The organism is Embleya sp. NPDC050154 (assembly GCF_044460165.1).
Taxonomy (GTDB): domain Bacteria; phylum Actinomycetota; class Actinomycetes; order Streptomycetales; family Streptomycetaceae; genus Embleya.
On record NZ_JBITJP010000026.1, the window covers coordinates 1 to 57267 of the forward strand.

General features: G+C 71.8%; 53 protein-coding genes (1 of these 53 only partly in view). 14 read left to right on the top strand and 39 right to left on the bottom strand.

All coding sequences use genetic code 11. The features are described 5' to 3' along the window. Window positions 1–98: 98 nt before the first annotated feature. The gene (locus ACIBSV_RS39325; protein ID WP_395871839.1) at window positions 99–527 is read right to left on the bottom strand and encodes a DUF5709 domain-containing protein; all 429 of its coding nucleotides are present in this window, start codon (window positions 525–527) and stop codon (window positions 99–101) included. Window positions 528–667: 140 nt separating this feature from the next. Between ACIBSV_RS39325 and ACIBSV_RS39330 the strand changes: the two genes are divergently transcribed. Both ACIBSV_RS39330 and ACIBSV_RS39335 read left to right on the top strand, forming a co-directional pair. Continuing rightward, on the top strand, window positions 668–1255 hold the full coding sequence (locus ACIBSV_RS39330; protein WP_395871841.1) for a hypothetical protein: 588 nt from the start codon (window positions 668–670) through the stop codon (window positions 1253–1255). A 294-nt stretch (window positions 1256–1549) separates the two neighbouring features. Continuing rightward, on the top strand, window positions 1550–1834 hold the full coding sequence (locus tag ACIBSV_RS39335; protein ID WP_395871843.1) for a hypothetical protein: 285 nt from the start codon (window positions 1550–1552) through the stop codon (window positions 1832–1834). A 90-nt stretch (window positions 1835–1924) separates the two neighbouring features. On the opposite strand, the gene ACIBSV_RS39340 is transcribed toward ACIBSV_RS39335, so the two are convergent. Then, the gene (locus tag ACIBSV_RS39340) at window positions 1925–2251 is read right to left on the bottom strand and encodes an SgcJ/EcaC family oxidoreductase (protein WP_395871845.1); all 327 of its coding nucleotides are present in this window, start codon (window positions 2249–2251) and stop codon (window positions 1925–1927) included. 173 nt (window positions 2252–2424) lie between these two features. Between ACIBSV_RS39340 and ACIBSV_RS39345 the strand changes: the two genes are divergently transcribed. The 3 genes from ACIBSV_RS39345 to ACIBSV_RS39355 all read left to right on the top strand — a co-directional run bounded on the left by ACIBSV_RS39345 (window position 2425) and on the right by ACIBSV_RS39355 (window position 4086). Continuing rightward, window positions 2425–3087, top strand: a complete 663-nt coding sequence (locus ACIBSV_RS39345) for a nitroreductase family protein (protein ID WP_395871847.1) — start codon at window positions 2425–2427, stop codon at window positions 3085–3087. Window positions 3088–3252: 165 nt separating this feature from the next. Further along, window positions 3253–3780, top strand: coding sequence for a hypothetical protein (locus ACIBSV_RS39350; RefSeq protein ID WP_395871849.1), 528 nt, complete (start codon window positions 3253–3255; stop codon window positions 3778–3780). A gap of 75 nt (window positions 3781–3855) precedes the next feature. Then, window positions 3856–4086, top strand: coding sequence for a hypothetical protein (locus ACIBSV_RS39355; RefSeq protein ID WP_395871851.1), 231 nt, complete (start codon window positions 3856–3858; stop codon window positions 4084–4086). 178 nt (window positions 4087–4264) lie between these two features. On the opposite strand, the gene metK is transcribed toward ACIBSV_RS39355, so the two are convergent. Further along, entirely contained in the window at window positions 4265–5458 is a 1194-nt protein-coding gene (gene metK, locus ACIBSV_RS39360; RefSeq protein WP_395871852.1) for a methionine adenosyltransferase, read from the bottom strand. Between the two features lie 208 nt (window positions 5459–5666). Next, window positions 5667–6875 carry a bifunctional phosphopantothenoylcysteine decarboxylase/phosphopantothenate--cysteine ligase CoaBC gene (gene coaBC / locus ACIBSV_RS39365; RefSeq protein ID WP_395871855.1) on the bottom strand — a complete coding sequence of 403 codons (1209 nt, stop codon included), beginning with the start codon at window positions 6873–6875 and terminating at the stop codon, window positions 5667–5669. A 255-nt stretch (window positions 6876–7130) separates the two neighbouring features. Between coaBC and ACIBSV_RS39370 the strand changes: the two genes are divergently transcribed. After that, entirely contained in the window at window positions 7131–10895 is a 3765-nt protein-coding gene (locus tag ACIBSV_RS39370; RefSeq protein WP_395871858.1) for an SCO7613 C-terminal domain-containing membrane protein, read from the top strand. Window positions 10896–10913: 18 nt separating this feature from the next. Here ACIBSV_RS39370 and ACIBSV_RS39375 read toward each other — a convergent pair whose 3' ends face one another. The 13 genes from ACIBSV_RS39375 to pyrR form a co-directional block, all read right to left on the bottom strand. Next, on the bottom strand, window positions 10914–11972 hold the full coding sequence (locus tag ACIBSV_RS39375; RefSeq protein ID WP_395871860.1) for a TIGR03617 family F420-dependent LLM class oxidoreductase: 1059 nt from the start codon (window positions 11970–11972) through the stop codon (window positions 10914–10916). A gap of 171 nt (window positions 11973–12143) precedes the next feature. Beyond that, window positions 12144–12407: a DNA-directed RNA polymerase subunit omega gene (gene rpoZ, locus ACIBSV_RS39380; RefSeq protein WP_020551792.1), complete on the bottom strand. Its 264-nt coding sequence runs from the start codon at window positions 12405–12407 to the stop codon at window positions 12144–12146. Between the two features lie 78 nt (window positions 12408–12485). Then, window positions 12486–13043, bottom strand: coding sequence for a guanylate kinase (gmk, locus tag ACIBSV_RS39385; RefSeq protein ID WP_395871862.1), 558 nt, complete (start codon window positions 13041–13043; stop codon window positions 12486–12488). Window positions 13044–13071: 28 nt separating this feature from the next. Then, window positions 13072–13395 (bottom strand): integration host factor, actinobacterial type, encoded by a 324-nt coding sequence (gene mihF, locus ACIBSV_RS39390; protein ID WP_026218483.1) that lies wholly within the window; start codon window positions 13393–13395, stop codon window positions 13072–13074. 575 nt (window positions 13396–13970) lie between these two features. Then, window positions 13971–14666, bottom strand: a complete 696-nt coding sequence (gene pyrF / locus ACIBSV_RS39395) for an orotidine-5'-phosphate decarboxylase (protein ID WP_395871864.1) — start codon at window positions 14664–14666, stop codon at window positions 13971–13973. Between the two features lie 107 nt (window positions 14667–14773). Beyond that, entirely contained in the window at window positions 14774–15799 is a 1026-nt protein-coding gene (locus ACIBSV_RS39400; RefSeq protein ID WP_395871866.1) for a dihydroorotate dehydrogenase, read from the bottom strand. Next, the gene (locus tag ACIBSV_RS39405; RefSeq protein WP_395871868.1) at window positions 15799–16650 is read right to left on the bottom strand and encodes a dihydroorotate dehydrogenase electron transfer subunit; all 852 of its coding nucleotides are present in this window, start codon (window positions 16648–16650) and stop codon (window positions 15799–15801) included. Before ACIBSV_RS39405 ends, ACIBSV_RS39400 begins: the two co-directional genes overlap by 1 nt. Window positions 16651–16658: 8 nt before the next feature. Continuing rightward, complete coding sequence (gene carB / locus ACIBSV_RS39410; RefSeq protein WP_395871870.1) at window positions 16659–19970, bottom strand: carbamoyl-phosphate synthase large subunit; 3312 nt, start codon at window positions 19968–19970, stop codon at window positions 16659–16661. After that, window positions 19963–21096 (bottom strand): glutamine-hydrolyzing carbamoyl-phosphate synthase small subunit, encoded by a 1134-nt coding sequence (carA, locus tag ACIBSV_RS39415; RefSeq protein ID WP_395872089.1) that lies wholly within the window; start codon window positions 21094–21096, stop codon window positions 19963–19965. The genes carB and carA overlap by 8 nt, the downstream gene beginning before the upstream one ends. Window positions 21097–21101: 5 nt before the next feature. Then, window positions 21102–21725, bottom strand: a complete 624-nt coding sequence (locus ACIBSV_RS39420; protein WP_395871872.1) for a hypothetical protein — start codon at window positions 21723–21725, stop codon at window positions 21102–21104. Beyond that, the gene (locus tag ACIBSV_RS39425) at window positions 21722–23008 is read right to left on the bottom strand and encodes a dihydroorotase (RefSeq protein ID WP_395871874.1); all 1287 of its coding nucleotides are present in this window, start codon (window positions 23006–23008) and stop codon (window positions 21722–21724) included. The genes ACIBSV_RS39420 and ACIBSV_RS39425 overlap by 4 nt, the downstream gene beginning before the upstream one ends. After that, window positions 23005–24012 carry an aspartate carbamoyltransferase catalytic subunit gene (locus tag ACIBSV_RS39430; RefSeq protein ID WP_395871876.1) on the bottom strand — a complete coding sequence of 336 codons (1008 nt, stop codon included), beginning with the start codon at window positions 24010–24012 and terminating at the stop codon, window positions 23005–23007. The genes ACIBSV_RS39425 and ACIBSV_RS39430 overlap by 4 nt, the downstream gene beginning before the upstream one ends. Window positions 24013–24015: 3 nt before the next feature. Next, a complete protein-coding gene (gene pyrR, locus ACIBSV_RS39435) occupies window positions 24016–24654 on the bottom strand; it encodes a bifunctional pyr operon transcriptional regulator/uracil phosphoribosyltransferase PyrR (protein WP_395871878.1) in 639 nt (212 codons plus the stop codon). A gap of 376 nt (window positions 24655–25030) precedes the next feature. Between pyrR and ACIBSV_RS39440 the strand changes: the two genes are divergently transcribed. Continuing rightward, window positions 25031–25534, top strand: a complete 504-nt coding sequence (locus tag ACIBSV_RS39440; RefSeq protein ID WP_161356183.1) for a transcriptional regulator — start codon at window positions 25031–25033, stop codon at window positions 25532–25534. Window positions 25535–25634: 100 nt separating this feature from the next. Here the strand turns inward: ACIBSV_RS39440 and ACIBSV_RS39445 are convergent, their stop codons facing one another. Then, on the bottom strand, window positions 25635–26651 hold the full coding sequence (locus ACIBSV_RS39445; RefSeq protein WP_395871880.1) for a LacI family DNA-binding transcriptional regulator: 1017 nt from the start codon (window positions 26649–26651) through the stop codon (window positions 25635–25637). A 407-nt stretch (window positions 26652–27058) separates the two neighbouring features. Between ACIBSV_RS39445 and ACIBSV_RS39450 the strand changes: the two genes are divergently transcribed. Further along, window positions 27059–28411, top strand: a complete 1353-nt coding sequence (locus tag ACIBSV_RS39450; protein ID WP_395871881.1) for an MFS transporter — start codon at window positions 27059–27061, stop codon at window positions 28409–28411. A gap of 130 nt (window positions 28412–28541) precedes the next feature. On the opposite strand, the gene ACIBSV_RS39455 is transcribed toward ACIBSV_RS39450, so the two are convergent. After that, a complete protein-coding gene (locus ACIBSV_RS39455) occupies window positions 28542–29171 on the bottom strand; it encodes a TetR/AcrR family transcriptional regulator (RefSeq protein ID WP_395871883.1) in 630 nt (209 codons plus the stop codon). Between the two features lie 247 nt (window positions 29172–29418). Between ACIBSV_RS39455 and ACIBSV_RS39460 the strand changes: the two genes are divergently transcribed. Together ACIBSV_RS39460 and ACIBSV_RS39465 are read left to right on the top strand one after the other, a co-directional pair. Next, window positions 29419–30960: an MFS transporter gene (locus ACIBSV_RS39460; protein WP_395872090.1), complete on the top strand. Its 1542-nt coding sequence runs from the start codon at window positions 29419–29421 to the stop codon at window positions 30958–30960. Between the two features lie 125 nt (window positions 30961–31085). After that, complete coding sequence (locus ACIBSV_RS39465; RefSeq protein ID WP_395871885.1) at window positions 31086–31577, top strand: MarR family winged helix-turn-helix transcriptional regulator; 492 nt, start codon at window positions 31086–31088, stop codon at window positions 31575–31577. 40 nt (window positions 31578–31617) lie between these two features. Here ACIBSV_RS39465 and ACIBSV_RS39470 read toward each other — a convergent pair whose 3' ends face one another. From ACIBSV_RS39470 to ACIBSV_RS39495, 6 genes are all read right to left on the bottom strand, one after another. Continuing rightward, a complete protein-coding gene (locus ACIBSV_RS39470) occupies window positions 31618–32370 on the bottom strand; it encodes a class I SAM-dependent methyltransferase (RefSeq protein ID WP_395871887.1) in 753 nt (250 codons plus the stop codon). A 43-nt stretch (window positions 32371–32413) separates the two neighbouring features. Beyond that, window positions 32414–32758 carry a DUF202 domain-containing protein gene (locus ACIBSV_RS39475; protein WP_395871889.1) on the bottom strand — a complete coding sequence of 115 codons (345 nt, stop codon included), beginning with the start codon at window positions 32756–32758 and terminating at the stop codon, window positions 32414–32416. Further along, the gene (locus ACIBSV_RS39480) at window positions 32758–33132 is read right to left on the bottom strand and encodes a YidH family protein (protein WP_395871892.1); all 375 of its coding nucleotides are present in this window, start codon (window positions 33130–33132) and stop codon (window positions 32758–32760) included. The genes ACIBSV_RS39475 and ACIBSV_RS39480 overlap by 1 nt, the downstream gene beginning before the upstream one ends. A gap of 150 nt (window positions 33133–33282) precedes the next feature. Next, entirely contained in the window at window positions 33283–33711 is a 429-nt protein-coding gene (nusB, locus tag ACIBSV_RS39485) for a transcription antitermination factor NusB (RefSeq protein ID WP_395871894.1), read from the bottom strand. Next, window positions 33711–34277 (bottom strand): elongation factor P, encoded by a 567-nt coding sequence (efp, locus tag ACIBSV_RS39490; RefSeq protein ID WP_395871895.1) that lies wholly within the window; start codon window positions 34275–34277, stop codon window positions 33711–33713. Before efp ends, nusB begins: the two co-directional genes overlap by 1 nt. 74 nt (window positions 34278–34351) lie before the next feature. Then, complete coding sequence (locus ACIBSV_RS39495; RefSeq protein ID WP_395871897.1) at window positions 34352–35482, bottom strand: aminopeptidase P family protein; 1131 nt, start codon at window positions 35480–35482, stop codon at window positions 34352–34354. A gap of 144 nt (window positions 35483–35626) precedes the next feature. Here ACIBSV_RS39495 and ACIBSV_RS39500 point away from each other — a divergent pair, with 144 nt between their 5' ends. Beyond that, the gene (locus tag ACIBSV_RS39500; RefSeq protein WP_395871899.1) at window positions 35627–37630 is read left to right on the top strand and encodes a trypsin-like peptidase domain-containing protein; all 2004 of its coding nucleotides are present in this window, start codon (window positions 35627–35629) and stop codon (window positions 37628–37630) included. Window positions 37631–37744: 114 nt separating this feature from the next. On the opposite strand, the gene aroQ is transcribed toward ACIBSV_RS39500, so the two are convergent. The 12 genes from aroQ to rpsD all read right to left on the bottom strand — a co-directional run bounded on the left by aroQ (window position 37745) and on the right by rpsD (window position 49291). Then, on the bottom strand, window positions 37745–38188 hold the full coding sequence (gene aroQ, locus ACIBSV_RS39505; RefSeq protein ID WP_395871901.1) for a type II 3-dehydroquinate dehydratase: 444 nt from the start codon (window positions 38186–38188) through the stop codon (window positions 37745–37747). Further along, the gene (gene aroB / locus ACIBSV_RS39510) at window positions 38185–39279 is read right to left on the bottom strand and encodes a 3-dehydroquinate synthase (RefSeq protein ID WP_395871903.1); all 1095 of its coding nucleotides are present in this window, start codon (window positions 39277–39279) and stop codon (window positions 38185–38187) included. Before aroB ends, aroQ begins: the two co-directional genes overlap by 4 nt. Beyond that, entirely contained in the window at window positions 39276–39905 is a 630-nt protein-coding gene (locus ACIBSV_RS39515; RefSeq protein WP_395871904.1) for a shikimate kinase, read from the bottom strand. The genes aroB and ACIBSV_RS39515 overlap by 4 nt, the downstream gene beginning before the upstream one ends. Before the next feature lie 4 nt (window positions 39906–39909). Continuing rightward, the gene (aroC, locus tag ACIBSV_RS39520; protein ID WP_395871907.1) at window positions 39910–41094 is read right to left on the bottom strand and encodes a chorismate synthase; all 1185 of its coding nucleotides are present in this window, start codon (window positions 41092–41094) and stop codon (window positions 39910–39912) included. Window positions 41095–41255: 161 nt separating this feature from the next. Further along, complete coding sequence (locus ACIBSV_RS39525) at window positions 41256–41972, bottom strand: prepilin peptidase (protein WP_395871909.1); 717 nt, start codon at window positions 41970–41972, stop codon at window positions 41256–41258. Window positions 41973–42221: 249 nt separating this feature from the next. After that, window positions 42222–43061: a shikimate dehydrogenase gene (locus ACIBSV_RS39530; RefSeq protein ID WP_395871911.1), complete on the bottom strand. Its 840-nt coding sequence runs from the start codon at window positions 43059–43061 to the stop codon at window positions 42222–42224. Then, window positions 43058–44227: an endolytic transglycosylase MltG gene (gene mltG / locus ACIBSV_RS39535; RefSeq protein ID WP_395871913.1), complete on the bottom strand. Its 1170-nt coding sequence runs from the start codon at window positions 44225–44227 to the stop codon at window positions 43058–43060. Before mltG ends, ACIBSV_RS39530 begins: the two co-directional genes overlap by 4 nt. Next, window positions 44224–44781, bottom strand: a complete 558-nt coding sequence (gene ruvX, locus ACIBSV_RS39540; RefSeq protein ID WP_395871915.1) for a Holliday junction resolvase RuvX — start codon at window positions 44779–44781, stop codon at window positions 44224–44226. The genes mltG and ruvX overlap by 4 nt, the downstream gene beginning before the upstream one ends. Before the next feature lie 74 nt (window positions 44782–44855). Beyond that, entirely contained in the window at window positions 44856–47525 is a 2670-nt protein-coding gene (alaS, locus tag ACIBSV_RS39545) for an alanine--tRNA ligase (protein WP_395871917.1), read from the bottom strand. After that, window positions 47525–47884 carry a DUF6167 family protein gene (locus ACIBSV_RS39550; RefSeq protein ID WP_395871919.1) on the bottom strand — a complete coding sequence of 120 codons (360 nt, stop codon included), beginning with the start codon at window positions 47882–47884 and terminating at the stop codon, window positions 47525–47527. The genes alaS and ACIBSV_RS39550 overlap by 1 nt, the downstream gene beginning before the upstream one ends. 3 nt (window positions 47885–47887) lie before the next feature. Continuing rightward, window positions 47888–48322: a DUF948 domain-containing protein gene (locus ACIBSV_RS39555; protein ID WP_391587549.1), complete on the bottom strand. Its 435-nt coding sequence runs from the start codon at window positions 48320–48322 to the stop codon at window positions 47888–47890. Window positions 48323–48682: 360 nt separating this feature from the next. Next, window positions 48683–49291 (bottom strand): 30S ribosomal protein S4, encoded by a 609-nt coding sequence (gene rpsD, locus ACIBSV_RS39560; protein WP_395871921.1) that lies wholly within the window; start codon window positions 49289–49291, stop codon window positions 48683–48685. 232 nt (window positions 49292–49523) lie between these two features. On the opposite strand from rpsD, the gene ACIBSV_RS39565 reads away from it, so the two are divergent. The 3 genes from ACIBSV_RS39565 (at window position 49524) to ACIBSV_RS39575 (ending at window position 53077) form a co-directional block, all read left to right on the top strand. Then, window positions 49524–50297, top strand: a complete 774-nt coding sequence (locus ACIBSV_RS39565; RefSeq protein ID WP_395871923.1) for a DUF2470 domain-containing protein — start codon at window positions 49524–49526, stop codon at window positions 50295–50297. A gap of 414 nt (window positions 50298–50711) precedes the next feature. After that, window positions 50712–52025 carry a threonine/serine exporter ThrE family protein gene (locus ACIBSV_RS39570; RefSeq protein ID WP_395871925.1) on the top strand — a complete coding sequence of 438 codons (1314 nt, stop codon included), beginning with the start codon at window positions 50712–50714 and terminating at the stop codon, window positions 52023–52025. Between the two features lie 335 nt (window positions 52026–52360). After that, complete coding sequence (locus tag ACIBSV_RS39575) at window positions 52361–53077, top strand: alpha/beta hydrolase (RefSeq protein WP_395871927.1); 717 nt, start codon at window positions 52361–52363, stop codon at window positions 53075–53077. A gap of 46 nt (window positions 53078–53123) precedes the next feature. Here the strand turns inward: ACIBSV_RS39575 and ACIBSV_RS39580 are convergent, their stop codons facing one another. Both ACIBSV_RS39580 and ACIBSV_RS39585 read right to left on the bottom strand, forming a co-directional pair. Continuing rightward, on the bottom strand, window positions 53124–55676 hold the full coding sequence (locus ACIBSV_RS39580; protein WP_395871929.1) for an ABC transporter permease: 2553 nt from the start codon (window positions 55674–55676) through the stop codon (window positions 53124–53126). 1496 nt (window positions 55677–57172) lie between these two features. After that, window positions 57173–57267, bottom strand: partial view of a replication-associated recombination protein A gene (locus ACIBSV_RS39585; RefSeq protein WP_395871931.1) — the final stretch only. It continues 1270 nt past the right edge of the window; only the last 95 of its 1365 coding nucleotides appear in the window; its start codon lies beyond the right edge, outside the window — the gene reads right to left on this strand; the stop codon is at window positions 57173–57175.

The window sequence follows — 57267 nt, forward strand, 5'->3', positions numbered from 1 at the left end:
CAGCACACCCCCACCGAACCCACCCGACGTCACGCTCGTCGGACCGACCCGCACCACCCCAACCCGCCGCAGAAAGACCTAAAACACCGGTATTGCGTCTAGGGGACCTCTTCCTCCGGGATGATGTGCATCGCCGCCTCCTCCGCGCCCGCCGCGCCGCCGTCGATGCCGACGTCGTGGGCGACCGCCTCCGATTCGGTGTCCTCGTGGGCACCCTCGTCCTCGGCGACCAGCCGCCCCGCCCTGGGGTCGGGGCTGCCCTCCCATTCGTCCGAGACGACGTCGTCGACGGAGACGTCCGGCTCCTCCTCGGCCAGGAGTTGGTCGAGCGACTCGCCGCGTCGCTCCTCCTCGGGAGTGTTGCCGTAACGCTCCGCCGCCGACCAGCGGTCCGGCGGCAGGATCCCGGTGTCCAGCGGGTCGTACGACAGGTCGTCGGTCGACAGCGTGTCCTCGGGGCCGAGTACGCCGTCGTCGCCCGGTGTGTCCGGGGAGTCTTCGGTCGGGTCCGGAGTGTCGTCGCTCATCGCCTGCCACCTTCCGCTGAAGTGCTCGTGCCGTGCGTCCAGGGCTCGGCCCCGTCCCCCGCGACCCGAGTGACCTTGCCCAGCGCCGGCCGGTTCATTCGGGGCCGCCCGGGAGCGGCCCCGCCTGGCAGCATGTCCGGGTGCCGGAATATCGCTTGCGCGTAGCCACGGTCCTGACCTGTCTTCTGCTCACCGCCACCGGATGCGGCTCCGACGGCGACGACGGACCCGACGACAGGGCCGACGGACCCGCGAGGGTCGACCGCGCTCCGGAGCCCACCGAGGTCGCCGACGTCCGCCCCGAGCCGACCCTGACCATCAACTGCCTGCACACCATCGGCGAACGCCCGGAGCCCACGAGCGATTCGACCGTCGTCCTCGGCGACGTCGCCCTGGAGACCGGCCGCAGGCTCCAGACCACCAAGTCCACGGGCACCGAGTACCTGCACCCCTTGTTCGCCAAATCCGGCCTGATGGTGCGCAACGGCGCCGTCGTCGACATCGAGGTGTTGCCCGCGCCCGCCAACGGCGCGTCCATCGGCTGGGGCAACGGCCAGTCCTCCGCCGTCGCCGTCCGGGTCCCGGGCTGCACGACCGGCTCCACGGCGAACTCCTGGACGGCCTTCCCCGGCGGCTACTACGTGGACCGGCCCGGCTGCCTCACCCTGGTCGTGCGCTCGCGCGGGTTGCAGACGAAGGTGCGTGTCCCGGTTGGCGCCGACTGCTGAGCCAAGGCATCCCGACCGAGTGCCGCGCCGGGGCATCCCGGCCGACTGCCGAACCGAGGCGCCTCGGCCGACTCCCGCCCGCGGCGCTTCCGACCGGTTGGAGGCGATTCCCCCACCACCGGGCTCACAGCCCACCCAACCGCTCGTTCCAACGATGTAGACACCTCCACCCGTCTCATGCCTGAGGCTGATTTTTCCTGATGGATTTGGACGATCTTTGATCGCCGGCGCAGGGTGGTCCAGGGGGCAAGGGACGGAAAGCCCGGTCCTGGGGCCGGGGAGGGAGCGGACGGAATGCACGAGGCGCAGACACGCGAGACGAGCCGCGACGAATGGCAGACGCTGCACACCGGGACTCGGGAGTCCGCGGCCCGAGGGTTGCGCGAGGATTTGACCCACGCCGGAGTGGCCGAGGCGGACCTGGCCCGACGGGTGACCGAAGCCTGGGCGGGCTCCGTGGTGACCGTCGCGAGCACCGGCCGGCAATTCCGGATCACCCGGACCAGCGCTCCCGCGCCGACGATCTCGCTCAGCGAACCGCAACGCACCGAAACGGAACAATCGCTGCTCAACCGCTGACGTCGGCCCGCCGCCGCCCGGCAACCGGGCCCGGGCACAACAGGCACAAGCAAAAACACAGCCTCCGGCGAACGCCGCCCGTACCACTGCTCACCCGCTGATCCTCATCTCGCGCACGACGTCGCCCGCCACACGAAACGAGAAGTCCGACTGTCCGTCGAACCCGTCGCCCCCGACGTCTGCGGTCACCACGGTCTCGTCCCCGTCCTCGCGGACGGCGGTGACGGAGAGGGTCACCCGTACTCCGACGAACTCGGCGTCGCTCCACCGTGCGATCGCGTCCCGCCCGGTGAAGACCCGACCCCAGTCGTTCACCGACCCGTCGGCGGCGAACGCGTCCAGGAACGCTTCCGCGTCGCCGGCGTTCGCGGCGGCGACCAGCCGCCGAACGGGCGCGGGCAACCGCTGGTCCATCATCGCGAACGTCCTTCCGGGGCGGGAGGCCGGACCTCGAACGGGAGCCCGGGCCCCACCAGTCGACCCGAATCGGGGCGACTCGGCCTGCCGGGTGACCCACTCGGGTAAGCGGACCGCGGTCGACCGGGAGCGGGCCTTCCGTCGAACCCCCGCGCCGTGCTGTGCTGTGCGCCATGGTCGACGAACCCACATACCCCACGGTTCCGCACCGGCACCGCGGCGTCCCCGCCCACGAGGCGGAAGCCCGCAGCCGAGCCTTCCACGACGTGATGGCCCAACGCCGCACCGTCCGCGACTTCTCCTCCCGGCCGATCCCGGACAACGTGGTCGACTGGGCGATCCGCACCGCGGGCACCGCGCCCAGCGGCGCCAACGTGCAGCCCTGGCGCTTCGTCGTGCTCACCGACCCCGAGCGCAAGCGCCACCTGCGTGAGGCCGCCGAGCAGGAGGAGCGCGAGTTCTACGAACACCGCGCGTCCGCGGAATGGCTCCAGGCCCTCGCCCCGATCGGCACCGACTGGCACAAGCCCTTCCTGGAGGAGGCGCCGGTCGTCATCGTCGTGTTCGAGGTGCACAAGGGACCGGACTCACCGCGCCCCTACTACACGAAGGAATCGGTCGGGATCGCCGTCGGCCTCCTGCTCGCGTCGCTGCACCAGGCCGGCCTCGCCACGCTCACCCACACGCCGAGCCCGATGCGCTTCCTCAACGAGGTGTGCGGCCGCCCCCAGGAGGAGCGCGCCGCCTACGTCATCCCGGTGGGATACCCGGCCGAAGACGCACGTGTCCCCGACATCCACCGCAAGCCGCTGGAGCAGGTCGTCGTCCGCCTCTGACCCGTCGGCCGAGCGTCACCGCGACCGCCGGGCGGGCCGCACGACCGCGCCCGTCCGGCGGAAGCCGTCCCGCGCCACCTCGAACACCTGCGCCGAAGCCCGCCCCTCTGCGATCCTGAACGGGCACGTCCGGATTCGCATCAGCCGTACGTACGGGGGGCGTTGATGAGTGTCGTCGCCGGAAAGATCATCGACGAGTCGATCGTGATCGCCGCCGACTCCCAGGTGACCTGGGGTCAGGCCAAGACCGAGGGCACCAAGCTGTACAAGATCGGCGAGAGCCTGATCTTCGGCGGCGCCGGACTGCTGCGCGACATCAACCTGATGCGCCTGTTCCTGGACACGCACACGCCCGCGTCGGCCGAGGAACGCGACATCCTGGAGTTCTACGCCGAGTTCGTCGAGTGGGGCAAGCGCAAGCTGTCCAGCTTCGAGCCCAAGTCGGAGTTCATGTTCGCGTTCGACGGCAAACTGTTCGAGACGAGCAACGACTTCGACGTCTTCTACTACGACTACGGCGCGATCGGCTCCGGCTGGGAGTACGCGCGTGCCGCGCTGCACCTGGGCCACACCCCCACCCAGGCGGTCGGCGTCGCGTGCGACCTGACCATCTTCTGCATGCCGCCGGTGACCGAGTACCGAATACCGCGCCACCCGCAACATCAGCCCGGCCGTGATCACGAGGCCATCTGAAACGGACGTGGCGTGGGGTCTGCCGCAATTTGGCGCTAACCCTGTGTTTACGTGGTCTCTCGTAAGCTGTGGGGTATGTCCGAACAGCCCATCCCGGCGGACCTGATCGAGTTGCAGCGGGCCCGAGACGCCGCCTACGAGGCCATCGCCCGACACGCGGGGCAGCTCAGCGAAGAGGAGCACGCCCGGCTGTGGGCCCAGGCCCGCGACGCCGTCGAGGCGCTGCACGCGCACCCGGCGATGACCGCCGGCGGCAACCGCGCCGACCTGGTCACCCGCCTGCGTATGGCTGCCCAGGCCGCCTGAGCCCGGCCCGCGCCGGCATCGCGCGGCCCCTCGACGTCGGCCGCCCCGGTCACCACCGACCGCCGCCCCGGTCACCATCGTCCGCGAAACAAACGCCGCCGGCCGCGGCGCGCGCCCCGAAGGGTCCGCGCCGCGGCCGGCGGCGAAAAAAGACTGCGGAAAACGATCGGCGGAAGGCTCAGGCGCCCGCGGCCGCCTTGAGCGCGTCCACGCGGTCGGTCCGCTCCCAGGTGAAGTCCGGCAGGTCGCGACCGAAGTGGCCGTACGCGGCGGTCTGGGCGTAGATCGGCCGGAGCAGGTCCAGGTCGCGGATGATGGCGGCGGGCCGCAGGTCGAACACGGTGCCCACGGCGGCCTGGATGGTCGCCACCGGCACCGACTCGGTGCCGAAGGTCTCCACGAACAGGCCCACCGGCGCGGCCTTGCCGATCGCGTACGCGACCTGCACCTCGCACCGACGGGCGAGGCCGGCGGCCACCACGTTCTTGGCCACCCAGCGCATCGCGTACGCGGCCGAGCGGTCCACCTTCGACGGGTCCTTACCCGAGAACGCGCCGCCACCGTGCCGGGCCATGCCACCGTACGTGTCGATGATGATCTTGCGACCGGTGAGTCCGGCGTCGCCCATCGGGCCGCCGATCTCGAACCGGCCGGTCGGGTTGACCAGCAGCCGGTAGCCCTCGGTCTCGATGCCCAGATCGGCCAGCTCCGGCTCCACCACGTACTCGCGGATGTCCGGCGCGAGCAGCGAGTCCAGGTCGATGTCGGAGGCGTGCTGCGACGAGACCACGACCGTGTCCAGGCGGACCGGGCGGTCGCCGTCGTACTCGATGGTGACCTGGGTCTTGCCGTCCGGGCGCAGGTAGGGGATGGTCCCGTTCTTGCGCACGTCGGCGAGTCGCTTGGCCAGCCGGTGGGCGAGCGTGATCGGCAGCGGCATCAGCTCGGGGGTGTCGTCGCACGCGTAGCCGAACATCAGGCCCTGGTCGCCCGCGCCCTGGCGGTCCAGCTCGTCCTCGTCGCCGTCGACCCGGTTCTCGTACGCGGTGTCGACGCCCTGGGCGATGTCGGCCGACTGCGCGCCGATGGACACCGAAACGCCGCACGAGGCGCCGTCGAAGCCCTTCTTCGAGCTGTCGTAGCCGATCTCCAGGACGCGCTCGCGCACGATCGTGGGGATGTCGGCGTAGCCCTGCGTCGTGACCTCGCCGGCCACGTGCACCTGACCGGTGGTGATCAGCGTCTCGACGGCGACCCGACTCTTGGGGTCTTCCTTGAGGAGCGCATCCAGGATGGAATCGCTGATCTGGTCGGCGATCTTGTCCGGGTGACCTTCGGTCACGGACTCAGAGGTGAACAGACGGCGGGACACATCGCTCCCTGGGGTTGCAGCGGCTGCTGGCTGGCAGGTGGACCCGGACCGTCCGGACAGCTCGGGACGGGCGGGTCCACCGAATACTGGGCCCGAGTTTATCCCCCCGACCCCCGACGGGGGACTGGGTGTCCCACGCAATGGACGGCGTGGCGTTGCTCACTTTGTGTGAACTTGGGGCGATCGGGCGTTCGATTCGGCCGACGAACTAGCCGAAACGGGGCACGACCAGGTCCCAGACCACGTCCGCGAGGTCCTCCTTCGGACCGTGCGGAACCGGCGTCTCGGCACCGTCGGCGGCCAGCACGATCGCCTCGTTGACATCCGTGCCGAATGTCAACTCCTCGCCCACCTGGTTGACCACGAGCAGGTCACAGCCCTTGCGGGCGAGCTTGGCCCGGCCGTTGGCGAGGACGTCGTCGGTCTCCGCCGCGAAGCCGACCACGATCTGACCGGCCCGGAGCCGGTCGTGCGCCAGCTCGGCGAGGATGTCCGGGTTCTTGACCAGCGTGATCGGGTCCGGCTCCGCGTCGGTCTTCTTGATCTTGCCGCCCACCCGGTTGGCGGGCCGGAAGTCGGCGACCGCCGCGGCCATCACCACGCAGTCCGCGTCCGCCGCCGCCTTGACCACCGCGTCGCGCAGGTCGAGCGCGGTACCCACGTGCACCACGTCGGCCCCGGCGGGGTCCGGCAGGCCGGTGTTGGCCTCGATCAGGGTGACCCGGGCGCCGCGGGCGATCGCGGTGCGGGCCAGCGCGTAGCCCTGCTTGCCGGACGAGCGGTTGCCCAGGAAGCGGACCGGGTCCAGCGGCTCGCGGGTACCGCCGGCGGTGACCACGACGTGCCGGCCGACCAGATCGGGCACGGTCGCCCCGCGCGCGAGGGCGCGCCGGACCACCTGGAAGATCTGCTCCGGGTCGGGCAGTCGGCCCTTGCCGGTGTCCCTGCCGGTCAGCCGGCCCACGGCCGGCTCGATCACGATCGCGCCGCGCCGGCGCAGCGTCGCGACGTTCTCCACCGTGGCCGGGTGCTCCCACATCTCGGTGTGCATCGCCGGCGCGAACACCACCGGACATCGCGCGGTGAGCAGCGTGTTGGTGAGCAGGTCGTCGGCGAGCCCGTGCGCGGCCTTGGCGAGCATGTCGGCGGTCGCCGGCGCGACCACGACGACGTCCGCGTTCTGGCCGATCCGTACGTGCGGCACCTCGTGCACCGCGTCCCATACCCCGGTGGCCACCGGCTGCCCGGACAGCGCCGACCAGGTGGCCGCGCCGACGAAGTTGAGCGCGGACGCGGTCGGCACCACCCGGACCTCGTGCCCGGACTCGGTCAGTCTGCGCAGCAGTTCACACGCCTTGTACGCGGCGATGCCGCCCGCGACGCCGAGGACGACGCGGGGTCGAGATCCGGTACTCATCGCTGCTCCTGGTCCTCCGTCGCGGCCGACCCGTGTTCCGACCGGCACGGCGAGCCTACGACACCGCCCCTGGCGGCTCGATCTCGTGTCGCACGGGCGGCGGTTGCCGACCGGCCGTCGCGGGCGGCCCTCGCGCACCGCACTCCGCGCGGGACGCCCGCACGACGGGCCGGAATCTGAGTACTCGTACGGATGTCCCGTCCCGCCGGCGCTGCCAGCATCGTGGCGAGTATTCCATCGGGGGAGATGACGTCGATGTTGAACGAACGGCTGTTGGACGACGCGACGCGGTGTCCCGGCTGTGCGCGGGAGTTGGGGATTCCGCGCACCGAGCGCTGCCACCGGTGTGCGATTCGCCTGAGCGGGCCGGAGGCGGACCGGTTGTGGCAGGTCAACGTGTCGGCGGCGCAACTTCTGCGGCAGCGCGAAGCACTGCTTCAGGCGATGCGCGCCGAGGCGCACCGGGCGCTCACACGCCCGCCTCTGGCGCCGCCGGCGACACAGCCGTCGACACCCGCCCCGCCTCCGACGCAGACGCAGACACAGACACAGACGCCGGTGTCCCAGCCCGTCCCCACCCAGCCGCCCGCGGCGCGCCTGCGCGAGATGGCCGAGGTCGGGCGGCGTCGGGTGGCCCGGATCGTGCTGGGCGCGGGTGTGCTGCTGGTGGTGCTGGCCGCGCTCGTGTTCGTCGCGGTCACCTGGAATCGCACCGGCACCGGCGGCCGGGCCCTGGTGATGGCGCTGGCCCTGGTGCTGGCCGCGGCCGGCACCGCGGTCGCCGAGCGGCGCGAACTGCCCGCGACCGCAGAGGCGATGGCCGCGCTCACCGTCGCGATGGGCCTGCTCGACGGCTACGCGGCCTGGGCCGCGGACCTGGCCGGGCTGCGCGACGGGAGCGCGGTGTTGGTCGCCGCCGGCACCATGCTCGCGGTCGGCGGCGCGGCGGCGCTGGGCTCGATGGTGGCGCCGCTGCGCGCGTTGCGGGTCTCGGCGGCGGTGCTGCTCCAGGGTCCGCTGCCGCTGTTGATCGCGTGGTTCGGGGTGGGTCGCTCGTCGCTGTTGCCGCTGGCCGTCGGGCTCGGGCTCCAGGCCGCCGTCGACGTCGCGCTGCTGAGCCGGGTCTACGCCCGGGCCGCGCGCGGGCTGCGGATCGTCACCGAGGTCGGCGTGCTGTGCTACTGGCTGGCGGCGGTCGTACTGACCTTCGTCGAGGGTCCGAGCGGCCCGGCGGCGGCCACCATGCTGGGGCTCGCCGCGATCGCCGGCGGGATCGCGTTCACGCTGCGTCGCTCCCCCGCGGTGCGCCACCTGGCATCCGGATCAGCGATGGCCGGCTCGCTGGCGGCCGTGGCCCTACTGGTGGCCACCCGGCCCGCCGACGACTCGGACCTGCCGATCGCGTGGGCGGGTGTGGGTCTGTTGATCGTGGTCCTGGTCGCGATGGCGCCGCTGTTCGCGGTGCCGCGCGCGTTCCGGGCCGGACCGCTCGCGGTGCTCGCGCCGCTGACGGCGGCGCCCGCGTTCTGGGTGATCGCGACGCCGGTGATGGCGTTGGTGGGCCCGCTGTCGTGGCCCGCCCGCGCATGGAGCATCGACTCGGCCGGCGTGGGCGCACGAAACGCGATACTGCCGGACGGCGACTGGGACTTCGGCCTGGCGCCGCTGGTACTGCTGCCCCTGACGCTGCCGGTGGCGCTGGCCGCGGTGACGCTGCTGCGCGGTCGGCCCGGACGTACGCCGACCCTGGTGGCCGGCGCGGTCGTCGTCGAGGGGCTGCTCCTGGTCCTGCCGCCGGCCCTGGATCTGCCGTTGTGGGCGGCGCTGGGCTGGCATCTGGCGGCCGCCGGCGGGTGGGCCCTGACCGGGCGGGTACGCCCGTGGCTGCCCCTCGTCGCCCTCGCGCACGGGATCGTGGCCCTCACGTGGGCGACGGCGCACCCGCTGACCTCGATCACGGTCTGGGCCCTCGGCGCGGCCGGCCTCACGCTCACCGCCGTCCTGTCACCGGGACGCCTGTCGCCGGAGCCGAACCGGGCGACCGCCGAGGCGGCCCCCGAGACGAACGCCGACACGAACGCCGACGCGACCTCCGACCCCCGGCCATCCGATCGAGCAGCCACCCATCAGTCGAACAACCACCGATCACCCGCCCCCGAGGACTCGACCACCAACCCGTTCACCCCGCCACAGGATCGCCCCGCAGGCGACCGAGCCGCCGCCGACGACCACCCCGGCAGCGACCATCCCCACACCGCCGACCACCCGGCTCGCCCCACCCGCGCGCTCCTCGACCCGCTCGTTCGACCGATCGCGGCCGGCCTCGCCCTCGCCGTGGCCTGCACCGACGCCGCGATGGCGGCACACCACGCGGGAGCCGCGAAGGCCCCGACCGGCCTCGTGTCCGCCCTGCTGTGCGCGCTGGTCACGCTGATCGCGGTGGCGCTGCGCCCGAAGGCCGCGACCACCCGCGCGCTGACCCTGGTCGGCGGCGCCGGTTGGGCGATCGGCCTCCTCGCCGCGGCGCACGCCCCGGTCCCGCTCGCGGTGGGCCTGGCCGCGGCCCTGCCGACGTGCCTGGTCGGCGCGCTCCGCGACCTGCCGACCACCCGGCCGGCCTGGGCCGGCGCGGCCTGCGTGTGGTGGGTCGGCGCGATCGCGGCCGGCGCGCACGCGTTCGGCGCCGATCGGCCCGGCACCGCGCAGGCCGCCGTGATCGCCGCCGCCGTGCTGTTCCCGCTCGCCACCGTGCCCGCGAGTCGACCCGCCGTCGCCCTGGCGATCGAGGGCACGGCGGGCGCGGCCCTGCTCGTCGCCCTCCTGGCCGGCCGCACGACCTCGCCCGTCACGTTCGCGATCGCGACGGGGGCCGCCCTGTGCGGCGCGCTGTTCGGCCGCACGGCGCTGCGGCCCGGGTGGGCGCCCGCGACCGCCGTCCTGCTGTACGCCACGACGGCGGCCACCCTCTACCGGCTCGACGTCGGGGTGCCCGGTCAAGCGGTGGCCGGCGCGTGCGCGGCGGCGATCCTGCTGGTGGTCGCCACCTACCTGCACGATCTGCCGATGGCCGCGCTCACCATCGAGGGGGTCGCCATGGTCGCGGCGCTCGTGTCGATCGCACAGTCCGGCGGCCTGCTGCCGGTCGCGCTCGCCGTCGTCACCGCCGGCACCCTGCACAGCGCGATCCGCGGGCACGGCGAGGCACGCCCGATCTGGGCACCCGCCACCGTCGCGCTGTTCACCGCGACGGTGCCGGCCACCCTGCACCGCCTCGACGCCGCACCCACCGTGTCCGTTCTGGTCGCGGTCGGCACGGCCGCCCTGCTGTACGTCACCACCGCCCGGCTCCCGCGCTCCGACGCCGCCGCCGGCCTCGCGACCGCGCTCGTCGCCGCGTGCTGCGTGCTCATGGCCGCCGTCGCGACCCTGGTGGTGGCCCCCGAGCAGATCTGGCTCGCGCTGGCCGCCGCCGGCTCGGCCGCGGCGACCACCCCGGACGGACCGCTGCGCCGGTCGGCCCGACCGACCGCCATTGCGCTGCTGTTCGCCGCCTACTGGGTACGGCTGGCGCTGCTCGGGGTCACCCACCGGGAGGCGTACACGATCCCGCTGGGCCTGGCCCTGCTGGCCGAGGGCTTCCTGCGCCGGCGTGCCGACCCGGAGACGACCTCGTGGGCCGGGTATGGCGCGCCGCTCGCGGTGCTGCTGCTGCCCTCGCTGCCGCTCGCGCTGAGCCAGGGCGAGCCGATCCGGCCCGGCCTGCTCGGCGCGGCGGCGATCGCCACGCTCCTGGTCGGCGCGCGATTCCGGCTCCAGGCACCGTTGTTCCTGGGCGCGGCGGTGCTGGCCACCGTCGGCCTGGTGCACCTGCTGCCGCACCTGGCGCCGGTGTACGACGCGGTGCCGCGCTGGGCCGTGCTCGGCACCGCGGGCGTCCTGCTGATCGTGATCGGCGCCGGCTACGAGCGCCGGCTGCGCGACCTCAAGCGGCTGCGCCGCGCGGTGGGACGACTGGGGTAGGCCGCGGACGGGGCCGGCTCAGGTGAGCGCCCGCAGCTCGTCCAGCACCTCGGACACGCACGCCGGGTCGGCCCGATAGGGCAGGTAGAACCCGAGGCGGTCGGCGACCCCGTGGGCGCGCGAGGCCAGTTGGGCCGCGACGTCCTTGGGGTCGCCGATCGCCACCACCCGGCCCAGCAGCGTGTCGTCGACCGCGTGCGGGATGTCCGACCACCGGCCGGCCCGGATCAGCGCGTGCAGTTCGGCCTGCAACGGCCCGTAGCCCTCCACGTCGAGCACCGGCCGGTAGGCGGGCGTGGAAGCGTAGAACGCGACCATCGCCCGGGCGCCCTTGATCGCGGCACGCATCTCCTCCTCGGTCCGCCCGGCCGCCACGATCACGTCGAGCATCACCGAGAACCCGTCCCTGGTGCGCTGGGACAACACCAGGCCGTCGGTGACCGCGTCGGTGACCGGGCCGCGCACGAACAGGTCGGTGTTGAGCGGGTGTACGAGCAGCCCGTCCGCGTGCTCGGCGACCATGGTGATCATCCGCCGGCCCACCCCGCCCGCGAGCAGCGGCGGTAGCCCGTACGGGTTCGGCCCCGGTCGCAGCGTCGGCGGCATCAGCGTGAGGTCGAAGAACTCGCCGTGGAAGTCCAGCGGTGTCTCCCGCTGCCAGCACGTGAGCACCGCCCGGACCGCGCGCAGCGTCTCGGCCATCCGGGCCACCGGGCGCGACCACTTCGCGCCGTACCGGCGTTCGATGTGCGCCTGGATCTGGGTGCCCAGGCCGAGCCGGAACCGGCCGTGCGAGGCCAGGTGCAGGTCGTAGGCGGTGTGCGCGAGATGGGTGGGGCTGCGCGGGAAGGCCACCGCGATGTTGGTCATGATGTCCACGCCCGCCGCGGCGGCGGGCACCAGGGGCAGGAACACGTCGGTGGGGCCCTCGAAGGTGAACACCCCGTCGAAGCCCGCCTCGCGCAGTTCCCGGGCCCGCTCGCCGGCGCGGGCCAACGGCGCGTCCAGCAGCGTGTCCACGGGCAGCGGTCGTGCGCCCGCCTTCGGCGCATGCGCGCCGCTCTCGATCCGGTCCACCCTCGTCGCCCACCCTCCGGATCACCTGCGTGGCGCGCGTGTCGGCGCCCAGGTCACAGGTACGCCATACGCGATCAAGGATCAAGACGCACGAAGGGCCCGACGGCACACCGTCGAGCCCTTCGTGTCCAGCGGTCCAGCGATACAGCGCATTCGAGTCGCGTGACTCGCTCAGCCCTCGATGGGCTCGGCGGTCAGCATGCCCGAGTTGATCTCGCGAAGCGCGATCGACAGCGGCTTCTCGTGCACGTGCGTGTCCACGAGCGGACCCACGTATTCCAGCAGGCCCTCGCCGAGCTGCGAGTAGTAGGCATTGATCTGCCGAGCACGCTTCGCCGCGTAGATGACGAGGCTGTACTTGGAGTCGGTCGCCTCCAAGAGCTCGTCGATGGGCGGGTTGATGATGCCCTCGGGTGCGGTGGAAGAAGCTGACAAGGCGGGGGCCCTTCGAAAAGCTGTGAAAGCTGTGGGTGAAAGTCGGGCTGCCTGGTGACTATCGGGCAGCCCGAACGATCAAGATACGTTCATCAAGGCTAGCAGTTCGCGTACGACGTCTTCGACGGACGTGTTGACCAGCGTCATGTCGAATTCGGATTCCGCGGCCAACTCGACCTTCGCGGCGGCCAGGCGCCGCTCGATGACTTCGGGGGACTCGGTCCCCCGGCCCACCAGACGGCGGACCAGTTCGTCCCACGAGGGCGGGGCGAGGAACACCAGGCGTGCCTCGGGCATCGCCTGCCGTACCTGCCGGGCGCCCTGCAGGTCGATTTCGAGCAGGGTGGGAACGTCGGCGTCAAGCCGTTCGAGCACGGGCAGTCGCGGGGTCCCATAGCGGTTCCCGGCGAATTCGGCCCATTCGAGCAGTTCATCGGAAGCGATCAGTTTGTCGAACTGATCGCCGTCGGTGAAGTGGTACTCCACACCGTCGGTCTCCCCTGGACGGGGCTTTCGTGTGGTCGCGGACACAGACAGCCAAACCTCGGGGTGACGGCGGCGCAGGTCAGCGACCACCGTGCTCTTGCCGACCCCGGAGGGGCCGGAGAGCACGATGAGTCGACGGGTGCCGTGCACGTTACGGGGATCGGAGCCGGCGCCCGGTTCAGGACGCGGAGCCACCGAATTCCCGTTCGAGTGCTGCGATCTGATTCGTGCCGAGACCGCGGACGCGCCGGGTCTCGGAGATGTTCAGCTTCTCCATGAGCTGCTTGGCGCGCACCTTGCCGACGCCGGGGAGGGACTCCAGGAGGGCCGATACTTTCATCTTGCCCACGACCGGATTGTCCTTGCCCTCCTTGATGACGTCGCTGAGCGAAGCACCGGAGTTCTTGAGCCGGTTCTTCACCTCGGCGCGCTCCCGCCGAGCCGCAGCGGCTTTAGCGAGCGCATCCGCGCGTTCTTCGGGGGTCAGGGGTGGGAGAGCCACGCCGTGTCACCTCGGACTTCGTTGCGATCCTCAAGGCCGCCCGGCTCGGACGGCCACCAACAAACAGTGGAACCTAGCTGGTCAGAGCGTTCGCGGCAACGCGCGACACTCCACCGGGCCGGCTCACGAGGGAGCCTAGTCGGCGAATCGGTCCGCGTCGCCCGAATCGATGGGAAAAGCCCGGCTACCTGCGACAAAACCCGAACCTGACGGAGCGTCGGACGCCTGCGGGGCGGTCGCCGGACCCGCCGGCGCCTCCGCACCCCCTCCCGGCGCTCTTGCGCACGGCGACCACACGCCGATCCCGGACGCCGGCCGCGCCGGGCTCGGCGGCACGGACTCGATCGCTCCCGCCCGGAGCAATCCGCACGGTACGGCGGCCACGCCGCGAGCCCGCCGCAACGGCCCGAGAGCGCCTTCGAAGCACCCCTGGGCCGCGTCCGGCACTCCCGGCGCTCCCGGGTACCGGACGCCCGGTCCGGGGCCACACGCACGCCACAGCGGCATCCGCGAGCCGGCGCGCGGCCCGGGCAAGGGCCGGCGACCGGGCCCGCCCCACCCGCGCGCCGCCGCAATCAGCGCGCCGCCAGCGCCGCGCCGATCTCCCGCGCCGCCTCGCCGACGTCCGCCGCGCCCGTGATCGGCCGCCCGATCACCAGCAGGTCCGCGCCGTCGGCCAACGCCTGCTCGGGCGTGGCCACCCGGCTCTGGTCGCCGAGCGCCGCGCCCGCCGGCCGCACCCCCGGGGTGATCAGCACGATGCCCGGTCCCACCTCGCCCCGCACCGCCGCGACCTCGCGCGGCGAACACACGATCGCGCGCGCCCCGGCCGCGACCGCGAGCCCGGCCAGCCGCCGGGCCGCCTCGATCGAAGGGCCCGCCAGACCGATCGCCGTCAGGTCCTCCTCGGCCATCGAGGTCAGCACCGTCACCGCGACGATGTTCACCTCCGGCGCGGCGTCGGCCGCGGCCCGGATCATCGCCGTCCCGCCGCTCGCGTGCACGGTCAGATACGTGGGCGCCAGCCGCGCGACCGAACGCACCGCGCCCGCCACGGTGTTCGGGATGTCGTGCAGCTTCAGGTCCAGGAACACGTCCCGCCCGCCGCTGGCCTCCCGCGCGCCCAGGACCGCGTCCGCGCCGTCCCGCAGGAACACCTCCAGGCCGACCTTGACCGTACTCACGTGCGGGCCCACGGCCTTCGCCCACGCGAGCGCGCGGTCGAGGTCGGGCGCGTCCAGGGCCACCGCCACGGGTGCGAGGTTGCTCATCGAAATCCCACTCTCGTCGACATCGAATATTCGTCCGGGTCCGGGCCCGGACATGGCGATGCCGGCACGAACCCCGTCCGTACCGGCATCACCCTCACCACAAGCCCCTAACGATGCGCGTACCCGATCGCCGCCTCCAGCGAGCCGAAGCCGCGGGCGATCAGCGCCGCCCGCAGTTCGTCCAGGATCCGCACCGGCGCCGACGGATCGTTGAAGATCACCGTGCCCACCGACACCGCCGCCGCGCCCGCGAGGATGAACTCCAGCGCGTCCAGGCCGGTGCGGATGCCGCCCATGCCGACGATCGGCACCTGCGCCATCTGCCCGTCCAGCATCGCCGCGTGCACCTGGTACACGCAGCGCACCGCGACCGGTCGTACCGCCGGGCCGGAGAGCCCGCCGGTGACACCGGCCAGGACCGGCTTCATCGTGTCGGTGTCGATCACCATGCCCAGCAGCGTGTTGATCATCGACAGGCCGTCCGCGCCCGCCTCCACGCACGCCCGGGCGATGTCCACGATCGAGGTCACGTCCGGCGACAGCTTGGCCAGCACCGGCACCAGCGGGTCCGCCGCGTCGCGCACCGCGCGGATCACGTCGTAGGACGTGGCCGGGTTGCACGCGAACACCTGGCCCCGGTTGGCCACGTTCGGACACGAGATGTTGGCCTCGATGCCGACCACGCCGGGCGCGCCCTTGAGCCGCTCGGCCAGCGCCACGAAGTCGTCCACGTGGCCGCCGGCGATGGACACGATGGTGCGCCCGCCGCGGGCCGCCAGCCAGGGCAGGTCGCGCTCGACGAAGGCGTCGATGCCCGGGCCCTGCAGGCCGATCGAGTTGAGCATCCCGGACGGCGTCTCGGCCATCCGCGGGGTGGCCCGGCCCGAACGCGGGTACGGCATGATCGTCTTGGTGACCACCGCGCCGATCGCGGCCGGCTCGAAGAACTTGGCCAATTCCTTGCCGTAGCCGGCGCAGCCCGAGGCCGTGGTCACCGGGTTCGGCAACAGCGTCGAGCCGAGCCGGGTGGCCAGGTCGATCCCGCCACCGGGCAGCATGATCGTCGACGGCGGCGGCTCGTCGAAGTCGCTCGCGCCCTCGTTGTCGGCGTAACCGCCGTACACGTCGGTCATCAGTGCGCTCCCATCGCCGCTGCGCCCTCGATGTCCGCCGGGATCGTGCCGGCGTCGTCCCAGCGCACCTTGGTGCCGTCGAAGCACGGCCCGTCCACACACGAGCGGACGAACCGGCTGACGCCGTCGTCGCCGACCACCGGGAGCACGCATGTCATGCATACCCCGACGCCGCACGCCATCGATTCCTCGACCGCGGTGAACACGCGCGCGTCGTGCGCGGTCGCCACCTCGGTGACCGCGCGCAGCATGCCCATCGGCCCGCACGCGTACACGACGTCCGCCGCCACCGCGGTGAGCACCTCGGGCAGCGGGCCGGTGACGAAGCCGCGCACACCCTCGGAGCCGTCGTCGGTGGTGACCACGACGTCCTCGGTGATCGCGCGCGCCTGGTCCACGCCGTACAGCCGCTCGCCGGTCGCCGCGCCGAGCACGAAGGCGACCGAGCCGCCGTCGGCCACGATCCGCTCGGCGAGCGCGAACATCGGCGCGCTGCCGTAGCCGCCGGCCACCATCACCGCGCTGACCGGCTCGGCCGGCAGCGGGAACGGCGTGCCCAGCGGCGCGACCACGTTCACGCTGTCGCCCACCCGCAGCCGGGCCAGCTCGCGGGTGCCGCGCCCGGCCTCGGCGAAGACCACGTCGATCGTCTCCGCGCCCGGGTCGGCCCGGTGGATGGAGAACGCGCGGCGCAGCAGCATCGCCGAGTCGACGCCGCCGATCGCCACGGCGACGAAGTGGCCGGGTTCGACGCGGGCGGCGATCCCGGGGGCGCGCAACACCAGGCGGTGGTACGCGCCCGCGGGTTCGCGGCCGACGATCTCCGCCTGCACCTGCAGGGGAAGTGCCATCGGTGTCGTCAGCCCTTTCGGTGGGACGTGATGTGGTCGGCGTGCTCCTGGAGCGAGCGCACCCCGATGTCGCCGGCGATCAGCGACTGGATGCCCTGGACCGCCGCGGCGAAGCCCTGCACCGTGGTGATGCTCGGGATGCCCCGGGTGACCGCCGCGGTGCGGATCTCGTAGCCGTCGAGTCGCCCGCCGGTGCCGAACGGGGTGTTGACGATCAGCTCGACCTCCCCGTCGTGGATCATCCGCACGATGGTCGGCTCGCCGTTGGGGCCAGGGCCCTCGCTGTGCTTGCGCACCACGGTGGCGGGCACGCCGTTGCGGCGCAGCACCTCGGCGGTGCCCTCGGTGGCCAGGATCTCGAAGCCCATGTCGTGCATGGCCTTGACCGGGAACACCATCGAGCGCTTGTCCCGGTTGGCGAAGGACACGAAGGCGCGACCCTTGAGCGGCAGCGAACCGTACGCGCCGGCCTGGGACTTGGCGTAGGCGGTGCCGAACACCGCGTCGATGCCCATCACCTCGCCGGTGGAGCGCATCTCCGGGCTGAGCACGGTGTCCACGCCGCGGCCCTTGGTGTCGCGGAAGCGGTTCCAGGGCAGGACCGCCTCCTTGACCGCGATCGGCGCGTCCATCGGCAGCGTGCCGCCGTCGCCCTCGGCCGGGAGCAGGCCCTCGGCGCGCAGTTCGGCGATCGTGGCGCCGAGGGAGACGCGCGCGGCGGCCTTGGCCAGCGGCACCGCGGTCGCCTTGGACACGAACGGCACGGTCCGCGACGCGCGCGGGTTGGCCTCCAGGACGTAGAGGATGTCGCCGGAGAGCGCGAACTGGATGTTGATCAGTCCGCGTACCCCCACGCCGCGCGCGATGCCCAGGGTGGCCGCGCGCAGCCGCTTGATGTCGTGCGCGCCGAGCGTGATCGGCGGCAGCGCGCAGGCCGAGTCGCCGGAGTGGATGCCGGCTTCCTCGATGTGCTCCATCACGCCGCCGAGGTAGAGGTCCTCGCCGTCGTAGAGCGCGTCCACGTCGATCTCGATCGCGTCGTCGAGGAAGCGGTCGACGAGCACCGGGTGGTCGCTGACCAGGCCGGCGTTCTGCTCCAGGTAGGTGGCCAGGGAGGGCTCGTCGTAGACGATCTCCATGCCGCGCCCGCCGAGCACGTAGGAGGGCCGCACCAGCACGGGGTAGCCGATCTCGGCGGCGATCGCGCTGGCCTCGCCGAAGGAGAACGCGGTGCCGTGCTTGGGCGCGAGCAGTCCGGCCTCGGCCAGCACCCGGCCGAAGGCGCCGCGCTCCTCGGCGAGGTGGATCGCCTCGGGCGAGGTGCCCGCGATCGGCACGCCCGCGTCCTTGAGCTTTTGCGCCAGCCCGAGCGGGGTCTGTCCGCCGAGCTGGACCAGGACGCCGGCGACGGGTCCGGCCTGGGTCTCGGCGTACACGATCTCCAGCACGTCCTCCAGGGTGAGCGGCTCGAAGTAGAGCCGGTCGGAGGTGTCGTAGTCGGTGGAGACGGTCTCCGGGTTGCAGTTGACCATCACGGTCTCGTAGCCCGCGTCGTGCAGCGCGAACGCGGCGTGCACGCACGAGTAGTCGAACTCGATGCCCTGCCCGATCCGGTTCGGCCCGGAGCCCAGGATGATCACGGCCGGCTTGGTGCGCGGCGCGACCTCGCTCTCCTCGTCGTAGGACGAGTAGTGGTACGGGGTGCGCGCGGCGAACTCGGCGGCGCAGGTGTCCACGGTCTTGTACACCGGACGCACGCCGAGCGCCTGGCGCACCTCGCGCACGACCTCCTCGCGCATGCCCCGGATCGCCGCGATCTGCACGTCCGAGAGGCCGTGCCGCTTGGCCAGTCGCAGCACCTCGGGGGTCAGCTCGGCCGCGTCGCGGACCTCGCCGGCGATCTCGTGGATCAGGTACATCTGGTCCAGGAACCACGGGTCGATCCGGGTCGCCTCGAACAGTTCCTCGGGTGTGGCGCCGGCCCGGATGGCGTCCATGACCACGTTGATCCGGCCGTCGGTGGGCTTCTCGGCGGCGGCGAGCAGGTTCGCCTTGTCCCCGACCTCGGAGACGAAGTCGAACTGCGAGCCCTTCTTCTCCAGCGAACGCAGCGCCTTGTTCAGCGCCTCGGTGAAGTTGCGGCCGATCGCCATCGCCTCGCCGACCGACTTCATCGTGGTGGTGAGGCGGTCGTCGGCGGCCGGGAACTTCTCGAAGGCGAAGCGCGGGACCTTGACCACGACGTAGTCGAGCGAGGGCTCGAAGCTGGCCGGGGTCTCCTTGGTGATGTCGTTGGGGATCTCGTCGAGCGTGTAGCCGATCGCGAGCCGCGCGGCGATCTTGGCGATCGGGAAGCCGGTCGCCTTGGAGGCAAGGGCCGAGGAGCGCGAGACGCGCGGGTTCATCTCGATCACGATCACCCGGCCGTCCTCGGGGTTGATCGCGAACTGGATATTGCAGCCGCCGGTGTCGACGCCGACCTCGCGGATCACCGCGATGCCGATGTCGCGCAGCGTCTGGTACTCGCGGTCGGTCAGCGTCATCGCGGGCGCCACGGTGATCGAGTCGCCGGTGTGCACGCCCATCGGGTCGAAGTTCTCGATCGAGCAGACGACCACGACGTTGTCGTGCTTGTCGCGCATCAGCTCGAGCTCGTACTCCTTCCAGCCGAGGATGGACTCCTCCAGGAGCACCTCGGTGGTCGGCGACAGGGTCAGGCCCTGGCCGGCGATCCGGCGCAGGTCCTCCTCGTCGTGCGCGAAGCCGGAGCCGGCGCCGCCCATGGTGAAGGACGGGCGGACCACGACCGGGTAGCCGCCGAGCGTGTCGACGCCGGCGAGCACGTCGTCCATCGAGTGGCAGATCACCGAGCGGGCCGACTCGCCGTGCCCGATCTTCTCCCGCACCCGCTCGACCACGCCCTTGAACAGGTCGCGGTCCTCGCCCTTTTGGATCGAGTCGAGGTTGGCGCCGATCAGCTCGACGTTGTACTTCTCCAGCACGCCGTTCTCGCTGAGCGAGACCGCGATGTTGAGTGCGGTCTGCCCGCCCAGGGTGGGCAGGAGCGCGTCGGGGCGCTCCTTGGCGATGATCTTCTCGACGAACTCGGGGGTGATCGGCTCGACGTAGGTGGCGTCGGCGATCTCCGGGTCGGTCATGATCGTGGCCGGGTTGGAGTTGACCAGGATCACCCGCAGGCCCTCGGCCTTGAGGATCCGGCACGCCTGGGTGCCGGAGTAGTCGAACTCCGCGGCCTGGCCGATGACGATCGGGCCCGAGCCGACGACCAGGACGGACTTCAGGTCGCTGCGCTTAGGCACTCTTGGTCTCCATCAGCGTCACGAAACGGTCGAACAGGTAGGCGGAGTCGTGCGGTCCGGCCGCCGCCTCCGGGTGGTACTGCACGCTGAACGCGGGTCGGTCCAGCAGGCGCAGGCCCTCGACGACGTCGTCGTTGAGGCACACGTGGCTGACCTCGGCCCGCCCGTAGGGGGTGTCCGAGACGGTGTCCAGCGGCGCGTCCACGGCGAAGCCGTGATTGTGCGCGGTCACCTCGACCTTGCCGGTCGTGCGGTCCTGCACGGGCTGGTTGATGCCGCGGTGGCCGTACTTGAGCTTGTAGGTGCCGAAGCCCAGCGCGCGCCCGAGCAGCTGGTTGCCGAAGCAGATCCCGAAGAACGGGGTGCCCTGGGCCAGCACGGCGCGCAGCAGCTCGATCTGGTGGGTCGCGGTGGCCGGGTCGCCGGGGCCGTTGGAGAAGAACACGCCGTCGGGGGCGATGGAGTTGACCTCCTCCAGCGTGGCCGTGGCGGGCAGCACGTGCACCTCGATGCCGCGCTCGGCCATCCGGTGCGGGGTCATGCCCTTGATGCCCAGGTCCAGCGCCGCGACGGTGAAGCGCTTGGTGCCGATCGCGGGCACCACGTAGGCGGCGTCGGTGCTGACCTGCTCGGCGAGGTCGGCGCCGGCCATCTCGGGGCTGGTGCGCACCCGCTCCAGCAGCGCGGCCTCGTCCGCGCGGGCCGCGTCGCCGGAGAAGATGCCGACCCGCATCGCGCCGCGCTCGCGCAGGTGGCGGGTCAGCGCGCGGGTGTCGATGCCGCTGATGCCGACCACGCCGTAGCGCACGAGTTCGTCGTCGAGCGAACGCCTCGAACGGTGGTTGGAGGGCACCCGGGCGGGGTCGCGGACGACGTAGCCGGAGACCCAGATCCGGGACGACTCGGGGTCCTCGTCGTTGACGCCGGTGTTGCCGACGTGCGGGGCCGTCATCACGACGACCTGGCGGTGGTACGAGGGGTCGGTCAGGGTCTCCTGGTAGCCCGACATGCCGGTGGAGAACACCGCCTCGCCGAACGTCTCCCCCACCGCGCCGTAGGCGCTGCCGCGGAACGTGCGCCCGTCCTCGAGGACGAGCACCGCAGGCGTCGTGGCCCGTCCGGTCATTGCGGTCACGTGACCGATCCTTCCTGGTGGTTCTGTGTAGCGGTGCCGGCGGTCGCCGGCAGTTCCCCGGCGATCAGCCGGGTGATGGTCTCGATCCACGCGTCGTGGTCGTCCGGGTGATCGCCGCGGAAGCCGGAGTCGAGCGAGGTGTCGCCGTGCGTCCAGGTGATCACCAGCAGGCCGCCCTCGGGCAGCACCTTCCCGGCGATGCCCTTCTCGTGTCGCACGCCGGTCAGCGCCGCGGCGGGCACGAAGAAGTCGGTCGCGGCGGGCCGCTCGACCACCAGGCCGTCCGCGCGCAGGGTCAGCTCGACCGGGCTGCGGGTGCCCAGGCCGTGCGCGACCACGCGGTCGAGCCAGTCGCCGGCGGTGGTGCTGCCGAAGTAGCGGCCGACCAGCGGCGGCAGCAGCGGCGCGGCACCGGCCTCGGGCGCGGTGGGCAGCGCGGGCAGCCCCTCCTGCCGCTTGCCCCGCTTCTTCCAGGCGCGCCACATCAGTAGGTAGACGCCGAGCACGAAGGCGAGGCAGATGCCGATCCAGAGGATGCGACCGCCCCAGTTCGTCACCTCCGCCGACTTCTGTTCGGTGGCGAGCAGCAGCAGGTCGTGGTGCGCCGTGCCTGAGGTCACGCGAGCTTCCCGTCGATCACCGTGGGTACGCCGCGCAGGAACGTGGCGACCACCTTGCCGGGCAGTTCCAAGCCGGCGTAGGGGGTGTTACGGCTGCGCGAGGCGAGTTCGGACGGTTCGACCGTACGCCGTGGGGTCGGGTCGACCAGCACCAGGTTGGCGGGCTCGCCGACCTCGACCGGGCGACCGTGCCCGTCGAGTCGGCCGATCGCGGCGGGGCGCACCGACATGCGGTCGGCGACGCCGGCCCAGTCGAGCAGGCCGGTGTCGACCATGGTCTCCTGCACGATCGACAGGGCCGTCTCCAGGCCGAGCATGCCCATCGCGGCGACCGCCCACTCGCAGTCCTTGTCCTCGCTGGGGTGCGGGGCGTGGTCGGTGGCGACTGCGTCGATGGTGCCGTCGGCGAGCGCCTCGCGCAGCGCGGTGACGTCGGCGGCGGTGCGCAGCGGCGGGTTGACCTTGTAGACCGGGTCGTAGCTGCGCACGAGTTCGTCGGTGAGCAGGAGGTGGTGCGGGGTGACCTCGGCGGTGACGTTCCAGCCCTTGGACTTGGCCCAGCGCAGGATCTCCACCGAGCCCGCCGTGGAGACGTGGCACACGTGCAGCCGCGAGCCGACGTGCGCGGTGAGCAGCACGTCGCGGGCGATGATCGACTCCTCGGCGACCGCGGGCCAGCCGCGCAGGCCCAGTTCGCCGGAGACGGTGCCCTCGTTCATCTGCGCGCCCTCGGTCAGCCGGGGCTCCTGCGCGTGCTGGGCGACCACGCCGTCGAAGGCCTTCACGTACTCCAGCGCGCGGCGCATGATCACCGCGTCGTCCACGCATTTGCCGTCGTCGGAGAACACCCGCACGCGCGCGGCCGAGTCGGCCATCGCGCCCAGCTCGGCGAGCCGCTGGCCGGCCAGGCCCACGGTGACCGCGCCGACCGGGTGCACGTCGCAACGACCGGTCTCCTGGCCGAGCCGCCAGACCTGCTCGACGGTGCCGGCGGTGTCCGCGACCGGGTCGGTGTTGGCCATCGCGTGCACGGCGGTGAAGCCGCCCAGCGCCGCCGCGTTCGCGCCGGTGGCGACCGTCTCGGCGTCCTCGCGGCCGGGCTCGCGCAGGTGGGTGTGCAGGTCGACCAGGCCCGGCAGCAGGATCTGCCCTGCGGCCTCGATCACGACGGCGCCGTCGGCGCGCAGGCCGGTGCCGATCTCGGCGATCACGCCGTCGCGGATGAGCACGTCCGACGCGTCGCCCCCGAGGACCTTGGCGTCCTTGATCAGGTACGTGCTCACTGGGTGTTCTCCTCGGTGCCGGTGCCGGTGCTGGTGTTCGAGGCGCTCGGGGCGCTGGGGGTGCTCAGGGCCGGTTCGTTGCCGCCCAGGAGCAGGTACAGGACCGCCATCCGCACGCTGACGCCGTTGGTGACCTGCTCGACGATGGTCGAGCGGGTCGAGTCGGCGACCTCGGCGGCGATCTCCATACCGCGGTTCATCGGGCCGGGGTGCATCACGATGGCGTGCTCGGGGAGCATCGCCATCCGGCGCAGGTCCAGGCCGTAGCGGCGCGAGTATTCGCGCTCGGTGGGGAAGAACGCGGCGTTCATCCGCTCGCGCTGCACGCGCAGCATCATCACCGCGTCGCTCTTGGGCAGTGGCGCGTCCAGGTCGTAGGAGACCGTGCAGGGCCAGCTCTCCACGCCGATCGGGAGCAGCGTGGGCGGCGCGACCAGGGTGACCTCGGCGCCCAGGGTGGCCAGCAGGAGCACGTTGGAGCGGGCCACCCGGCTGTGCAGGACGTCACCCACAAGGGTGATTCGGCGGCCTTCCAGATCGCCGCGCCCGCCGGCCAGCCTGCGCCGCATGGTGAACGCGTCGAGCAGTGCCTGGGTGGGGTGCTCGTGGGTGCCGTCGCCGGCGTTGACCACCGAGCCGCGCAGCCAGCCGGAGCCGGCCAGGCGGTGCGGCGCGCCGGAGGCGTGGTGCCGGATGACCACCGCGTCGGCGCCCATCGCCTGCAGGGTGAGCGCGGTGTCCTTGAGCGATTCGCCCTTGGAGACCGAGGAGCCCTTGGCGGAGAAGTTGATCACGTCCGCGGACAGCCGCTTGGCGGCGGCCTCGAACGAGATGCGGGTGCGGGTGGAGTCCTCGAAGAACAGGTTGACCACGGTGCGGCCGCGCAGCGTCGGCAGCTTCTTGATCGGCCGCTCGGCGATGTGCGCGAGTTCTTCGGCGGTGTCGAGGATCAGGATGGCGTCGTCACGGGTGAGGTCCGCGGCCGAGATCAGGTGGCGCTTCACTGGCTACTTCTCCGCGTCGGTGGGGGCCGCGGCGGGGTCGGCCGCGCGGGTGCCGAGCAGGACCGCGTCGCGGCCGTCGTACTCGGCGAGGTGGACCTTGACGGTCTCGCGCAGCGACGTGGGCAGGTTCTTGCCCACGTAGTCGGCGCGGATCGGGAGTTCACGGTGGCCGCGGTCGACCAGGACGGCCAGTTGCACCGCGCGCGGGCGACCGATGTCGTTCAGCGCGTCCAGGGCGGCGCGGATGGTGCGGCCGGAGAAGAGCACGTCGTCGACCAGCACGACGAGCTTGCCATCGATGCCCTCGGCCGGGATCTCGGTGCGCTCCAAGGCGCGGGCCGGGCCGAGCCGGAGGTCGTCGCGGTACATGGTGATGTCCAGCGCGCCGACCGGGACCTTCGCGCCGTCCTCGATCGAGGCGAGTCGCTCGCCGAGCCGGCGGGCCAGTGCCACGCCTCGGGTCGGGATGCCCAGGAGCACGACGTCGTCGGCGCCCTTGGCGCGTTCGACGATCTCGTGCGCGATCCGGGTCAGCGCCCGGTTGATATCGGAGGTGTCCAGGACCGCGCGGGCGGTGGCCGGGTCGAGGTCCTTGGGACGGGCGGCCGACGTGCCGCCGGGGGTGTTGCCAGGTGCTGTCATGGAAAACAGACCTCCTTCCCCGTCTCACAGGACGGGCTTTAAAGGACGTCGGGGTACGTCCCTCACAGTATCAGCCAACATCATCAGTCTTTCGGCCGCCCGGACCGTTCGATCGAGCCGGGGCGAAAGCCGCGTAAGGGGGCCTCTCACCTGCGCGAATCCGGCTTTGTAGCCCGTTCGGCTTGACGGACGCAAATTACTCTGCGTAACCTCACAATGAGTCACCACCGGGCCAAACGCGACAGTCGCGACGTGCCGAACCTCGCAGCTTCGGGGAGAGTTCGAGGTACAGAAAGCCGGCCCGGAGGTAGCCACCCCATCGGTTCGGCCAACCACCGGTGGACCTTCACGGTCAGTCACCTGTTTTGGGAGCGAGATGTCCAGCGACTACGCCAAGCAGCTCGGGGCGAAGCTCCGCGCGATCCGGACCCAGCAGGGCCTGTCCCTGCACGGTGTCGAGGAGAAGTCCCAGGGCCGCTGGAAGGCCGTCGTCGTCGGTTCGTACGAACGCGGCGACCGTGCGGTAACCGTGCAGCGCCTGGCCGAGCTCGCCGACTTCTACGGCGTTCCGGTCCAGGAGCTGCTGCCCGGCGGCACCCCCAACGGCGCGGCCGAGCCGCCGCCGCGGCTGGTTCTGGACCTGGAGCGGCTGCAGACCGTGCCGTCCGACCAGGCCGGTCCGCTGCAGCGCTACGCGGCCACCATCCAGAGCCAGCGCGGCGACTACAACGGCAAGGTGCTGTCGATCCGTCAGGACGACCTGCGCACGCTGGCCGTGATCTACGACCAGTCGCCGAGCGTGCTGACCGAGCAGCTCATCGGGTGGGGCGTGCTCAACCCGGAGGCCCGTCGGGCCGTCGACAGCCAGAACAACGCGTGACAATCCGCTAGACGGAGCGTTACGGAGGCAGGCGGAAACGTCGAAGGGTCCCGAAGCCGATCGGCTTCGGGACCCTTCACCTTTTGTACGATCGCCGGCCTCAGCCGGATTCGCGGACCATCACGCGCGGGTGCACGACCATGCGACCACCCGGGCGGTAGTCACGGCCTCGGATCAATGTGGTGATCGCGTCCGAGGCGCCGGAGCCCATCGTTCGGGTGTGCATCGAGACGCTGGTCAACCTCGGCCAGACCAGGTCGCAGAACGGCAGGTCGTCCGCGCCGACCACGGCCATGTCGTCGGGCACCGACCAACCGCACTCGCGCAGCGCGGAGATGATCATCAGGGCGAAGTCGTCGTTGCCCGCGAACACCGCGGTCGGCGGCTCGCTCTCGCACTGCCACTGCCGCACGATGGCCAGCACGTCCTCGCGGACGTAGCCCACGTCCACCCGGCGCAGCGGGACCCCTTCCTCCTCGGCCGCGGCCTGCGCGCCCGCCCAGCGCTCCTCGCCCAGGAAGGCGAGCGGCCCGGACGGGACCAGGCAGGCCAGCCGGCGGTGGCCCCGATCGATGAGGTGGCGCACCGCGACCCGGCCGGTGTCCCGGTTGTCGAAGATCGCGGTCGGCACGTCGGGGTGCTCCTCGCGGCCCCACGCGAAGATCGCCCGGACCCCGGCCCGCTTGAGCACGTCCACCGCGCCGCCGGTGAGCCGGTTGGACTCGGCCATCACCGCGAGCGGGCGCAGCGCGGCCCACTGCCGGGCCGCGTCGGCCCCGCGCGAGGTGCGGTCGGCGTGGATGAGCAGGCTCAGCTCGTGCCGGTTGAGCGCCTCGGTCAGCTCGTCGATGAACGCCTCGAGGAGTTGGCCCATCGGCTGCAGCGGCAGCGGGAAGAGCACGACGTCGCTGTTGCCCGAGCGCAACGATCGAGCGGGCGCGCTGGGCGCGTAGCCCAGTTCGCGCACCGCGAGCATGACCCGCTCCCGGGTCTGCGCGCTGACCCGGACCCCGGGCGGCGAGTTGAGCACGTAACTCACGGTGGATCTGGATACGCCGGCGAGCCGGGCCACGTCGGAACTGGTGGGCGGCTTCGCCCCCGCCTCCGGCGCGCTCATCCGTGACCCCCCGGGCGGCAAGTGACCGATTTCGTGCTCGTCATCTCGACGACACCCCCTACCGCACCCGCACGCGGGGCCGGCCCGCGCGCAACCGATGTCCACCGGATCACAGGGTCGCGATCCGTTACCGCTTGGTTAGCGGGGACAACCTTGGCCGTAATCGCTCGAATGCGCTACCAACACATGTCGGTCGTTACAAGATCACTCGCAGTGACGATTCGCTGCGGATTGCGCTCTGTTCAAGCCTTGAACAATCAAATCGTTATCTAGTCGGACTGATTTCACGTTGTGGATCCATTCCCCTGCTTATTCGTGTCACCTAGGCTCCCAACCCAACACCTCGTCAGCAGATTCGAGACCTCCGTGCAGGGAGGGTTTCGAGTCCCCTCCATCGGACGGTCTACATGAGTTCGACCACCACAGAGGCACCCGACTCGTCGTCCCCTGCGCCGGAGCCCACCCCCGGTGCCGGGCACACCGGGTACAAGATCGGGCCGCTCTACGCGACGCTGCCCATCGCCAACATCGCGCTGTACATGTTGTGGCTGGGTGTGGGGGTCTACCTGCTCCCGACCCAGGTCATCCACATCAAGGGCGTTCCCGATCAGGAAGCGCTCAAGTGGCCGATCTTCTGGGGCGCGCTGTTCGCCACGGTCGGCAACCCGCTGTTCGGCAAGCTGTCCGACATCACCCGCTCGCGCTTCGGCCGCCGGTCGCCGTTCATCCTGTTCTGCGCGCTCGTCGGCGCGGCCGCCCTGTGCTTCCAGGCCAACGCGAACTCGATCGCGGTCGTCGGCCTGACCTGGGGCGTCATCCAGTTCATCATGAACGGGTACCAGGCCGCGGTGACCGCGGTCATGCCCGACCGGGTGCCCGCGGGCAAGTACGGCCGGTTCTCCGCGATGATCGGCCTGGGCATCCCCGTCGGCACGATCGTGGCCTCGCTGCTGCTGGCCGGCGTCGACCTGAGCATGATCGGGATCGACGCCCAGATCGGCGGCTTCGACGGCAGGTTCGCCGATCCGGCGGACGGTGGGGCCAAGGGCTTCTACCTGATCGCCGCCGTGCTCGTGGCCGCCGCGCTGATCTTCGTGATCGTCAGCCCGGACAAGTCCTCCAAGGACATGCCGCGGGAGAAGTTCGAGTTCGTCTCGTTCGTCAAGGGCTTCTGGGTCTCGCCGCGCGAGCACGCCGACTTCTTCATCGCCCTGGTCTCGCGCCTGGGCGTGATGCTCGGCTACATGGTCGTCCTGCAGTTCAACTTCTTCATCCTGTTGATGTACATCAAGATTCCGCAGGCCGAGGTGCTGTCCAAACTGGGCACCCTCACCGTGATCAACGCCGTGGTGACCATCGTCGCGGCCGTCGTGATCGGCCCGATCGTGGACCGCGTCGGGCGGGTCAAGCCGTTCGTGATCGGCTCGGGTGTCGGTGCCGCGCTCTCCCTGATGATCCCGCTGATGTGGGCCACCGAGGACGGCATGATCGCCTTCCAGGTCGCCAACGGCTTGTTCTTCGGCATGTACATGGCCGTCGACATGGCGCTGATCACCCAGGTGCTCCCGCGTCCGCAGGACGTCGGCAAGGACATGGGCCTGATCAACATCGCCAACGCCGGGCCGCAGATCGCCGCGCCGTTCCTGGCCCCGTTCCTGGTCGACGACCTGGACTTCGGCTACGAGGGCCTGTTCGCGTTCGCCGCCGCGATATCCCTGCTCGGGGCGCTGTTGGCGCTGCTGGTCAAGCGCGTGCGGTAGGTGCGCGGGCGGCAGGCCCGCGCGCGGCCTCGCGCGCCGTATACGCCGACGGGGCGGACCGGATCACCGGTCCGCCCCGTCGGTATGTCGGCGCTCGTCACTCGCCGGTCGCGTCGGGTCGCCGCGCAGCTCACGCGCGCGGGATCTCGCCCGCCGTCCAGCGGCCGGTCAGCAGCGTGCCCATGTCGTCCCAGGCCTCGTCGATGACGCGGGCCAGGCGCGCGACGTCCAGCACCTCACCCTCGGTCCACTCGTCCATCGCCACCCGCATCACCGAGTGGTACAGGGTCACCAACAGCGCCGGACGCCGGTCCCGTTCCGGCTCCAGTCCCTCGCGCCGGGCGATCTCCCGGGCCATCCGCCGCTCCAGCTCCATCGCGTTGCGCAGCGACGCGGCCAGCAGTACGGGGGTGGCCTCGATCATCCGGCGCAGCCGCAGGAACTCCTGCCCCGCGCCCTCCTGTTCCTCCTCGGCGACCCGGGCGAACACCTCGGCGCCCGCGCGCCGCAGCGCGGTCAGCGGCGCCTCTTCCGCCGGGCGGGCGGTGAGCGCCTCCAGGAACAGTCCCTCGAACTCGATCGCCCGGGCCAGCGCCACCTCCTCCTTGCCCGCGAAGTAGCGGAAGAAGGTGCGCCGGGACACCTCCACGGCGGCCACGATCTCGTCGATCGTGGTGGCGTCGTACCCCTTGCGCAGGAACAACTCCAGCGCGGCGTCCACCAACGCCTCGCGCGTGCGTTCCTTCTTACGCTCCCGCAAGCCCGTCGCGGTGCCGGCCGTCTCCCGCACGTTGGGTGGTCCTCTCGTTCGCCTATGCACAGTATGACACTTGCCACTGTGTGCAATTTGAGTGATTTGGCTATATGGCACTGCGTGCCATATCGTTCGATGGTTCGATGCGGCGCTGGACACGGATGGATGTAGGGAACGCATGAGTCAGACTTCGACGGCGGCGGCTTCGGACGCGCTCCCGCCGGACCTCTCGAAGAGCGCCGTGCGCCGGGGCATGCAGGGACACCCCTGGCTGACCCTGCTGGCGGTCGCCTTCGGCGTGATGATGGTGGCCCTGGACGGCACCGTGGTCGGCATCGCGAACCCGGCCATCTCCAAGGACCTGGACGCCTCGCTCGCCGACCTGCAATGGGTCACCAACGGCTACCTGCTCGCGCTCGCGGTGTGCCTGATCCCGGCCGGCAAGCTCGGTGACCGCTACGGCCACAAGACGATCTTCCTGATCGGCGCGGCCGGCTTCGCCGCCACGTCGCTGATCATCGCGTTCTCGCAGTCGGTCTCGATGCTGATCGCGTTCCGGGTGCTCCAGGGCGTGTTCGGCGCGCTGCTCCAGCCCACCGCGCTGGGCCTGCTGCGCAACAGCTTCCCGGGCAACAAGCTCAACATGGCGATCGGCATCTGGGGCGCGGCGATCTCCACCGCGACCGCCGCCGGTCCGATCGTCGGCGGCCTGCTGGTGGAGCACGTCAGTTGGCAGTCGGTCTTCTACATCAACGTGCCGATCGGCGTGCTGACCCTGGTGGTGGGCATCTGGGCACTGGCCAACAGCCGGGTGGCCGGCGCGAGCAACCGGATCGACTACCTCGGTGTCCTGCTGCTGTCGGTGGCGATGTTCTGCCTGGTCTGGGGTGTGATCAAGAGCGGCGAGAAGGGCTGGGGCAGCGCGTACACGCTGGGCTTCATGGCCGCCGCGCTGATCCTGCTCGCGCTGTTCGCGCTGTGGCAGACCAGGGCGCCCGAGCCGCTGATGCCGCTGGTGATGTTTCGCAACCGGTCGTTCTCGATCGGCATCGTGCTGATGATCTTCATGGCGTTCGCGATGTTCGGCGCGATGTTCTTCATCACCTTCTACCTCCAGGGCGTCAACGGGCTCAGCCCGACGGAGACCGGCGTGCGGATGTTGCCGATGTCCGTGGTGATGATGATCGGCTCGCCGATCGGCGGCTTCGCGATCACCAAGCTCGGCCCGCGCATCCCGATCATCGCCGGCCTGGCGCTGTCCGCGACCGCGATGGCGCTGCTCGCCCGGCTGGGCGAGGACGCGAGCTTCGGCGCCACGATGGTGCCGTTCGTACTGCTCGGCTTCGGGCTCAGCCCGATCATGGTCGGCGCGACGGACATCATCGTCGGCAACGCCTCGCTCGAACTCTCCGGCGTCGCCTCCGGCATCCAACAGGCCGCGATGCAGGTCGGGGGCGCGCTCGGGACCGCCGTGCTCGGCGCGGTGGTGGCGGCCAAGGTCTCCTCGGTGCTGCCGGACCGTTGGCCGGCCGAGGCGGGTGCCTACGACACCCTGCCGCACGGCCGGCGCGAGGCGATCGAGGGGTCGGTCGCACAGGGCTTCCCGCCGGTGGACCCGGCGACCATGAACGGGCACACGATCGACGCGGTCCGCCACGCGTCGGACACCACGTTCCTGGACGGCATGCAGCTCGCCTTCACGATCGCCGCGATCACCATGGCGGTCGGAATCGTGCTCGCGCTGTTCGTCCGGCAGGGCGAAAAGCGCGAAGGCGCGGTCGCCGTACATGTGTAGGGCATGATCGACGGGGAGCATCATCCCCTGGCAATGGTCGTGGGCAAGACCGTCGCGCCGTCCCTGATCGACATCGGGGGCGGCGTTCCGGTTTGCCCGGCAAATTAGACAGGTATTCTTACCTCGTGCAGCAAGACACCTCCTCCGGGCCCGAACTGGTGACGTTGCTGGTCGGCGCCGTGCGCGGGATCAGCCAACTGTTCTCCGACCGCATGACGGCCGCGGGATTCGACGAGATCCGGCCCACGCACGGCTTCGCGCTGACCCTGGTCGGCGAGGGCGGCACCACCGCCACCGAGCTCGGGCGCCGGTTGGGCATGACCAAGCAGTCGGCCGGCGAGGTGGTCTCGCACCTGGCCCGACACGGATACGTCGAGCGCAAGCCCGACCCCGCCGACCGCCGCGCCCGCCGGATCACCCTCACCGAACGCGGGCGCGAGTGCCTGCGGGTGATCTGGGCCGAGCTGTCCTGGATCCAGGGCGCGTGGACCAAGGCGGTGGGCGACGACGGCGTCGAGGTGCTCAAGGAAGGTCTACGCGCGGGCATGCGCCAACTCGGCGCGTCCGGTGAACTGCCCGACAACCTGAGCCAGGCCTGGTGGTGGCGGGAGAACTAGTGCCGGGAGACCGCGGTGGGTGCCCGCCCGCGCCGTCGGTTCACAGTGGCGGCTCGAATTCCCGGCGGGGGGCGACGTAGGTGTCGGTGAGATAGGCGAGTTCCACCGGCTCCGCGTGCGCCCGGACGAATTCGCGCACCCGGGCCATGAGTTGCGCCTTCGGTGCGGCATCCATCGCGGCCACGTAGCTGAACGTCGAGAACCGCTCCAACACCTGATCGTGCGTCAGTTCGTCGCGCCACCGGAACACCCTGCGCTCGGCGGGCGCGAACGGCTCGGCGGCGGCCAACTCCGCGCGATAGTCGTGCAGCTTGTGGAAGGGCCACTCGGCCACCTCGTGCAGACCCGCGACGAACGCCTCGCTCTCGTCCAACTCGTTCCACACCATCGCCAACGCCCCGCCGGGCCGCAACACGCGCGCGATCTCGCCCAGCGCGGCCTCGGGCTCGAACCAGTGGAACGCCTGGGCGACGGTGACCACGTCGAAGGCACCGGCCGGAGCCGGGATACGCTCCGCGCTGCCCGCGTACACCGGCACACCCTCGACCACCCGGGCGAACGTCTCGCGCATCGCCGCCGACGGCTCGACGGCGATCACCTTCGCGCCGCGCTCGACCAGCAGCCGGGTCAACTTGCCGGTACCGGCGGCCAGGTCGAGCACCCGGGTACCGGGCCCGATCCCGGCGCCGGCGCACAGGTGTTCCACCGCCTCGGCCGCGTAGGACGGCCGCGCCCGCTCGTATCGATCCGTGCCCTGGGCGAAGCCGCGCGTGCCGAGACCGTCGGTCGTCATGCCGCGCATTCTCGCCGGGCGTCCCCGGTCGGGACAAGGGTCCTCAGGGTCTGCCGAGCAGGACCACCCCGGCCAGCACGCACACCGACACCGCGGTCAGCAGCGTCGCGCGGACCGCCCGATCGCCGCACACGGCGTCGCCGGCCCGCACGGCCCGGTCCACCTGTCGGTGCCGCAGCAACCCCACCACGTACACGGTGAGACCGGCCGCCATCACCGCGCACCCGGGCAGCATGAACCACCAGCGATCCTGCACATGACCCGCGTGCACCAACAGCGCCCCGTTGGCGACGAACGCGAGCGACGTGCGCGACCAGGCCATCCTGGTCCGCTCCGGTTGCAGCCCCGGATCCAGGGGTGCGCCCGGCAGCGACGCGGGGCGCGACATCAGGAGGCGATCATGAGCACGACGCTCACCACGATCACGACCACCAGACCCGCCGAGAGCACCAGGGGCACCGCGGAGAACGGCAGCGCGTGCCCGAGCCGCATCGCCCGCTCGACCCGATACCAGCGCCGGTACGCGGTGGCCGACAGGGTCAGCGCCAGCGCGACCAGGGCCAGGCCGAGCACCAGCCGCTGTCCGCGCGGAGCCAGATCCGGAACCAACTGGACCACCGCGACGCCACCCGCGAGCAGCGAGAGAGCCGTCCGGATCCAGGCCAGGAAGGTCCGCTCGTTGGCGAGCGTGAAGCGGTAGTCGGGCTCGTCCCCGATCTCCCGCAGCCGGGAACCCTTGCGGTCGGATCTCATGATCTTCATTATCGGCATTCGATCATGATTCGATCGCCCGGGCCCCGGGGCCCGGGTCCGGAAAGCCGACGAGCCGGAGGCCCGGGTCCGGAAAGCCGACGAGCCGCCTCCCCCACACGGGGGCAGGCGGCTCGACCGGAGTCCCGGAAACGGGCGCGGCTAGCGCAGCAGCGTCGGCTTGAGGTCCTTTATCCGCGCGAGCAGGCCGTTCACGAAGGCCGGCGACTCGTCCGTGGAGTACTCCTTGGCGAGTTCGACGGCCTCGTCGATGGCCACGACGTCGGGGACGTCGCTCTCCCAGAGCAGCTCGTAGATGCCCAGGCGCAGGACGTTGCGGTCCACGCCGGGCATCCGGTCGAGCGTCCAGCCCACGGCGTAGGTGCCGATCAGGTCGTCGATCCGCTTGCGGTGCTCCTGGACGCCCTCGACCAACTGCATCGTGTAGTCCGCGACCTGGGGCTCCGCCCGGTCGGCCTGGAACCGGCCGACCCAGTCCGCGAGGATGGTCACCGGGTCGACGCCGCGCTGGTCGGCTTCGAACAGGATCTGCAGCGCGCGCTTCCGGGTCTTGCTGCGGGCACCGGCCACTAGCTGTTCACGCGGCCCAGGTAGTCACCGGAACGGGTGTCGACCTTGACCTTCTCGCCCGTCGTAATGAAGAGCGGAACCGCGATCTCGAAGCCGGTCTCCAGCTTCGCGGGCTTGGTGCCACCGGTGGACCGGTCGCCCTGGACACCCGGCTCGGTGTACTCGATGAGCAGCTCGACGGAGGCCGGCAGCTCCACGTAGAGCGCGGCGCCCTCGTAGATCGCGACGGTCGCCTCGAAGCCTTCGAGGAGGTAGTTGGCGGCGTCGCCGACGGTCTCGGGCGAGATCGGCAACTGCTCGTACGTGTCCGTGTCCATGAACACGAAGTCGGTGCCGTCCTTGTACGAGAACTGCATACCGCGCTTGTCCACGGTGGCCGTCTCGACCTTCGTGCCGGCGTTGAAGGTCTTGTCCACGACCTTGCCGGAGAGGACATGCTTGAGCTTCGTACGAACGAACGCGCCGCCCTTGCCGGGCTTGACGTGCTGGAACTCGACGACGGACCAGAGCTGGCCATTGTCGAGCTTGAGCACCATGCCGTTCTTCAGGTCGTTGGTCGTGGCCACGAGTGTGGTGTCTCCTGCGTGCTTCTGGGACCGGATGATCGCGCGTCGGACGGGGCGGGTGCGAAGACAGCCCGCTACAGGACGAGCAATTCCTTGGTCGTGATGGTGAGTAGCTCGGGGCCGCCGTCTTCGAGCGGACGAACCACAAGGGTGTCCTCGATGCGGACGCCGCCTCGGCCCGGGAGATAGATCCCCGGTTCGACGGTGACCGGCATGCAAGCGTCCAGCTTACCGGTCGCCGTCGGACCCAGACGCGGGTCCTCGTGGATCTCGAGACCGACGCCGTGCCCGAGGCCGTGTTCGAAGAACTCCAGGTATCCGGCCCGCTCGATCACCTCGCGCGCGGCCCGATCCACCGCGACCGCCTCGGCACCGGGCACCAGCGCCTCGCGGCCCGCCTTCTGGGCGGCGAACACCACGCCGTAGATCTCCTGCTGCCACGCGGCCGGCTCGGTGCCGATCACGAAGGTGCGGGTCATGTCGCCGTGGTAGCCGCGATAGCGGGCACCGAAGTCGATCTTGAGGAAGTCGCCGTCCTCGACCCGCCGGTCGCCGGGGTCGTGGTGCGGGATCGCCGAGTTCGGCCCGGTGGCCACGATGGTGGGAAACGCCACGGCGTCCGCGCCGTGGTCGGCCATGCGCCGCTCCAACTCCATCGCGATGTGCCGTTCGGTCCGCCCGACCAGGATCGACTCGATCATCTCGCCCAGCGCGCGGTCGCCGATCTCGCAGGCGATCCGCAGCGCGGCGATCTCCGCCGGATCCTTGACCCGACGCAGGTCCTCGACCACCCGGCCGAGCTTGACCAGCGCGGCGGCGGGGCTCTCCTCGGCGAGCACCGCGCCCAGCGCGCGGTACAGCTCGACCGTCACGTGCTGTTCCTCGATCGCCAGCCGGACCGCACCGCCCGCGGCGGCGCGCTTGGTCAGCGCCTGCGGGCAGGACCGCTCGACGAGCAGCTCGACGCCCGGCGACTCCTCGCCCGCCTGGGTCGCGTACCGGCTGTCGGTGCACAGCACGGCGCCCGAGTCGGTGGACCCCTCGCCCGCCGCTCCCGGTGTGTACACCAGCAGCGCGCCGTTCGAACCGGTGAAACCGGTCAGATAGCGCACATTGACGAGATTGGTGATCAGGGCGACATCTGCGCCGGCACCGGCCAGGCGGGAACGCAGCCGATCACGGCGTTGAGCATGGGCCTCGGGCATGGGACCAGCGTAGTCCCGCGAGGTGGGCGGAGCCCGGCGTGACTCGGCGAACTGCATCCTTCGTGCCGCGACCAGGGCAATCGTGTGAAGGCCGGACAGCGGCCGAGGTCGGGTCCTACGCTGCCAGCGAGGGGGTGTACTTCAGTGGAAATCAGCGGAAATGACGGACCTCGCGCCGCATCGGCGAACGAGCGGCTGGTCCGTCAGATCGAGGCCGCGGGTGCGCGGTACCGGGCGGCGGAGGCGGATCGCGGCGAGATCGAGCGCCGGCGCGCCGCGGGCAGTCGCTTCCCGGACGACGACGACCGGCTGCAACTGCGCGCGGCCCGGCTGGTCGAGCAGCACGAGGTGCCCGGGCAGGTGTTGCTGGCCACCTCGCCGGACGAGAGCGCACCGCGACTGGCCGAACGGATCATAGGAGTCACCAACGACCTCCAGAGCCTGAACTTCCTTGCCCGCGGGTTGCGGGCCGCCGCGTGCGTGGCGCGGATCTGGTACTCGACCGGCGGGCCGGTACGACCGCAGGCCACCGGCTTTCTGGTCGCGCCGAGCCTGCTGCTGACCAACCATCACGTGTTCCCGGACGCGGCCACCGCGCGCGGCGCGTTCGCCGAGTTCGGCGCGGAGATGGGTGTCGACAACGATTTGCCGGTGCACACCACGCGCTTCGCGCCGGACCCGGACACCCTGTTCCTGACCGACGAGGACCTCGACTTCTCCCTGGTCGCGATGCGTCCGGGCGGCGACGGTCGCCCGCCCGGGCGGATCTTCGGACACATCGGGCTGATCGCGGCCGAGGGCAAGCTGGTGGTGGGCGATCCGGTGAACGTGATCGGTCACCCGGCCGGGCGGCTCAAGGAGATCGCCATCCGGGCGAATCGGTTCACCCAGCGCCTGGACGACTTCCTCCACTACGAGACCGACACCGAACCGGGCAACTCCGGATCGCCGGTGTTCAACGACCAGTGGGAGGCGGTCGCGCTGCACCACAGCGGTGTGCCCGCGCACGACGACAGCGGCGCGGTGCTGAATCTGCAGGGATTGCCGTGGCGACCCGAGCAGGGGTTGGCGCAGATCGAGTGGGTCGCCAACGAGGGCGTGCGGATCAGCGTGATCCTGGCCCGGCTGGGCGCGCTGGCCACTAACGACGACGGCCTGCGGACACTGCTGGCCGAGTTGGGCGCCGGGTCGGGGCTGGGCACGACACCCGCGGCACGCACGGCAGTGCCCGCGCCGCGCTCACCGGTGGAGCCGGCGTCCGGTGCCGAGGCGGTCACCGTCTCGGGGGTGTCCGGGCGCCCGGGTGCGTTCGGCGGCCGGGTGCGGCTGGTGTTCCTGCACGGACGCAGTCAGCAGGGGCACGATCCGGCGGCGCTGCGGCGGGGTTGGGCGGCCGGGCTGAACAGCGGGCTGACCATGGCCGGACTGCCGACCGTGGATCCCGAGGACGTCTGGTTCCCCTTCTATGGTGATCGGCTCGTCGAGGTGATGGAGTCGACGGCGCCGATCGAGGCACCGCTGTCGCCGTCCGCACAGGGGTTGTACGACGAGCTGCTCGGCGAGGCCGCGCACCGGGCCGGGATGCCGGCGCCGGGCCGGACCGTGGTGACCGAGAGCATCTGGGACCACATGGTGGGCACGGTGCACGAGCCACTCGGCTGGATCGCCGCGCACACCGGGGTGGATCGGCTGGTCATCCGGGCCGCGTTCCGCGATGTCGCGGCGTACCTGGATCGCGACGACACGCGCGAGGCGGTGCTGGAGCGGGTGCTCGCGGGATTGCCCGCGTCCGGTCCGGTGGTGCTGGTCGCGCACAGCCTGGGCACGGTGGTGGCGATGGACCTGCTGACCCGGCTCGGGCCTGCGGTGCCGGTGGCCGGGTTGATCACGGCGGGCGCTCCGCTGGGGATGGACGCGGTGTACTCGCGGCTGCGGGTCGGCGGGGCACATCTGCCGTCGATCGCCGGGCCGTGGTTCAACACGTGGTGTCCGACGGATCCGGTCGCGATCGGGTGTCCGCTGGCCGACGACTGGAGCGGGCTGGCGGCGGAGTGCACGGTGGCCAATCCGCACGATCGTGCGCACGACATCGGCGCGTATCTGGCGCATCGGGAGGTGGCTACGGCGATCGGGCGACTGTTGGGATGAGCGGGACTCCCGCGGGCCGCGGTCGCGGGTACGACTCCGGGGTCGCGGGCTCGGGCTCGGGCCCGCGGGCTCGGGGATCACCCACGCGGGTGACCCCCGAGCCCGCAGGCGCCGTCAGTCCTCGAGTTCCTCGGCCAGCGCGCGCAGTGCCAGGCGGTACGAGCCGATGCCGAAGCCCGCGATCGTGCCGCTGGCGACGGCGGCCACCACGCTGGTGTGCCGGAAGCTCTCGCGCGCGTACGGGTTGGAGATGTGCACCTCGATGAACGGCGCGGTGCGCTGGGCGACCGCGTCGCGCAGACCGTACGAGTAGTGCGTGAACGCGCCCGGGTTCATCACCACCGGGATGCGGCCGTCGGCGGCCTCGTGCATCCAGCGGATGATCTCGCCCTCGTCGTTGGTCTCGCGGACCTCGACCGCGAAGCCGAGCTCACCGCCGAGCCGTTCGCACTCGGCGACCAGTCCCGGGTACGAGGTGGCCCCGTAGACGTCGGGCTCGCGGCTGCCCAGGCGGCCGAGGTTGGGACCGTTGAGCACGAGCACCCTGCGCGCGCTCACCCGGACACCTCGGCGTACGCGGCGACCAGGAAGGTCGGATCGGGCGCCTCCAGGACGACCGGCTTGGCCAGGCCGTCCAGCACGATGAAGCGCAGCATGTCGCCGCGCGACTTCTTGTCCACGCGCATGGTCTCCAGCAGCTTGGGCCACGCGTCGCCGCGGTAGGTCAGCGGCAGGCCGACCGAGGCGAGCACCGTGCGGTGCCGGTCGGCGGTGGCATCGTCGAGGCGACCGGCGAGTCGACCCAGCTCCGCCGCGTAGACCATGCCGACGCTGACCGCGGCGCCGTGCCGCCACTTGTAGCGCTCGGCCTTCTCGATCGCGTGCGCGAGGGTGTGGCCGTAGTTGAGGATCTCGCGTCGGCCGGCCTCCTTGAGGTCGCCGGAGACGACGTCGGCCTTGACCCGGATGGCGCGGGTGATCAGTTCGGCGGTGTCCTTGCCCCGCGGGTCGCGCGCGCCCTCGGGGTCGGCCTCGATCAGGTCCAGGATCACCGGGTCGGCAATGAAGCCGGCCTTGATCACCTCGGCGAGACCGCTGACGTAGTCGTTGCGCGGCAGCGATTCCAGCGTGGCCAGGTCGGCGAGCACGCCGGCCGGCGGGTGGAACGCGCCGACCAGGTTCTTGCCCTCGGCGGTGTTGATCCCGGTCTTGCCGCCGACGGCCGCGTCGACCATGCCCAGCAGCGTGGTGGGCATCGCGATCCAGCGCACGCCGCGCAGCCAGGTGGCCGCGACGAAGCCCGCGAGGTCGGTGGTGGCACCGCCGCCGATGCCGACGATCACGTCCGAGCGGGTGAACCCGGTCTGACCGAGCACCGACCAGCAGTACGCCGCGACCGCGACGTCCTTGGCCTCCTCGGCGTTGGGCACCTGGATGGCGATCGCCTCGTAGCCCTGCGCGGCCAGGTCCTCGCGGACCGCCTCGCCGGTGGCGGCCAGCGCCTCCGGGTGCAGGATCGCCACGCGGCGGGCGGACGTGCCGATCAGGCCCGCGAGTTCGCCGAGCAGGCCGGCACCCACGAGCACGTCGTACGACTCCGAGGCGCCGCCGACGCGGATCCGGACCGGCTCGGAGGGGTTGCCGCTCATCGATTCACGTCTTTCTCGGGCTCGGTCTGCTCGGATGGGGTCGGCTCGGAAGAAGCCTGGTCGGGTGCGGTGGCGAAGGCGTCGCGGATCTCGGCGGCGACGTCCTCGGGGGTGCGTCCGGCGGTGTCCACCGTCAGCGCGGCGACCTCGAGGTACAGCGGTCGGCGCGCCTGCATCAGCTCGCGCCAGCGGGCCCTGGGGTTGCCCACCAGGAGCGGGCGCGGCGCGTCCAGGCCGACCCGCTTGACCGCGTCCGCGAGGGCGACCTCGAGGAAGACCACCCGGTGTCCCTTGAGCAGAGCGCGGGTCGCGTCGTCCATGATCGCGCCGCCGCCCAGCGCGAGCACGCCGTCGTGCTCGGCCAACGCCGCGGCGACCGCCTCGTGTTCGAGCGTACGAAAGTGCGGCTCGCCCTCGTCGACGAAGATGTCCGGGATCGACTTGCCCGCGCGCGCCTCGACGTCCGCGTCGGTGTCGCGGAAGCCGACCCCGTGCGCCCGGGCGAGCAGCAGGCCCACCGTCGTCTTGCCCGCGCCGGGCGGCCCGACCAGGACCACCAGCGGGCCGGTGCCCGCCTCTTCGTCGCCCGCGACCTCGCTGTGCGCGGTGTCCCCGATGTCCGCCATGGCGCTACCGAATCTCCAGCGCGTCCAGGTAGCCCCGCACGTTGCGGGTGGTCTCGGCGACCGAGTCGCCGCCGAACTTCTCGGTGACCAGGTCGGCCAGGACGAGCGCGACCATCGCCTCGGCCACGATGCCGGAGGCCGGCACGGCCGCGACGTCGGAGCGCTGGTGGTGGGCCTGCGCGGGCTCGCCGGTGCGCACGTCGAAGGTGGACAGCGCGCGCGGCACGGTGGCGATCGGCTTCATCGCCGCACGCACGCGCAGCACCTCGCCGGTGGACATGCCGCCCTCGACGCCGCCGGCGCGGTGCGACGTGCGCTTGGCGCCGTCGGGGGTGTTGACGATCTCGTCGTGGGCCCGCGAGCCCCGTGTCCGGGCCAGCTCGAAGCCGTCGCCGAGCTCGACACCCTTGATCGCCTGGATACCCATCAGCGCACCCGCGAGCCGCGAGTCGAGCCGGCGGTCCCAGTGCACGTGGCTGCCCAGGCCCGGCGGCAGGCCGTAGGCGAGCACCTCGACCACACCGCCGAGGGTGTCGCCGGCCTTCTGCGCGTCGTCCACCTCGGCGACCATCGCGGCCGACGCGTCCGGGTCGAAGCAGCGGACCGGGTCGGCGTCCAGGCGCGCGGTGTCGTCGGGGCCGGGCAGCATGCCGGCGGGCGCCTTGGCCGCGCCGAACTCGACCACGTGGCTGACGATGCGAACGCCCGCCACCTGCTCCAGGAACGACTTGGCGACCGCGCCGAGCGCGACCCGGGCCGCGGTCTCGCGGGCGCTGGCCCGCTCCAGGATCGGCCGCGCCTCGTCGAAGCCGTACTTCTGCATTCCGGCCAGGTCGGCGTGGCCGGGCCGCGGGCGGGTCAGCGCCGCGTTGCGGGCCTGCGCGGCGAGCACCTCGGGGTCCACGGGGTCGGCCGACATGACCGTCTCCCACTTGGGCCACTCGGTGTTGCCGACCATGATCGCGACCGGGCCGCCCTGGGTGAGCCCGTGTCGGACGCCGCCGAGGAAGGTGACCTCGTCCCGCTCGAACTTCATCCGCGCGCCACGCCCGTAGCCCAGCCGGCGGCGCGCGAGCGCGTCCGCGACCAGTTCGGTCGTGATGGGCACGCCGGCGGGCAGCCCTTCCAGGGTGGCCACGAGTGCCGGGCCGTGCGACTCCCCGGCGGTCAGCCAGCGTAGGTTGCCCACGAATGCTCCTTCTTGCGCTTGCCGCGTATCACGTCCGGGGAACGGCGCGGAGGCCGTCCACGATTCGCCCGGCGGATGTCCACCCGAATCCTTTCATGCCGGCGGCGGGCTCCCCGCGCCGCGTCCAGGTGTCGGACAGCGCCGCACCGGCCTCCGTCGTCTCACCAGGCGAGATGCAGTCGGGACAACTCCGCGCCGCACAACACCCCGCCGAGCGCGCCGAGCAGCAGCCACGGCCCGAACGGCAGCCGGCTGCCCCGACGGGCCCGGCCCACCGAGACGAGCAGCCCGGCGGTGAGCCCGGCCAGCAGGAACGCCAGGAACGCGCCGGTGACCAGCACGCCCCAGCCCAGCCAGGTCAGGTGTATGCCGAGCACACCGGCGAGCTTGACGTCGCCCATGCCCAGACTGCCCCGGGAGAGCGCGGCCAGGCACAGGTGGTAGCCGGCCAGGGTGAGGCCGCCGAGCAGGGCCCGTCGGTACGCGGTGAAGTCGCCCAGCGCGAGCGACTCCATGCCCAGCAGGGTCAGCCCGGTCGCGAGCGTCACCAGCAGTACCGGATCGGGCAGCCGCAACGTGCGCACGTCCACGATGGCCAGGGTCACGCCCGCGACGGCGAGCACCAGGAACGCGAGCAGGTCCAGGCCCGGCCCGAGCCGCCAGGCCAGCAGCGCGCACACCAGGCCGGTCAGCGCGGCGACCGGCAGGGGCCCGTAGCGCCCGGTGGCGGCCACCACCGGACCGGCGACGGGGCCGGCGACCGGAGAGCGCGGCCCGGGGCCGGTGCCCTGGGCGAGCAGGAGGTGGATGGGACGGGGCAACCCGAGGCCGGCGACGAAGCCGAGCAGCGCACACGCGAGAGTGAGAACGGGGAACACGCCTGTGACGATACGCAGGATCCCTCGGCGGTCACGTTCCGTCGTCCCCAGCGCCGATCCGATGATCGCAGGAACACCGGATGCGGTACCGCGGCAGGCGGTACCGCGGTCGGGCAGGCACGCGAAACGCGCGCATGTGGGAATCCGGCAGGGCGAACACGCCCCCGTGGGCCTCCGGCGGGGCGAACCCGGCCGGTGAACCCCGAGCTCAGCCCTTCGTGCTCGGCCCGCCCCGTCGGCCCCGCCCCGTCAGAACCGCCCCGTCAGCGCCGCCTCGCCCGCCGCGCGCATCACGGCCAACGGCCCCGGTCGGCCCGTCATCAACTCGACCTGGAGCACCGCCTGATGCACGAGCAGGTCCAGTCCGCCCACCACCGGTCCGCCCGCGTGGCCCCACGCGCCCGCGAGCGCGGTGGGCCACGGGTCGTAGACGACGTCGAAGAGCACCCCGGGCCCGGCGGGCACCTCGGTCGCGAGATGGTCGACCGCGCCCTTGGGTGTGGTCGCCACCACCAGCGGCGCGCGCAACGCCTCGGCCGCGTCCGCCCAGGGGCGCACCTCGACCGCGACGCCGAGTCGCTCGCCCGCCGCGCGCATCTCGCGGGCCCGCTCCTCGCCGCGCACGTACACCCGCACCGGCCCGTCGGTGACCTCGCGCACCGCGGCCAGCGCCGAGGTCGCGGTGGCGCCCGCGCCGAGCACGGCCGCCGACTCGACCCGGCGCACGCCGCGTTCGCGCAGCGCCGCGACCAGGCCCGGCACGTCGGTGTTCTCCCCCACGCGCCGGCCGTCCGCGGTGCACACCACCGTGTTCACCGCGTCCACGTCGCGCGCGACCTGCCCGATCTCGTCGAGCAGCGGTCGGATCGCCCGCTTGAGCGGCATGGTCAGCGACAGTCCGGCCCAGGACGCGTCGAGGTCGCCGACGAAGCCCGGCAGGGCCGCCTCGTCGATCTCGAACGCGTCGTAGGACCAGTGGGTCAGGCCCAGTTCGGCGTACGCGGCCCGGTGCAGGACCGGGGACAGCGAGTGCCGGATGGGCGCGCCGAGCACGGCGGCTCGGCGCGGGAGCGACGTCGACTCGGTCACGGGCTCGTACTCGGGGTCGGGTGATCCTTTATCCACTTGGCCAACTCGGCCTTGTAGGTCTGGAAGTCGGCGTCGTTGTCGGTGAACTTCGTGGTGCCGACGATCGGGTCGACGGTGACGAAGTAGAGGAACTTGCCCGCGGGCGGCGCCACCGCCGCGTCGAGCGCGGCCTTGCTCGGGCTGCCGATCGGTCCCGGCGGCAGGCCCTTCCTGACCCGGGTGTTGTACGGGTTGCTCGCGTCGTTGAGTTCCTTGTTGGTGAGCTGGATGTTGCTCTTGTTGAGGTAGTAGTTGACCGTCGAGTCCAGCCCCAGCGTCATGTTCTTGGCGAGCCGGTTGTAGATGACCTGGGCGACCTTGCCCTTGTCGTCGGTGGTCTTGCCCTCGGCCTCGACCATGCTGGCGATGATGATCATGTCGTAGGGCGACCTGCCCATCGCCTGCGCCTTGGCCGGCAGGCCGAGCTTGTCGTACTCCTTGACCGCCTTGGCGACCATGTCCTTGAGCACCACGAGCGGGTCCATGCCGGGTGCCGCGACGTAGGACGCGGGGTACAGGAAGCCCTCGATGTTGCCCTTGGCGTACTCGGGCAGTCCGAGCGAGGGATCCTTCGCGGCGGCCTCGACCTTCTCCTTCGGCACCTTGAGCGTCTTGGCCAGCGATTCGTAGACCTGCGTGGCGCGAATGCCGGGCCTGAGGATGTAGTCCTGCTTGTTCTTCGGGTTGACCAGGATCTCGAAGGCGGCCTTGGCGGACATGTGCTTGGCCATCGTGTACGCGCCGGGCTGGATCTTGGACGCGCGCTGGTCCTTGTCCTCGCGGGCGACCTTGGTGAACGCCTCGACGCTCTTGGTCACCCCGACCTTCTTGAGTTCGTTGGCCATCTGCGGGGTGGCCCAGCCCTGCTTGATCTCCACCACGAGCGAACCCGAGCCGCTGCCGCTGTAGTCCGGGGGCGGGCCGAAACGGTCCTTCAGGAAACCGTAGGCCCAGTAGCCACCGCCGCCGATCACGGCGAGGACGATCACCAGCGCCAGGGAGACCGCACACCCACTGCGGTTCTTCTTCTTGCGGCCCCGGCCGCGCCGGCCGCCCCGCGAGTTGTCGTCCTTGCCCCGTCGCCGGCTGCGCGGCTCCGACTCCATGCGCAGTCCGAGATCGCTCATGCCGTGGGCCTTTCAGAGTCGGAGACGGACCCGGCCGGGGCAGGTGACACGGCCAGGCCCGGAGGACGTCCGGAACCACGCTCGGTGTCGAGCGCGTTTTGCAGGATCACGATCGCGGCCGCCTGGTCGACGACACCGCGGGCTTTCTTCGCCTTGACGCCGGACGCCTGGAGGCCGCGCGTCGCGGTGACGGTGGTCAGTCGTTCGTCGACCAGGCGCACCCCGATCGCCGGGTCGAGCGCGGCGACCAGACGATCGGCGAAGGACCGCGCCTTGGCCGCGGCGGCGCCCTCCGCGCCGGACAACGAGCGCGGCAGCCCGACCACGACCTCGATCGCCTCGTACTCGGCGACGATCTCCAGGATTCGGGCGACGTCCCGCTTGCCGGCGGGCACGGTCTCCACGGGAGTGGCGATCAACCCGTGCGGGTCGCTGGCCGCGACGCCGATCCGAACGTCTCCCACGTCGACCGCAATTCGTACTCCGCGTCTCAAGGTCGGCTCTCCGTCACAAGGCTCTGCGTCATTGACCGTCGGGGCTCGACGCCCCGTCATACAAGTCCCCCGGCGGTGCGGGAGTCCGGTTCCAGACTTCCACACCCACCGGGGGAACGAGGGTAAGGGACGACTCAGGATGTACGTTCGGCGACTGTCCGGGTGACTGCGGCCAGCGCGTCGGCCACCTTGGTCGGGTCCGAACCGCCGCCCTGGGCCACGTCGTCCTTGCCGCCACCGCCGCCGCCGAGGGTCTGCGCCGCGACGCGGACCAGCTCGCCGGCCTTGACGCCACGCTCGCGCGCGGCCTCGTTGGCGGCCACCACGACCATCGGCTTGCCGCCCACGACCGACACGACCGCGACCGCGGCCGGGCGCGCCGCGAGCCGGCCGCGCACGTCCAGCGCGAGCTTGCGCAGGTCGTCGGGCGTGGTCCCGTCCGCCAGTTGCGCGGTGGCCAGCGCCACGCCGTGCACGTCCTGGGCGCTCTCGACCAGACCCGCGGCCGCCTGGAGTACCTGGGCGCCGCGCAGCGCCGCGATCTCCTTCTCCGCGTCGCGCAGCTTGGCCATGATCGACGCGACCCGCTCGGGCAGGTCCTCGGGGCGGCCCTTCACCACGTCGGTGAGCTGGTTCACGATGGTGTGCTCGCGCGCCAGGAAGTTGTACGCGTCGGTGCCCACCAGCGCCTCGACGCGACGCACGCCGGCGCCGATCGAGGACTCGCCGAGCAGCTTGACCAGACCCAGTTGCGCGGTGTTGTGCACGTGCGTGCCGCCGCACAGTTCCTTGGAGTAGTCCCCCATGGTGACCACGCGGACCCGGTCGCCGTACTTCTCGCCGAACATCATCACGGCGCCCTGCTTCTTCGCCTCGTCCATCGACATCACCTCGGCGGTGACGTCCAGGTCGCGCGCGAGCACCTCGTTGATCTTCTGCTCGACGTCGGTGAGCACGCTGCCCGGCACCGCGCCGGGCGCGCCGAAGTCGAAGCGGAAGCGGCCGGGCGCGTTCTCCGAGCCGGCCTGCGCGGCGGTGGGGCCGAGCGCGTCGCGCAGCGCCTGGTGGGTCAGGTGCGTCGCGCTGTGCGCGCGGGCGATCGCGTTGCGCCGGCCGGTGTCGATCTGGGCCAACGCCTGGGCGCCGACCAGGACCTCGCCGACCTGGACCCGGCCGCGGTGCACGGTGACACCGGCCACCGGGGTCTGCACGTCGCGGACCTCGACCACGGCGCCGGTGTCCAGCCGGATCCGGCCGGTGTCGGCGAGTTGGCCGCCGCCCTCGGCGTAGAAGGGGGTGCGGTCGAGCACGACCTCGACCTCGTCGCCCTCGTGCGCGGCGGGCGCGGGCACGCCGTCCACGAGCAGGCCGACCACGGTCGCCTCGTCCGAGGTGTCCTGGTAGCCGGTGAACTCGGTGCCGCCGGCCGCGTCCGCGACCTCGCGGTAGACGGACAGGTCGGCCAGGCCCTGCTTGCGCGCCTGGGCGTCCTTCTTGGCCCGCTGCCGCTGCTCGTTCATCAGCCGACGGAAACCGTCCTCGTCGACCGCCAGGCCCTGTTCGGCGGCGATCTCCAGGGTCAGGTCGATCGGGAAGCCTTCGGTGTCGTGCAGCAGGAAGGCCACCTCGCCGGGAAGCACCGTCGAGCCGGAGCTCTTCGCCTTGACGATCGACTCGTCCAGGAGCGCGGTGCCCTCGTGCAGGCGGGCCAGGAAGCGCTTCTCCTCGGCCACCGAGACGGCGTCGATGCGCTCGGCTTCCTCGAGCAGGTTCGGGTACTGCGGAGCCATCGCCTTGATCGTGGTCTCGACCAGGTCGTGCAGCGTCTCGCCCTGCGCGCCGAGCAGGCGCATGTTGCGGATCGCCCGGCGCATCATCCGGCGCAGCACGTAGCCGCGACCCTCGTTGCCGGGCACCACGCCGTCACCGATCAGCATCACGGCGGTGCGCACGTGGTCGGCCACCACGCGCAGCGACACGTCGTTCCGGTGGTCGTCGCCGTAGGTCTTGCCCGCGAGTTCGGCGGCGCGGTCCAGGATCATCCGCGACGTGTCGATCTCGTACAGGTTGTCGACGCCCTGCAGGATGCACGCGAGGCGCTCCAGGCCGAGCCCGGTGTCGATGTTCTTCGCGGGCAGCTCGCCGAGGATCGGGTAATCGTCCTTGCCGGTGCCCGGGCCGCGCTCGTACTGCATGAAGACCAGGTTCCAGATCTCCAGGTAGCGCTCGCCGTTGACCGCCGGCCCGCCCTCCTCGCCGTAGGCGGGGCCGCGGTCGTAGTTGATCTCCGAGCACGGGCCGCACGGACCCGGAACGCCCATGGACCAGAAGTTCTCCGACTTGCCCAGGCGCTGGATGCGCTCGGCGGGCACGCCGATCACCTCCCGCCAGATCCGCTCGGCCTCGTCGTCGTCGAGGTAGACGGTGATCCACAACTTCTCCGGGTCCAGCCCGTAGCCGCCGTCCTCGACCGAGTTGGTGAGCAACTCCCAGGCGAGCGCGATCGCGCCTTCCTTGAAGTAGTCGCCGAACGAGAAGTTGCCGCACATCTGGAAGAACGACCCGTGCCGGGTGGTCTTGCCGACCTCTTCGATGTCGAGGGTGCGTACGCACTTCTGCACGCTGGTGGCGCGCTTGAAGCTCGGCTTGACCTCGCCGAGGAAGTACGGCTTGAACGGCACCATGCCGGCGTTCACCAGGAGCAGCGTGGGGTCGTCCGCGACCAGCGAGGCCGAGGGAACGACGGTGTGTCCGCGCTCTTCGAAAAAGCGCAGCCAGCGCTTCCGGATCTCTGCCGATTCCATCAGCTGCCGTCCCTTCGGTCGTACCTTGCTTTGCCTTCGTACAGCTCACGCGGGTCGTAGAGGTCACGCCCGTCGTGCCAATCGTCGTGCGAGTCGCGCGTGCCGGGCAGCGCGCGCCGCACCGGGGCGGGCGGCAGCGACGCGGCGGCCACGTCCGCGCCGATGGCGCGGTACAGCTCCTGCTCGCGTTCGGCCATTCCCGCCCGGATCTCGTCCGCGAAGTACTTGATCGCCTCGCCGATGCCGGTGACATTGTCGGCGACGCCCTCGGGCGTGTACTTGTACGCCTTGTCCTTGACCTTGCGCGCGGCCCAGACGCCGGCGCCGGCGCCGACCGCGATCCAGAACAGTCTCGCCATCGGTCAGCCCCTCCCGCGCATGCTGCGCTGCCGCGCGACCTTCTGCGCCTTGGCCGCGACGCGCACCCGGCGGCCGAGTTCGGCGCGTTGCTGCGCGGAGAGCGCGCGGCGGACGCCGTAGCTGAACGCGGCCGTCTTCACGAGCGGGCCGCCGAGCGTGGCGGCGACCGTGGAGGACAGCGCGGTGGCGTTCGTGGTCATGGTCTGCACGTTGCCCGCGATCTGGTCGACTCGGCCCATCTGGGCGTTGGTCGCCCGGACCGTCTCGGTCACCTCGTCGAGCAGCGGAACCGCCCGGTCCGCCACCCCCGCGACCAGGGTCGTGGCCTCCTTGAGCACCTTCGCCAGCTTGACCAGAGCCACTGCGAGAAAGGCGACCAGGATCGCCCAGAAAACCGCGATGATCATCAGCGCGACTTCGCCACCCGACACCGTCATGCGCTCCTTGATGAGTGGGATCAGTCGAGGAGGCGGATACGCGTCGCCCACCTCGGAAAACCCGACCCTACCGCGACCGCGCGGGTCTCCTCGTCCGAGGAAACCCGCGCGGTCGGTGTGGCGCGTGTCGCGGCCCGGTGTCGATTCTTGATCGACGGTGGGCGGGTACCGGATCGGCGCTCGGCGCCGCCCGGACGCGGCGCGGGCGCCGGCGTGGATCGACGCCCGGCGCGGGCTCGCGTCGACGCTGCGGTGTCGCGGCGGGGCCGCGGGGCGGCGGGGCGGCGGCGGCGTGCCACGGCGGTACGTGCGTCGGCGCCGGCCCGAATGTCCGGGTCGGCGCCGATCGGGGTGCGCGGGTCAGCGCGAGTAGTACTCGACGACCAACTGCTCGTCGCAGATCACCGGGACCTCGCGGCGCTGCGGGAGCCGGTCCAGCCGGGCCATCAGCTTGTCCAGACGCGCCTCGATGTAGCGCGGGGTCTCGGCGGCGGCGAACCCGCCGGCCTGGACCACCTGGAACAGCGGCTTGTTCCGGCTGCGCTCGCGCACACCGACGATGTCGTCGGGCTTGAGCCGGTAGGACGGCTTGTCCACCTTGCCGCCGTTGACCTCGATGTGCCCGTGGGTGACCATCTGGCGCGCCTGGTAGACGGTGCGCGCGAAGCCCGCACGCAGCACGAACGCGTCCAGTCGGCGCTCCAGGTCGACCACCAGTTCGTCACCGGTCTTGCCGGAGTGCTTGTTGGCGCGGTCGAACGCGGCCCGCATCTGGACCTCGGAGATGTCGTACTGGAAGCGCAGCCGCTGCTTCTCCATCAACCGGGTCTTGTAGTCCGAGGATTGCTTGCGACCACGACCGTGCTCGCCCGGCGGGTAGGGCCGGTTCTCGAGGTACTTCGCGGCCTTGGGCGTGAGCGCCACACCGAGCGCACGGCTGCGCCGGATCTTGGGTCGGGTCTGGTTCAAGGTCGGGTCCTCCGTGCGGGGCTGTTTTTTCGGTGCTGGTCGTCTCGGTGGGTCGGGTCACGCGTGGGTCGCCGTCGCGCCGGCCCCCCGGGGTGGGCCGCCTTCGCTCGGGTCGCCGTGACGTGGGTCGCCTTGCCAAGATCGGTGCACTTAGGTAAGCCTAACCTTAACGTCGATGCGTTCGGTAGCCCACAGCGGGGGTCGCAAACGAGCGCCACACCTGGAGGACGTCATGTCTGTTCCCACCGAGGCCAACGCCGGGCGCACCGATGTCTCTTCCCGAAGGCCGCGCACCGCCGAGCGGGCCCGCACCCTGGCCGCGTACGCCGGCTCGGCCACCCTGGATGTGCCCGGCGACCGGGACGAGCACGTGATCCCCGCCGCGCGGGCGGTCGAGCCGGACGGCGCGCTGCTGTTGCTCGTCCCGGCCGAGACCGCCGCGGTGGTGCTGACCTCGCGCGAGGACGTGGCCGCCGTCCTGCACCTGGTCGACGTCGCGCCGGTCGCGGTGCCGCACCGGGTCCGGGCGCACTGCTGGATCGCCGGCTGGCTGACCGTGCCCACCGGCGCCGACGCCGAGCGGGCCGCCGAGCGGTTGGCCGAGCTGACCCCCGACCCCACCGCATCGCCACGCGCGGGCACCGTCGTACGGCTGGAGGTCGGCGAGGTCCTGGTCGACGACCTGTGGGGCACCGGGCACGTCGAGCCGGACGAGTACGCCGACGCCGAGTCCGACCCGCTGGCCGGTCACGAGGCCGAACTGCTGCAACACCTGGCCGCCGCACACGGCAACGACCTGTGCCGGCTGGCGAGCGTGGCGGGCGCCCCGGCCTGCGACGACCGGGTCGTGCCGGTGTCGCTGGACCGGCACGGCATCCGGCTGCGCACCGGCGGGCCGGATCGTACCTGCGATGTGCGGTTCGAATTCGAGGCGCCGGTCTCCGGTCCGCTCGAGTTGGGCGGGGCGCTGCGCCGGTTGCTGCACGGGGTGCACGGGCAGGCGTGACGCCCCCGGCGAGCCGCGCGGGCCTCCCGGTGTCGCATGATGCGCCGCCGTGCGGGCAGTCTCCCCGTCCAAGATCAGCGGCGCCGTGCCCGGTACCCGGAACCGGCTAACGTTTCCGGTCGCGGCACCGGGTGGCGATCCACCCGGGCGGATCGCCACGGCGGACCGACCACGCGTCCGCCAGCGCGAGACGACCGCATCGGCGGACGGCGGAAGGGACGACACGGGGTGTCGGAGCAACACGCGCGGCACGGTCCGGAGGACCCGACGAACGGGGACGGTCGCGACCACCCCATCCCTCGGGCGCCCTGGGAACCGGAGCCCCGACCGGCGTCCCGATCCGGGGCCAGTCCGTGGCAGGACCGACTGCGCACCCAGCTTCGGTTCAGCGGGCACACCGCGAGCATCCCGATCGTGCCCGCCCCGGAGAAGCCCGAGGCCGGCCCCTCGGTCCCGCGCGTCCTGGACCTGGCGCTGCGCACCGGCGAACTGCTGCTCGCCAGCGGCGAGGGTGGTGAGGACGTCGAGGCGGCGATGCTGGGCATCACCGACGCGTACGGCCTCGAACGTTGCCAGCCCAATGTGACCTTCGTCGCGATCACCCTGTCCTACCAGCCGTCCCTGGTCGAACCGCCGGTCACCGGCGAGCGGGTGGTGCGCCGCCGCGCGGTGGACTACACCCGGCTCGACGAGGCCCACCAACTGGTCTCGGACATCACCGGCGCCGAATTGACCCTGGAGGAGGCGTACCACCGGCTCGCCGACATCCGCCGCAACCGACACCCCTACCCGCGCAACCTGTTGCTGCTGTCGGCCGGTCTGATCGCGGCCTTCGCGAGCGTGATGGTCGGCGGCGGGCTGATCGTGGCCATCGCCGCCTGCGTCGCGGCGTTGATCGGCGAGCGGCTGGCGCAGTTGCTCGCCGACCGGGGCGTCCCGGAGTTCTACCAGTTCGTGCTCGCCTCGATGCCTGCCGCCGCGATCACGGTGGCGATGATCAAGGTCGGCGTCGGGATCAATCCGTACGCCGTGGTCACCGGTGGGCTGTTCGCGCTGTTGCCCGGAAGAGCCCTGGTCGCCGCCGTCCAGGACGGCCTGACCGGCTTCTACATCACCGCCGCGGCCCGCTTGCTGGAGGTCTTCTACCTGATCGTCGGCATCATCGTCGGCATCTCGATCGTGCTCTACATCGGCGACCAGGTGGGCGTGCAGTTCAAGGTCGAGGGGACGTTCGACCTCAACGCCAACCCTCGCGTGGTGCAACTGCTCGCGGCGGGCGCGGTGTCGATGACCTTCGCGGTGCTGGTCCAGGTGCGCCGGGTACTGCTGCCGGTCGCGGCGGCGGGTGGCGCGGTCGGCTGGGCGGTGTTCCAGGTGCTGCGCGAGGCGGGCGCCGCGCCGGTGCTCGCGACCGCCGTCGCCACGGGACTGCTCGGACTGCTCGGCCAGTTGCTCGCGCGGTGGCACGGGACGTCGGCGCTGCCGTACGTGATCCCGGCGATCGGCCCGATGTTGCCGGGCAGCGCGATGTACCAGGGCATGCTGGGCCTGTCCCTGGGCCACACCGACTCCGGCTGGCGCAGCCTGGTCAACGCGGCCTCCCTGGCCCTGGCCCTGGCAGCGGGCGTCAACGTCGGCTCCGAGGCGGCCCGCTTCGTCCTCCCTTCGCCGCCACCGCGCACGGGGCGCGAAATGCGGCCCGCCTCGAAGCGGACTCGCGGGTTCTGAGGCGGGGCGGCGCGGGCCCGGCGAGCGACGCGGTCGCTCCGGCTCCCGGCACTTCACCTGCGGCGCGGTGCGGCGACCGGGCGGGTGGGGTATCCGGTGTGCGCTTCCCCGCGCTTCGGAACCTTGTCGCCGGATCCGGCCGGGCCGCTCCGTGGGTGGCTGCTTCGTGCGACGGAGCCCACGCGGTGGGTTCGGAGGTGGTGGGTTCTTGGGTGGTGGGAACGACGTGGGGCGTGGGGGCGTTCGGGATTTGGGGCGGTGGTTCGGGGTGCGGCCCCGGAGTGATGACGGTGGTCCGGGTCGTCGGGACCGAGTACAGGCATGGAGGGCTCCGCATGTCGGACGCGCACGCATCGACCGGGCCGCTCGCCGCGCTGCGTACCTGGTCGCCGCCGACCGGGACGGACGTGCGCGCGGTCGTGCTGGTCCTGCCCGGTGGGCGCGCGCGGGGGCGGCAGCCCGCCTCGACCCGCAATCTGGCGTATCGCCGGATGGTGCCGATCGCGCGGGGCATCCACCGGGCGACCCGCGCGGAGGGCGTCGCGACCTGGCTGCTGCGCTACCGGGTGCGCGGGTGGAACGAGCCCGATCACGATCCGGTCCAGGACGCGTGGTGGGCGCTCGACGGCATCCGTACCCGCTACCCGCACGCCGAGGTCACCCTGGTCGGCCACTCGATGGGCGGCCGTACCGCGTTGCGGGTCGCCGACCACGACAGCGTGCGGACGATCTGCGCCCTCGCGCCGTGGATCGAGGACGACGAGCCGTACGCCCAACTCGCCGGCCGCGACGTGGTCATCGTGCACGGTACGGCCGACCACACCACGAGCCCCAAGGCCTCGCACCGCTACGCGCTGACCGCCCGGGAGGTCTCCGAACGGGTCTGCCGGTTCGAACTGCCGGACGGCCACGCGATGGTGCGTCGGTCCTCGGCCTGGACCGAGTTGATCCACCGCACCGTGGTGGGCGCCGTCACCGGAACGCTGGACCCCGAGATCGCTCGGGCGATGACGGCGCCGGATCCGGACGGGCTGCGCGCGGTGGTGAACTGACGGGCGTCCGTGCGGCGGGCGCGTCGCAGGGGTGCGCCGACGTCGGTCATTCGCTGCCGATCGCGGTGAGTACGTCCGCGCGGGCCGCCGTACGGGCCGGCCAGACCGCCGCGAGCACGCCGACGACCACCCCCAGGGCGAGGAATCCGGCGACGCCGGCCCAGGGCACGATCAGGACCAGGTCCGGCAGCCTGTCGCGCAGGGTGCCCAGGATCCCCCACGCCAGGAACGCGCCCACGACCACGCCGAGCACCGCGCCGAAGACCGAGATCACCAACGATTCGAGCCGGACCATCGTGCGTACCCGCGAGCGGTCGAGGCCGATCGCGCGCAACATCCCGATCTCGCGCCGACGTTCGAACACCGATATGGCCAGGGTGTTGATCACGCCGAGCACGGCGATCAGCACGGCCATCGCGAGCAGCCCGTACATGATGTCGAGCAGCAGGTCGACCGAGCGGCTGATGGACCGCCGGACGTCGGTGCGGTCCTCCACCGTGATCAACGGGTTGTCGCCGATCGCCCGCTCGATCGCGCGGGTGGTTCGGGTGTTGTCGCCGTCGGCGGTCCGCACCATGATCGACCGGATGTCGCGGTGGGCGGAACGCGCCTGTACGAGCGCGGCCGGCACGGTGATCCTGGTCAACTGTTCCAGGTCGCCCTGGAAGCCGCCGACGGTGACGCGGCCGCGTGTGCCGTCGGGGTAGCCGATCGCGACGATGGAGCCGACCCGCCACCCGCGCTGCTTCGCGATGTCCGGCGCGACCAGGATCTCGCCGCGGCGCAGCGCCGAAGCGGCGTCCGCCGTGCCGCCGAGGTTGAGGAGGCGTTCGATTCCCTGCGGATCCACCCCGATCACCGCGTCGTCGTGGCCGTCCAGGGTCACGGTGTCCCGGATCAGCGGGGACATCGCGGTGACCCCCGGCATCCGGGCGACGGCGTCGAGCACGCTCGGGTCGACGGAGGCGCCGTTGACCGTCCGGATCCGGTAGTCCGCGGCGACCTCGGCGATCGCCCGGTCCTCGACGGCCTGCCGGATCGACGCGCCGAGCATGCTCAGGCCGGCGATCAGGGACAGGCCGATGGTCAGCGCGGACGCGGTGGCGGCGGTGCGTCGCGGGTTGCGGACGGCGTTGCGCCGGGCCAGCCGACCGGCCACGCCGAACGGCCGGTCCAGGAACGGCGCGCTCATCCCGATCACCGGTCGGGACAGCAGCGGGGTGAGCAGGAGGATGCCGACCAGGACCAGGAACACCCCGACGGCCACCGGCACTCGGCCGCTGTCGCCGGCGGTGGAACGGCCGTACACGGTGAGCACCACGCCGACGGTGGTCACCGGGACACCGAGCACGCCGCGACCGCGCGAGCCGGCGTGGCCGGCGGGTAGCTCCACCGTGTTCAGCGCGGCGACCGGCGGGATCCGGGACGCGCGCCGGGCCGGCAGCCACGAGGCGAGCAGGGTGACCGCGCCGCCCACGAGCAACGCGACCGCGATGGTGCGGCCGTCGACGATCAGTGGCCCGGCGGGCAGGTGCGCGCCGAACCGTTCCAGCGCCGAGCGCAGCGCGCCCGCCAGCACGATCCCGACACCGAGGCCGAGCGACGACGCGACCACGGCGACCGCCGCGGCCTCGGCGAGCACGATCCGGGTGACCTGCTCGCGCCGTGCGCCGACCGCGCGCAACAGCGCGAGTTCGCGGGTGCGTTGGGCGACCAGCATGGTGAACGTGTTGGCGATGATGAACGTGGCGACGAACAGCGCGATGCCGGCGAACGCGAGCAGCGCGACGGTCATCTGCCGGGTGCCGGCCTCGATCATGTCCACTTGGGCCCGGGCCAGCGCCCGTCCGGAGTCGACCCGCAGATTGTCCGACCGGGGCAGCAGCCGCTCGGCCGCGTCCCGCAACGTCGCCTCGCTCGTACCGGGGGCCGCGGTCAGGTCGATCTCGCCGTAGCGGCCGGGCTTGAGCAACAGGCGCTGCGCGGTCGCGGTGTCGAACAGCACCAGTGAGCCGCCCGACGACACCCTCGGATCGTCGGTCCCGAACACGCCGGTCAGCCGGGTCTCGACCATCGGGCCGCTCAGCGCGACGCGCACGGTGTCACCGACCCGGAAGCCGCCCTTGTCGGCGGTCCCGGCGTCCAACGCGATCTCGCCCCCGCCCGCGGGCCCGCGCCCGGCCCGCATCGGGAAGCGCGGGTCGACTCCGTCGCGGCTCGGCACGAAGTTGGTCCCGATCGTGGTCCACCCGGATCCGAGCAGGTCGCCGTCGCGGTCGACCACGCCGGTGAATCCCTCCAACACGCCGCGCGCCCGGGCGACTCCCGGCAACGCGCGCAATCGGGGCAGGGTGTCCTCGGTGAGCGTGGGGTCGGGGCGCCCGTGCTCACGGGCCCCGGTGCGGTCCACGTTGTCGTCGATCACGGCCACGGACACGTCGGCGAAGCTCTTGGAGGCAGTGTTCTTGAAGGCCCGGCCCAACGTGTCCGACAGGACCAGGGTGCCGGCGACGAACGCGACCCCGAGCAGGACCGCGACGGCCGTCATCGCCAATTCGGCCCTGTGCGCGACGACATTGCGCAGAGCGAAACGAAACATGGGCAGCCCCCGAGAGACCGAAACCAAACATCTGGGATGCCACCCATCCTCGCCGGCCCCAAGCCCCGCCAACGTCCCCCACCGGTACCACGCCCACCTACATCCCACGGCGCCCACGACCCCATTCACCATCACCCACCCGATCCCCCACTCCCCCACACGACCGACCCCCGGCCCCACGCCCCCTCACCCGGCACCAACGAAGCCCGAGCGCGGCGGGCCGGGACGAGGCACGACGGGGCGGGGCCTGCGGGGCGTGGCGGGGCGGGGGTACGAGGGGGCAGGGGGCATGAGCGGGGCGGACGCATGCGCCCACGCGGCAGCAACCGAGGGCAAGCGGGGCAGGCCAGGGCGCGGGTGACCGACTCACGAAGGTGGGCCGATCCCACTGCCGGCCGAAAATACGCCCGGGCGCCCCACGCCCCCACACGGCAGCAAGTCGAGGGCCGGCGGGGCACGACGGGGCGGCGCCTGCGGGGCATGGCGAGGTAGGGCACCAGGGGCAGGGGACATGGCGGGGCGAACCGACTCACGAAGGTGGGCCGATCCCACTGCCGGCCGAAGATACGCCCGGGCGCCCCACGCCCCCACACGGCAGCAAGTCGAGGGCGGGCAGGGCAGGCCGGATCGCGGCGGACCGGCACAGAGAAAAGGGACGGGCGGGGGTATCGCGGGGCGGGCACATCCACTCACCGGGCAACGGCGAGGGCGGCCGGGCAGGGCGGATGGGCGCGCACGGAGGCGGGCCGATGCCATGACCGGACGAGCACCGAGAGGCGAGGCCGGCGCATGCACTCACGCACCATCGGACGGGGCGAGAGCCGGCGAGGCGGGCGCATCCGCTCACGCGGCAGCGGCCGGGGTCACCGGGACAGGCCAGGACGCGGCGGGCTGCACATGGGCACACGAAAGTGGGCCCATCACATGGCAGGGCGGAGGCACTGCGAAACGGGCACCCAGCGGGTCGGGGGTACGGCGGGCTGACGCGTGGCGCACGAGCACACCGCGACGGGGATCAGGCAACGATGTCCCGGCGAACCGACGCAGGCGAAGCCGAACACGACGGCGGACCCGACGAGGCCGCACAGCGACACCCACCACCCACCACACAACGCGGCACGCGGCACGCGGCACGCGGCACGCGGCACGCGGCACGCGGCACGCGGCACGCGGCACGCGGCACGCGGCACGCGGCACGCGGCACGCGGCACGAACGTCCTCGCACGTAGCGGGGTTACGGCCCGGAACACGGCGAAGCCGAGACGCGAGCGGCGCGGCGCGTACACACGCAGCGGCAACGGCAGCGCCGCACACGTCGCGCGGCCGAACCGACCCACCGGGCACCCGAGCCGACAGGACGCCCCGCACCGCAGCCCTCACCGCCCTGCCGATCGGGCGCCCTTGCCGCGGCCCGGACGTGCTGATGTCGCCGCTGGGTCGGTCACGCCTTCGGGTGCGTGCTCGGGGGAACTTCGGGGTTGGCGGGTTCGGCGGGGCTATTCGTTGGTGGGGGTGGTGGTGCCGGAGAGGCGGGATCTGGTCCAGGTGGCGATGTCGGCGTAGCGGGCCTCGGCGCCGTGGCGGGTGGGCT

Excerpts from the sequence above, each read along its gene's own strand:
- ACIBSV_RS39325 (WP_395871839.1), bottom strand. The coding sequence starts at position 527 with ATGAGCGACGACACTCCGGACCCGACCGAAGACTCCCCGGACACACCG.
- ACIBSV_RS39335 (WP_395871843.1), top strand. The coding sequence starts at position 1,550 with ATGCACGAGGCGCAGACACGCGAGACGAGCCGCGACGAATGGCAGACG.
- ACIBSV_RS39340 (WP_395871845.1), bottom strand. The coding sequence starts at position 2,251 with ATGATGGACCAGCGGTTGCCCGCGCCCGTTCGGCGGCTGGTCGCCGCC.
- ACIBSV_RS39345 (WP_395871847.1), top strand. The coding sequence starts at position 2,425 with ATGGTCGACGAACCCACATACCCCACGGTTCCGCACCGGCACCGCGGC.
- ACIBSV_RS39350 (WP_395871849.1), top strand. The coding sequence starts at position 3,253 with ATGAGTGTCGTCGCCGGAAAGATCATCGACGAGTCGATCGTGATCGCC.
- ACIBSV_RS39355 (WP_395871851.1), top strand. The coding sequence starts at position 3,856 with ATGTCCGAACAGCCCATCCCGGCGGACCTGATCGAGTTGCAGCGGGCC.
- coaBC (WP_395871855.1), bottom strand. The coding sequence starts at position 6,875 with ATGAGTACCGGATCTCGACCCCGCGTCGTCCTCGGCGTCGCGGGCGGC.
- ACIBSV_RS39370 (WP_395871858.1), top strand. The coding sequence starts at position 7,131 with ATGTTGAACGAACGGCTGTTGGACGACGCGACGCGGTGTCCCGGCTGT.
- pyrF (WP_395871864.1), bottom strand. The coding sequence starts at position 14,666 with ATGAGCAACCTCGCACCCGTGGCGGTGGCCCTGGACGCGCCCGACCTC.
- ACIBSV_RS39400 (WP_395871866.1), bottom strand. The coding sequence starts at position 15,799 with ATGACCGACGTGTACGGCGGTTACGCCGACAACGAGGGCGCGAGCGAC.
- ACIBSV_RS39405 (WP_395871868.1), bottom strand. The coding sequence starts at position 16,650 with ATGGCACTTCCCCTGCAGGTGCAGGCGGAGATCGTCGGCCGCGAACCC.
- carA (WP_395872089.1), bottom strand. The coding sequence starts at position 21,096 with ATGACCGGACGGGCCACGACGCCTGCGGTGCTCGTCCTCGAGGACGGG.
- pyrR (WP_395871878.1), bottom strand. The coding sequence starts at position 24,654 with ATGACAGCACCTGGCAACACCCCCGGCGGCACGTCGGCCGCCCGTCCC.
- ACIBSV_RS39440 (WP_161356183.1), top strand. The coding sequence starts at position 25,031 with ATGTCCAGCGACTACGCCAAGCAGCTCGGGGCGAAGCTCCGCGCGATC.
- ACIBSV_RS39445 (WP_395871880.1), bottom strand. The coding sequence starts at position 26,651 with ATGAGCGCGCCGGAGGCGGGGGCGAAGCCGCCCACCAGTTCCGACGTG.
- ACIBSV_RS39450 (WP_395871881.1), top strand. The coding sequence starts at position 27,059 with ATGAGTTCGACCACCACAGAGGCACCCGACTCGTCGTCCCCTGCGCCG.
- ACIBSV_RS39460 (WP_395872090.1), top strand. The coding sequence starts at position 29,419 with ATGCAGGGACACCCCTGGCTGACCCTGCTGGCGGTCGCCTTCGGCGTG.
- ACIBSV_RS39470 (WP_395871887.1), bottom strand. The coding sequence starts at position 32,370 with ATGACGACCGACGGTCTCGGCACGCGCGGCTTCGCCCAGGGCACGGAT.
- ACIBSV_RS39475 (WP_395871889.1), bottom strand. The coding sequence starts at position 32,758 with ATGTCGCGCCCCGCGTCGCTGCCGGGCGCACCCCTGGATCCGGGGCTG.
- ACIBSV_RS39480 (WP_395871892.1), bottom strand. The coding sequence starts at position 33,132 with ATGAAGATCATGAGATCCGACCGCAAGGGTTCCCGGCTGCGGGAGATC.
- ACIBSV_RS39495 (WP_395871897.1), bottom strand. The coding sequence starts at position 35,482 with ATGCCCGAGGCCCATGCTCAACGCCGTGATCGGCTGCGTTCCCGCCTG.
- aroB (WP_395871903.1), bottom strand. The coding sequence starts at position 39,279 with ATGAGCGGCAACCCCTCCGAGCCGGTCCGGATCCGCGTCGGCGGCGCC.
- ACIBSV_RS39515 (WP_395871904.1), bottom strand. The coding sequence starts at position 39,905 with ATGGCGGACATCGGGGACACCGCGCACAGCGAGGTCGCGGGCGACGAA.
- mltG (WP_395871913.1), bottom strand. The coding sequence starts at position 44,227 with ATGAGCGATCTCGGACTGCGCATGGAGTCGGAGCCGCGCAGCCGGCGA.
- ruvX (WP_395871915.1), bottom strand. The coding sequence starts at position 44,781 with ATGACGGGGCGTCGAGCCCCGACGGTCAATGACGCAGAGCCTTGTGAC.
- alaS (WP_395871917.1), bottom strand. The coding sequence starts at position 47,525 with ATGGAATCGGCAGAGATCCGGAAGCGCTGGCTGCGCTTTTTCGAAGAG.
- ACIBSV_RS39550 (WP_395871919.1), bottom strand. The coding sequence starts at position 47,884 with ATGGCGAGACTGTTCTGGATCGCGGTCGGCGCCGGCGCCGGCGTCTGG.
- ACIBSV_RS39555 (WP_391587549.1), bottom strand. The coding sequence starts at position 48,322 with ATGACGGTGTCGGGTGGCGAAGTCGCGCTGATGATCATCGCGGTTTTC.
- ACIBSV_RS39565 (WP_395871923.1), top strand. The coding sequence starts at position 49,524 with ATGTCTGTTCCCACCGAGGCCAACGCCGGGCGCACCGATGTCTCTTCC.
- ACIBSV_RS39575 (WP_395871927.1), top strand. The coding sequence starts at position 52,361 with ATGTCGGACGCGCACGCATCGACCGGGCCGCTCGCCGCGCTGCGTACC.
- ACIBSV_RS39580 (WP_395871929.1), bottom strand. The coding sequence starts at position 55,676 with ATGTTTCGTTTCGCTCTGCGCAATGTCGTCGCGCACAGGGCCGAATTG.